The organism is Micromonospora sp. CNZ297 (assembly GCF_007827625.1).
Genome location: NZ_VISU01000006.1, coordinates 112,242 through 167,067, shown reverse-complemented (window position 1 = coordinate 167,067; position 54,826 = coordinate 112,242). Strand labels below are relative to the sequence as shown.

At 73.3% G+C, this 54,826-nt stretch carries 59 protein-coding genes (2 of these 59 only partly in view); 25 read left to right on the top strand and 34 right to left on the bottom strand.

Annotated features, from left to right (window positions below):
• Positions 1–735: the 3' portion of a sensor histidine kinase gene (locus tag FB454_RS13810; protein ID WP_047893141.1), read on the top strand. 570 nt of this gene lie to the left of the window's left edge; only the last 735 of its 1,305 coding nucleotides appear in the window; the start codon falls outside the window, past its left edge; its stop codon occupies positions 733–735.
• 102 nt (positions 736–837) lie between these two features.
• A complete protein-coding gene (locus FB454_RS13805; RefSeq protein ID WP_013475153.1) occupies positions 838–1,494 on the top strand; it encodes a LuxR C-terminal-related transcriptional regulator in 657 nt (218 codons plus the stop codon).
• A gap of 9 nt (positions 1,495–1,503) precedes the next feature.
• Here FB454_RS13805 and FB454_RS13800 read toward each other — a convergent pair whose 3' ends face one another.
• Genes FB454_RS13800 through FB454_RS13790 form a run of 3 tightly spaced genes read right to left on the bottom strand, consistent with a single transcriptional unit; the run spans position 1,504 to position 4,090 of the window.
• Positions 1,504–2,145, bottom strand: a complete 642-nt coding sequence (locus tag FB454_RS13800) for an HAD family hydrolase (protein ID WP_013288751.1) — start codon at positions 2,143–2,145, stop codon at positions 1,504–1,506.
• Between the two features lie 24 nt (positions 2,146–2,169).
• Positions 2,170–2,424 (bottom strand): glutaredoxin family protein, encoded by a 255-nt coding sequence (locus FB454_RS13795; RefSeq protein WP_145755689.1) that lies wholly within the window; start codon positions 2,422–2,424, stop codon positions 2,170–2,172.
• A complete protein-coding gene (locus FB454_RS13790) occupies positions 2,414–4,090 on the bottom strand; it encodes an AMP-binding protein (protein ID WP_013475151.1) in 1,677 nt (558 codons plus the stop codon). Before FB454_RS13790 ends, FB454_RS13795 begins: the two co-directional genes overlap by 11 nt.
• 495 nt (positions 4,091–4,585) lie before the next feature.
• On the opposite strand from FB454_RS13790, the gene FB454_RS13785 reads away from it, so the two are divergent.
• From FB454_RS13785 to FB454_RS13775, 3 genes are all read left to right on the top strand, one after another.
• Complete coding sequence (locus tag FB454_RS13785; RefSeq protein ID WP_013288754.1) at positions 4,586–5,557, top strand: ECF subfamily RNA polymerase sigma factor, BldN family; 972 nt, start codon at positions 4,586–4,588, stop codon at positions 5,555–5,557.
• Positions 5,558–5,840: 283 nt separating this feature from the next.
• Positions 5,841–6,698, top strand: a complete 858-nt coding sequence (locus FB454_RS13780; protein ID WP_013288755.1) for a DUF5667 domain-containing protein — start codon at positions 5,841–5,843, stop codon at positions 6,696–6,698.
• 112 nt (positions 6,699–6,810) lie between these two features.
• Positions 6,811–7,689 carry an HAD family hydrolase gene (locus tag FB454_RS13775; protein ID WP_145755690.1) on the top strand — a complete coding sequence of 293 codons (879 nt, stop codon included), beginning with the start codon at positions 6,811–6,813 and terminating at the stop codon, positions 7,687–7,689.
• Between the two features lie 15 nt (positions 7,690–7,704).
• Here FB454_RS13775 and FB454_RS13770 read toward each other — a convergent pair whose 3' ends face one another.
• The 11 genes from FB454_RS13770 to FB454_RS13720 all read right to left on the bottom strand — a co-directional run bounded on the left by FB454_RS13770 (position 7,705) and on the right by FB454_RS13720 (position 17,682).
• Complete coding sequence (locus FB454_RS13770; RefSeq protein ID WP_030269196.1) at positions 7,705–8,562, bottom strand: lysophospholipid acyltransferase family protein; 858 nt, start codon at positions 8,560–8,562, stop codon at positions 7,705–7,707.
• Positions 8,563–8,900: 338 nt separating this feature from the next.
• Positions 8,901–9,974: an NAD-dependent epimerase/dehydratase family protein gene (locus FB454_RS13765; protein WP_013288758.1), complete on the bottom strand. Its 1,074-nt coding sequence runs from the start codon at positions 9,972–9,974 to the stop codon at positions 8,901–8,903.
• Between the two features lie 119 nt (positions 9,975–10,093).
• Positions 10,094–10,195, bottom strand: a complete 102-nt coding sequence (locus FB454_RS13760; protein WP_007465623.1) for a 30S ribosomal protein bS22 — start codon at positions 10,193–10,195, stop codon at positions 10,094–10,096.
• A 220-nt stretch (positions 10,196–10,415) separates the two neighbouring features.
• On the bottom strand, positions 10,416–10,625 hold the full coding sequence (locus FB454_RS13755; RefSeq protein ID WP_013288759.1) for a helix-turn-helix domain-containing protein: 210 nt from the start codon (positions 10,623–10,625) through the stop codon (positions 10,416–10,418).
• Positions 10,626–10,838: 213 nt separating this feature from the next.
• Entirely contained in the window at positions 10,839–12,023 is a 1,185-nt protein-coding gene (locus FB454_RS13750) for an ABC transporter permease (protein ID WP_013288760.1), read from the bottom strand.
• A complete protein-coding gene (locus tag FB454_RS13745) occupies positions 12,020–12,889 on the bottom strand; it encodes an ABC transporter ATP-binding protein (RefSeq protein ID WP_013288761.1) in 870 nt (289 codons plus the stop codon). Before FB454_RS13745 ends, FB454_RS13750 begins: the two co-directional genes overlap by 4 nt.
• Positions 12,886–14,283: a permuted SH3 domain-containing protein gene (locus tag FB454_RS13740; protein ID WP_145823031.1), complete on the bottom strand. Its 1,398-nt coding sequence runs from the start codon at positions 14,281–14,283 to the stop codon at positions 12,886–12,888. The genes FB454_RS13745 and FB454_RS13740 overlap by 4 nt, the downstream gene beginning before the upstream one ends.
• Before the next feature lie 28 nt (positions 14,284–14,311).
• Positions 14,312–15,877 (bottom strand): hypothetical protein, encoded by a 1,566-nt coding sequence (locus FB454_RS13735; protein WP_145823030.1) that lies wholly within the window; start codon positions 15,875–15,877, stop codon positions 14,312–14,314.
• Positions 15,878–15,993: 116 nt separating this feature from the next.
• On the bottom strand, positions 15,994–16,329 hold the full coding sequence (locus FB454_RS13730; RefSeq protein ID WP_145823029.1) for a YrdB family protein: 336 nt from the start codon (positions 16,327–16,329) through the stop codon (positions 15,994–15,996).
• The gene (locus tag FB454_RS13725; protein WP_145823028.1) at positions 16,326–16,895 is read right to left on the bottom strand and encodes a TetR-like C-terminal domain-containing protein; all 570 of its coding nucleotides are present in this window, start codon (positions 16,893–16,895) and stop codon (positions 16,326–16,328) included. The genes FB454_RS13730 and FB454_RS13725 overlap by 4 nt, the downstream gene beginning before the upstream one ends.
• Positions 16,888–17,682: an alpha/beta fold hydrolase gene (locus FB454_RS13720; protein WP_145755694.1), complete on the bottom strand. Its 795-nt coding sequence runs from the start codon at positions 17,680–17,682 to the stop codon at positions 16,888–16,890. Before FB454_RS13720 ends, FB454_RS13725 begins: the two co-directional genes overlap by 8 nt.
• Positions 17,683–17,759: 77 nt before the next feature.
• On the opposite strand from FB454_RS13720, the gene FB454_RS13715 reads away from it, so the two are divergent.
• Positions 17,760–18,164 carry a VOC family protein gene (locus tag FB454_RS13715; protein ID WP_030269182.1) on the top strand — a complete coding sequence of 135 codons (405 nt, stop codon included), beginning with the start codon at positions 17,760–17,762 and terminating at the stop codon, positions 18,162–18,164.
• Position 18,165: 1 nt separating this feature from the next.
• On the opposite strand, the gene FB454_RS13710 is transcribed toward FB454_RS13715, so the two are convergent.
• Positions 18,166–19,086, bottom strand: a complete 921-nt coding sequence (locus FB454_RS13710) for a proline dehydrogenase family protein (RefSeq protein WP_013288767.1) — start codon at positions 19,084–19,086, stop codon at positions 18,166–18,168.
• A gap of 117 nt (positions 19,087–19,203) precedes the next feature.
• On the opposite strand from FB454_RS13710, the gene FB454_RS13705 reads away from it, so the two are divergent.
• The 3 genes from FB454_RS13705 to FB454_RS13695 are packed head-to-tail and all read left to right on the top strand — an operon-like array spanning position 19,204 to position 21,233.
• Positions 19,204–19,479 carry a hypothetical protein gene (locus tag FB454_RS13705; RefSeq protein ID WP_225319763.1) on the top strand — a complete coding sequence of 92 codons (276 nt, stop codon included), beginning with the start codon at positions 19,204–19,206 and terminating at the stop codon, positions 19,477–19,479.
• A 1-nt stretch (position 19,480) separates the two neighbouring features.
• Positions 19,481–20,647, top strand: coding sequence for a glutathionylspermidine synthase family protein (locus tag FB454_RS13700; protein WP_013288769.1), 1,167 nt, complete (start codon positions 19,481–19,483; stop codon positions 20,645–20,647).
• 19 nt (positions 20,648–20,666) lie between these two features.
• Positions 20,667–21,233: a CGNR zinc finger domain-containing protein gene (locus tag FB454_RS13695; protein WP_013288770.1), complete on the top strand. Its 567-nt coding sequence runs from the start codon at positions 20,667–20,669 to the stop codon at positions 21,231–21,233.
• A gap of 57 nt (positions 21,234–21,290) precedes the next feature.
• Here the strand turns inward: FB454_RS13695 and FB454_RS13690 are convergent, their stop codons facing one another.
• Both FB454_RS13690 and FB454_RS13685 read right to left on the bottom strand, forming a co-directional pair.
• On the bottom strand, positions 21,291–22,097 hold the full coding sequence (locus FB454_RS13690) for a sugar phosphate isomerase/epimerase family protein (protein ID WP_013288771.1): 807 nt from the start codon (positions 22,095–22,097) through the stop codon (positions 21,291–21,293).
• A 75-nt stretch (positions 22,098–22,172) separates the two neighbouring features.
• Positions 22,173–23,117 carry a Ppx/GppA phosphatase family protein gene (locus FB454_RS13685; RefSeq protein WP_013475139.1) on the bottom strand — a complete coding sequence of 315 codons (945 nt, stop codon included), beginning with the start codon at positions 23,115–23,117 and terminating at the stop codon, positions 22,173–22,175.
• 74 nt (positions 23,118–23,191) lie between these two features.
• Here FB454_RS13685 and FB454_RS13680 point away from each other — a divergent pair, with 74 nt between their 5' ends.
• Positions 23,192–23,998 carry a DUF3109 family protein gene (locus tag FB454_RS13680; RefSeq protein ID WP_145823027.1) on the top strand — a complete coding sequence of 269 codons (807 nt, stop codon included), beginning with the start codon at positions 23,192–23,194 and terminating at the stop codon, positions 23,996–23,998.
• A 58-nt stretch (positions 23,999–24,056) separates the two neighbouring features.
• Here the strand turns inward: FB454_RS13680 and FB454_RS13675 are convergent, their stop codons facing one another.
• The 3 genes from FB454_RS13675 to FB454_RS13665 all read right to left on the bottom strand — a co-directional run bounded on the left by FB454_RS13675 (position 24,057) and on the right by FB454_RS13665 (position 27,666).
• Positions 24,057–24,629: a hypothetical protein gene (locus tag FB454_RS13675; RefSeq protein ID WP_145823026.1), complete on the bottom strand. Its 573-nt coding sequence runs from the start codon at positions 24,627–24,629 to the stop codon at positions 24,057–24,059.
• A gap of 1,039 nt (positions 24,630–25,668) precedes the next feature.
• Positions 25,669–26,352, bottom strand: coding sequence for a response regulator transcription factor (locus FB454_RS13670; RefSeq protein ID WP_030272198.1), 684 nt, complete (start codon positions 26,350–26,352; stop codon positions 25,669–25,671).
• Between the two features lie 21 nt (positions 26,353–26,373).
• Positions 26,374–27,666 carry a sensor histidine kinase gene (locus FB454_RS13665; RefSeq protein ID WP_486485416.1) on the bottom strand — a complete coding sequence of 431 codons (1,293 nt, stop codon included), beginning with the start codon at positions 27,664–27,666 and terminating at the stop codon, positions 26,374–26,376.
• Between the two features lie 200 nt (positions 27,667–27,866).
• On the opposite strand from FB454_RS13665, the gene phoU reads away from it, so the two are divergent.
• Positions 27,867–28,511: a phosphate signaling complex protein PhoU gene (gene phoU, locus FB454_RS13660; RefSeq protein WP_013288777.1), complete on the top strand. Its 645-nt coding sequence runs from the start codon at positions 27,867–27,869 to the stop codon at positions 28,509–28,511.
• A 98-nt stretch (positions 28,512–28,609) separates the two neighbouring features.
• Here the strand turns inward: phoU and FB454_RS13655 are convergent, their stop codons facing one another.
• Entirely contained in the window at positions 28,610–29,377 is a 768-nt protein-coding gene (locus tag FB454_RS13655; protein WP_013475136.1) for a phosphoglyceromutase, read from the bottom strand.
• 151 nt (positions 29,378–29,528) lie between these two features.
• Between FB454_RS13655 and FB454_RS13650 the strand changes: the two genes are divergently transcribed.
• Positions 29,529–30,854 carry an MDR family MFS transporter gene (locus FB454_RS13650; protein WP_071097640.1) on the top strand — a complete coding sequence of 442 codons (1,326 nt, stop codon included), beginning with the start codon at positions 29,529–29,531 and terminating at the stop codon, positions 30,852–30,854.
• 80 nt (positions 30,855–30,934) lie between these two features.
• Positions 30,935–32,185, top strand: coding sequence for an MFS transporter (locus FB454_RS13645; RefSeq protein ID WP_145823025.1), 1,251 nt, complete (start codon positions 30,935–30,937; stop codon positions 32,183–32,185).
• Positions 32,186–32,575: 390 nt separating this feature from the next.
• On the opposite strand, the gene FB454_RS13640 is transcribed toward FB454_RS13645, so the two are convergent.
• From FB454_RS13640 to mshA, 3 genes are all read right to left on the bottom strand, one after another.
• On the bottom strand, positions 32,576–33,400 hold the full coding sequence (locus FB454_RS13640) for a hypothetical protein (protein ID WP_486485420.1): 825 nt from the start codon (positions 33,398–33,400) through the stop codon (positions 32,576–32,578).
• Between the two features lie 287 nt (positions 33,401–33,687).
• Entirely contained in the window at positions 33,688–34,221 is a 534-nt protein-coding gene (locus tag FB454_RS13635) for a type III secretion system chaperone family protein (protein ID WP_013288782.1), read from the bottom strand.
• A gap of 45 nt (positions 34,222–34,266) precedes the next feature.
• Positions 34,267–35,628, bottom strand: coding sequence for a D-inositol-3-phosphate glycosyltransferase (gene mshA, locus FB454_RS13630; protein ID WP_013288783.1), 1,362 nt, complete (start codon positions 35,626–35,628; stop codon positions 34,267–34,269).
• Between the two features lie 171 nt (positions 35,629–35,799).
• Between mshA and FB454_RS13625 the strand changes: the two genes are divergently transcribed.
• Positions 35,800–36,564: an SDR family NAD(P)-dependent oxidoreductase gene (locus tag FB454_RS13625; RefSeq protein WP_013288784.1), complete on the top strand. Its 765-nt coding sequence runs from the start codon at positions 35,800–35,802 to the stop codon at positions 36,562–36,564.
• The gene (locus FB454_RS13620; RefSeq protein WP_071097636.1) at positions 36,564–37,346 is read left to right on the top strand and encodes an SAM-dependent methyltransferase; all 783 of its coding nucleotides are present in this window, start codon (positions 36,564–36,566) and stop codon (positions 37,344–37,346) included. The genes FB454_RS13625 and FB454_RS13620 overlap by 1 nt, the downstream gene beginning before the upstream one ends.
• Before the next feature lie 249 nt (positions 37,347–37,595).
• Here FB454_RS13620 and FB454_RS13615 read toward each other — a convergent pair whose 3' ends face one another.
• A complete protein-coding gene (locus FB454_RS13615) occupies positions 37,596–38,687 on the bottom strand; it encodes a UDP-N-acetylmuramate dehydrogenase (protein WP_145823023.1) in 1,092 nt (363 codons plus the stop codon).
• Positions 38,688–38,757: 70 nt separating this feature from the next.
• On the opposite strand from FB454_RS13615, the gene FB454_RS13610 reads away from it, so the two are divergent.
• The 7 genes from FB454_RS13610 to FB454_RS13580 all read left to right on the top strand — a co-directional run bounded on the left by FB454_RS13610 (position 38,758) and on the right by FB454_RS13580 (position 46,307).
• Positions 38,758–39,513: a maleylpyruvate isomerase family mycothiol-dependent enzyme gene (locus tag FB454_RS13610; protein WP_013475131.1), complete on the top strand. Its 756-nt coding sequence runs from the start codon at positions 38,758–38,760 to the stop codon at positions 39,511–39,513.
• A gap of 176 nt (positions 39,514–39,689) precedes the next feature.
• A complete protein-coding gene (locus FB454_RS13605) occupies positions 39,690–40,997 on the top strand; it encodes an extracellular solute-binding protein (protein ID WP_013475130.1) in 1,308 nt (435 codons plus the stop codon).
• Between the two features lie 70 nt (positions 40,998–41,067).
• Positions 41,068–42,057, top strand: a complete 990-nt coding sequence (locus FB454_RS13600; protein WP_013288789.1) for a carbohydrate ABC transporter permease — start codon at positions 41,068–41,070, stop codon at positions 42,055–42,057.
• A complete protein-coding gene (locus tag FB454_RS13595) occupies positions 42,054–42,887 on the top strand; it encodes a carbohydrate ABC transporter permease (protein ID WP_013288790.1) in 834 nt (277 codons plus the stop codon). The genes FB454_RS13600 and FB454_RS13595 overlap by 4 nt, the downstream gene beginning before the upstream one ends.
• The gene (locus tag FB454_RS13590) at positions 42,884–44,251 is read left to right on the top strand and encodes a GH1 family beta-glucosidase (protein WP_145823022.1); all 1,368 of its coding nucleotides are present in this window, start codon (positions 42,884–42,886) and stop codon (positions 44,249–44,251) included. Before FB454_RS13595 ends, FB454_RS13590 begins: the two co-directional genes overlap by 4 nt.
• A gap of 19 nt (positions 44,252–44,270) precedes the next feature.
• Entirely contained in the window at positions 44,271–45,278 is a 1,008-nt protein-coding gene (locus FB454_RS13585; RefSeq protein WP_145823021.1) for a LacI family DNA-binding transcriptional regulator, read from the top strand.
• A 123-nt stretch (positions 45,279–45,401) separates the two neighbouring features.
• Entirely contained in the window at positions 45,402–46,307 is a 906-nt protein-coding gene (locus FB454_RS13580) for a GNAT family N-acetyltransferase (protein ID WP_013288793.1), read from the top strand.
• On the opposite strand, the gene FB454_RS13575 is transcribed toward FB454_RS13580, so the two are convergent.
• Positions 46,300–46,818 carry an O-acetyl-ADP-ribose deacetylase gene (locus tag FB454_RS13575; RefSeq protein ID WP_145823020.1) on the bottom strand — a complete coding sequence of 173 codons (519 nt, stop codon included), beginning with the start codon at positions 46,816–46,818 and terminating at the stop codon, positions 46,300–46,302. The genes FB454_RS13580 and FB454_RS13575 overlap by 8 nt on opposite strands.
• A 1-nt stretch (position 46,819) precedes the next feature.
• Entirely contained in the window at positions 46,820–47,611 is a 792-nt protein-coding gene (locus tag FB454_RS13570) for an EI24 domain-containing protein (protein ID WP_030272177.1), read from the bottom strand.
• A 40-nt stretch (positions 47,612–47,651) separates the two neighbouring features.
• Here FB454_RS13570 and FB454_RS13565 point away from each other — a divergent pair, with 40 nt between their 5' ends.
• Complete coding sequence (locus FB454_RS13565) at positions 47,652–48,644, top strand: helix-turn-helix transcriptional regulator (RefSeq protein ID WP_145823019.1); 993 nt, start codon at positions 47,652–47,654, stop codon at positions 48,642–48,644.
• On the opposite strand, the gene FB454_RS13560 is transcribed toward FB454_RS13565, so the two are convergent.
• Positions 48,635–49,549, bottom strand: coding sequence for an SDR family oxidoreductase (locus FB454_RS13560; protein ID WP_145823018.1), 915 nt, complete (start codon positions 49,547–49,549; stop codon positions 48,635–48,637). The genes FB454_RS13565 and FB454_RS13560 overlap by 10 nt on opposite strands.
• 76 nt (positions 49,550–49,625) lie before the next feature.
• Between FB454_RS13560 and FB454_RS13555 the strand changes: the two genes are divergently transcribed.
• Positions 49,626–50,297 carry a nucleotidyltransferase domain-containing protein gene (locus FB454_RS13555; protein ID WP_030272171.1) on the top strand — a complete coding sequence of 224 codons (672 nt, stop codon included), beginning with the start codon at positions 49,626–49,628 and terminating at the stop codon, positions 50,295–50,297.
• A gap of 4 nt (positions 50,298–50,301) precedes the next feature.
• On the opposite strand, the gene FB454_RS13550 is transcribed toward FB454_RS13555, so the two are convergent.
• Entirely contained in the window at positions 50,302–50,751 is a 450-nt protein-coding gene (locus tag FB454_RS13550; protein WP_013288799.1) for a VOC family protein, read from the bottom strand.
• Between the two features lie 43 nt (positions 50,752–50,794).
• Here FB454_RS13550 and FB454_RS13545 point away from each other — a divergent pair, with 43 nt between their 5' ends.
• Positions 50,795–51,394 carry a CGNR zinc finger domain-containing protein gene (locus FB454_RS13545; RefSeq protein ID WP_145823017.1) on the top strand — a complete coding sequence of 200 codons (600 nt, stop codon included), beginning with the start codon at positions 50,795–50,797 and terminating at the stop codon, positions 51,392–51,394.
• 1 nt (position 51,395) lies between these two features.
• Here the strand turns inward: FB454_RS13545 and FB454_RS13540 are convergent, their stop codons facing one another.
• The 5 genes from FB454_RS13540 to FB454_RS13520 form a co-directional block, all read right to left on the bottom strand.
• Positions 51,396–52,133, bottom strand: coding sequence for an alanyl-tRNA editing protein (locus tag FB454_RS13540; protein WP_013288801.1), 738 nt, complete (start codon positions 52,131–52,133; stop codon positions 51,396–51,398).
• 11 nt (positions 52,134–52,144) lie between these two features.
• Entirely contained in the window at positions 52,145–53,032 is an 888-nt protein-coding gene (locus FB454_RS13535; protein WP_145823016.1) for an alpha/beta fold hydrolase, read from the bottom strand.
• Positions 53,029–53,343 (bottom strand): DUF2516 family protein, encoded by a 315-nt coding sequence (locus tag FB454_RS13530; protein WP_013288803.1) that lies wholly within the window; start codon positions 53,341–53,343, stop codon positions 53,029–53,031. Before FB454_RS13530 ends, FB454_RS13535 begins: the two co-directional genes overlap by 4 nt.
• 71 nt (positions 53,344–53,414) lie before the next feature.
• The gene (locus FB454_RS13525; protein ID WP_091330709.1) at positions 53,415–54,185 is read right to left on the bottom strand and encodes a hypothetical protein; all 771 of its coding nucleotides are present in this window, start codon (positions 54,183–54,185) and stop codon (positions 53,415–53,417) included.
• Positions 54,182–54,826: the 3' portion of a helix-turn-helix domain-containing protein gene (locus FB454_RS13520; protein ID WP_145823015.1), read on the bottom strand. The gene runs 12 nt beyond the window's last position; the window shows 645 of its 657 coding nt (coding positions 13–657); the start codon falls outside the window, past its right edge; it ends in the stop codon at positions 54,182–54,184. The genes FB454_RS13525 and FB454_RS13520 overlap by 4 nt, the downstream gene beginning before the upstream one ends.

Sequence of the window (54,826 nt, the reverse complement as noted above, 5' to 3'; positions counted from 1 at the left end):
GCCCTGTTCACCCTCCCGCTGGTGGCACGCGGGTGCGCCCGGCTCCAGGCCGGGCTGGCGTACTCGCTGCTCACCGGCGTGGCCGAGATGCGGCAGCGGATCGTCACGCTGGAGGAGCAGAAGCGGGCCGCCGCCTCGGCCGAGGCGGTCGCGCTGCGCCGGCTGGAGCGCGACATCCACGACGGCCCGCAGCAGCGGCTGGTCCGGCTCGCCATGGACCTCGGCCGGGCCCGCCACCAGCTCGCCGCCGACCCGGAGGCGGCCCGGCAGACGCTCGACGAGGCGGTCGCGCAGACCCGGGAGACGCTGGACGAGCTGCGTGCCCTGTCCCGGGGCATCGCGCCGCCGATCCTGGTCGACCGGGGCCTGCCCAGCGCGCTCGCCGCGCTCGCCGCCCGCGCCCTGGTACCCACCGAGCTGACCGTGGACGACGACCTGGGCACCGCCGCCGGACGGCTCGACCCGGGGCTGGAGAGCACCGCGTACTTCGTGGTGGCCGAGGCCCTGACGAACGTCTCGAAGCACAGCCGGGCGAACATCTGCCGGGTGGAGGTCACCCGGAAGGTGGGCCGGCTGGAGATCACCGTCACCGACGACGGCGCCGGCGGCGCGCACCTGGCCAAGGGGCACGGGCTCAGCGGCATCGCCGACCGGGTCCGGGCGGCGGGCGGCACCCTGGAGGTGGCCAGCCCGGCCGGCGGCCCGACCCGGATCCACGCCGAACTGCCGAGGTGACCTGGTTCGCCCGGGCTCCGGGCCGTCGCGCGGTGGCGCGGCGCGCCCGGCATCCGGGCCGCCGGGCGGCAACCGGGTCCGGGCGTGATAGACACCGGACCCATGCGGGTGGTGATCGCGGACGACGCCGTACTGCTCCGGGAGGGGCTGGTCCGGCTGCTGACCGAGTACGGGCACGAGGTGGTGGCGGCCGTCGGTGACGGTGACGCGCTGGTCGAGGCGGTGGTGGCGCACCGGCCCGACGTGTCGGTGGTGGACGTGCGGATGCCGCCGTCACACACCGACGAGGGACTGCGCGCCGCGGTGGAGGCCCGCCGCCGGGTGCCCGGTACGCCGATCCTGGTGCTGTCCCAGTACGTCGAGGTGTCGTACGCCGACGACCTGCTGGACACCGCGGGCGGGGGCGGCGGTGGGATCGGCTACCTGCTCAAGGACCGGGTCGCCGCGATCGACGAGTTCCTCGACGGCCTGGCCCGGGTGGCGGCCGGCGGCACCGTGCTCGACCCGGAGGTGATCAGCCAGTTGCTGGTCCGGCGGCGGCGCGACGACCCGCTGGCGTCGCTGACCCCGCGCGAGCGCGAGGTGCTGGCGCTGATGGCCGAGGGCCGCTCGAACACCGCCATCGCCCGGACGCTCGTGGTCAGCGACGGCGCGGTGGAGAAGCACGTCCGCAACATCTTCACCAAGCTCGACCTGCCCCCTGATGCGACCACCCACCATCGCCGCGTCCTGGCTGTCCTGGCCCACCTGCGCGCCTGACCGGGCCGGTCAGGCGAGCGTGCGGGCCACTGTCACCGCCTCGGTGAGCGTGTCGGCGGCCGGGTGGCCGCTGCCGCGCAGCCGGTCCGGGTCGGACAGGCCGCCGGTGTAGAGGACGCAGCGGGCGCCGACCGAGGCGGCCGCGTCGGCGTCGTCGAGCGAGTCGCCGATCAGCACCACCTCGTGCCCGCCCAGCCCCAGCTCGGCCAGGTGCTTCTCCAGCCACTCGGCCTTGTGCCCGCCGCCGACCGTGGCGCGCAGCCCGTCCACCCGGCGGAAGTGCGGGGTCAGGCCGTACGTGTGCACGGTCGGCACCAGCTCGTCGTGGAACCACATGGACAACAGCGACTGGCTGCCCTCCCAGGACTCGATCGCGGTGGTGGCGTCGGCGGCCAGGGCGCAGGTGGTCAGCCCGGCCCGGTAGGCGTCGTGGAAGACCCGGTCGAGCGTCCCGAACGCCTCGGCGTCCACGGCCCGGCCGAGCATCTCGGCGTAGTAGTCGGCGATCGGCCGCCGGAACCGGACCCGGTGCTCGGCCGCGGTGACCGCCGGCCCGCCGGCGCTGGCGAAGGCGACGTTAGTGGCCTGGACCACCAGGTCGAGGTCGTCGAGGAGCGTTCCGTTCCAGTCCCACACGAGGTGGCGTCGCATACCCGTCACCCGAGCACCATAGTGCTAGAGCTGCGGCGTGGTCAGATCGCGCAGCAGCCGGTCCTCCTCGACCCGCCAGTAGCCGTGCTCCTTGCCGTCGAGCAGCACCACAGGCAGCCGGTCGCCGTAGTCGCGCTCCATCTCCAGGTCGCCTGTGACGTCCCGCTCCACCCACCGGTCGCCGGTGACCGCCACCACCCGGTCGAGCGCGGCCTTGGCGTCGTCGCACAGGTGACAGCCGGACCGGGTGATCAGGATGAGCCTCGGGTCACTGGACATCGGATACCTCCGTGCGGATCTCGGTCGGCGTCGCCGGGGACGGCACCGCGGGCGCCGGGCGCAGCTCGGTCTTGCGTACCTTCCCGATCGCCGAGTACGGCAGGCTGTCGACGAACTCGACGGCGGTCGGGCACTTGAACCGGGCCAGGTTACGCGCGCAGTGGGCGAGCAGGTCCTCCGCCGTCACCGGCGGGCCGGCCGCCCGGACCACGTACGCCCGCACAGTCTCGCCGGTCCGCGGGTGCGGCACGCCCAGGACGGCCGACTCGGCCACCCCGGGGTGCGCCTGGAGCACCAGCTCCACCTCGTGCGGGTAGACGTTGAAGCCGTTGACGAGGATCAGCTCGCCGAGCCGGTCGACCAGGAACAGGTCGCCGTCGCCGTCGGCGTACGCCACGTCGCCGGTGGGCCACCAGCCGTCCGGGTCCGGCCCACCCCGCCCGTCCGGCCAGTATCCGGCGAACAGGTTCGGGCCGCGTACCACGATCTGCCCGGGGTCGGTGCCGGACGGCTCGTCGGAGAGGTCCATCTCGTCCTCGTCGGGGGCGTCGGCGGGCACCCCGTCGCGCCACAGCTCGGTGCCGTCGGACCCGACGAGGCGCAGCCCGACGCCGGGCAGCGGGCGGCCGATCGACCCGGGTTTCGGCTCGCCGCCGACGAGCGTCGAGGTGAGCACCGGCGCGGTCTCGGTGAGCCCGTAGCCGACGTGCACCGGATGCCCGGTCAGCTCGGTGAAGCGCGCGCCGGCTGCGAGCGGCAGCGGCGCCGCGCCGCACACCGCGACGCGTACCGAGGCGAGCGCCGCGGCCGGGTCACGCTCCGCCTCGGCCCAGGTCAGGAACATCGGCGGTACGCCGACGAGCACTGTGACCCGGTGCCGGGCGATGTCGTCCAGCGCGCCGGCCGGGCCGGGCTCGTCGACGAGCACCCCGGTCGCGCCGTGCCGCACGACGGCGCCGAGTGCGGAGTTCAGCCCGTACGCGTGGAACAGCGGAAGGGCGAGCAGCACGACGTCGTCGGGGCCGACCACAGGCGGTTCGATGCGGTCGACCTGGTCGTGGTTGGCGGCGAGCGCCCGGTGTGACAGCATCGCGCCCTTGGGCCGGCCCTCGGTGCCGGAGGTGTAGAGCAGGACTGCGAGGTCGTCGCCGGAGCGGGCCGGGAACCGGGCCGGCGCGGCGTCGCCGGACACCGGCGGCGCGGTGTGCACGGCACGCAGCGCGGGCAGCTCGGCGGGGTCCACCCGAGCGGTCACCTCGGGCGCGCCGACGAGCACGGTCGCGCCGGAGTCGGCGAGGACGTGCCGCAGCTCGCGGGCGGTCAGCGTCGGGTTGACCGGTACGGCCACCAGCCCGGCCCGGAGCGCGGCGAGGTAGGTGACCACGAAGTCGGGGGTGTTGCCGAACGCGATCGCCACCCGGGGCGGGTGGCCGGTTCCGTCGGCCGGTGGCGCGTCGGCGAGCAGTGCGCGGGCGGTGGCGGTGACCGCGTCGTCCAGCTCGGACCAGAGCAGCGTCCGGTCGCGCCAGTGCAGCGCGGCCCGGTCGCCCCGTTGCGCGGCGGCGTGGCGGAGCCGGTCGGCGAGGTTCGGCGCGGAGCTTTCGGCGGCGTCCTGCACGGTGGCTGAGTCTGGCACAGCGGTGTCCGACAGGCCATGCCCGAACACGGCGCCGGGTCCGCCGCACGGGACTGCAATTGCCGTACGGTGGGATTCCTAGCCACGGGATGAGGATCTCCACCGGTGCCCGGGCGGGAAGCCGGACGTGACCCGGCCGCACCGCTCCCGCGACACGCCGAGCGGAAAGAAAATCGGCTCCGACCAGGACTTTCCACTGCGGACCAGGTTCCGGCGCGAAAGTCAACCACACACGACGGACAACGGGTCCGCCATGTGTGCGACCTGGCGGGAAATACTTCCGCTCTGTGTAACGGACTTGCCACGCGTGGGTGACGTTGGCCCTATCATCACTCGGGTCGGCTCACCCCATTTGCCGTGAGTCGACACCCCTCAGCCCGAGGAGGCCCCCGTGCCCGTGAGCGCATTGGACCAGCACCTCAAGGGGATCTGCCGCCCGTCGGCACGTCCCGACCCGGCCGTGCCCGACCGGGTGTTACCCGGTCCTCCGGCGCGGTCACTGTCCGCTCAGCCTGGGGAGGCGCGGTGACCACCTTCGGTTACGCCGAACGACCGGCCGGTGTCACCGGGCCGGCCCAGCGCAACCCGCTCAACGAGCGCGCGGACCCCGGCCCCCGGGGCACCGACGGCCAGCTCGCGGTACGCGGCGACGGGCGGCGCGTCCGCAGCCGCGCGCACCACACGAACGAGGCGCCGCCCCGCCCCGCGACCCCGGGCGGCAACGCGAAGCCCGCGACCGGCCGCCTGGGCAGTCCGACCCGCCCGACCATGCCGGCCCAGGCGCGACGCGGCGACGCGGCGACCGGGGCCGAGCCGTCCGCCGCCGAGACCGCGGTCCTGCCGGCGGTGACCACCGGCGACACCGCCGTCCTGCCCGCCGTGCCGGCCGCCGCGCCCGCCACCGGCTTCCCCAGCCGCCCCGACCCGTCCGACCCGGCCACCGAGGTGTGGACGCTGGTCGAGCGCGCACAGGCGGGCGAGTCCGAGGCGTTCGGGCTGATCTACGACAGGTACGTCGACACCGTCTTCCGGTTCGTCTACTTCCGCGTCGGCAACCGCCAGCTCGCCGAGGACCTCACCTCCGACACGTTCCTGCGGGCGCTCAAGCGGATCGGCAGCTTCACCTGGCAGGGGCGCGACCTCGGCGCCTGGCTGGTCACCATCGCCCGCAACCTGGTCGCCGACCACTTCAAGTCCGGGCGCTACCGGCTGGAGGTCACCACCGGTGACGTCCTGGACGCCGACCGGGAGGACCGCGGACCCGAGGGCAGCCCCGAGGCGGCGGTGGTGGAGCACATCACGAACGTCGCCCTGCTCACCGCCGTCAAGCAGCTCAACCCGGAGCAGCAGGAGTGCATCGTGCTGCGATTCCTCCAGGGCTTCTCGGTGGCCGAGACGGCCCGCTCCATGGGCAAGAACGAGGGCGCCATCAAGGCCCTGCAGTACCGGGCGGTCCGGGCGCTGGCCCGGCTGCTGCCCGACGGCTTCCACTCCTGACGGTCCCGACCCGGCCGGCGCACGACGCCGGGCGGTGTCGCATGCCCGACGTACCCCCCACCCGCCCCTCACTCCCGGTGATTTCGCCGCCGCCCCAGCCGTAACCGGCGACCGGCGCGGTCCGTTTCTCCGGGTGCGACCAGTGGTTGTCCCGGCGTCCCCCGGGCCACCCGGTCCGGCGGGTCAGGTCGGCCGTTCCGGTCGGCCCTGGGCCACACGCTGCCACCGGTCGCTGGTGACGACGACGGCCGCCCGGCCGTGACCAGCGAGAGGGGGTGCCGCGGTGGACAGCGACCTCTTCTCCCGTCGGCGAGCCGAGCGCTTCGCGCAACTCCTCGACGAGGCCAACGGCGGACGCCGGCACCACGTCCGGTCCAAGGCGGACGGTGAACTCACCGCACTCGTCGAGGTGAGCCGCCGGCTCACCGCCGAGCGGCCCGACGTCGAGGTGGACGCCGAGTTCCGTACCGGCCTGCGGGCGATGCTCGTGGCCACCGCCGAACGCGAGGGCGTCGGCGCTCCGGCCAGGACCGCCACCTCCGGCGTACGCGGTGCGCTGCTCCCCGCCATCACCGGCCGCCGGGCGCGGGCCCGGGGCGCGATCCTGGTCGGCGTGGCCGCCGGGGCGGTCGCCCTCTCCGGTATCTCCGCCGCCAGCGAGAACGCGCTGCCCGGCGACGCCCTGTACGGCATGAAGCGCTCCACCGAGCGCGCCCAGCTCGCGCTCGCCAGCTCGGACATCAGCCGAGGCCAGCTCTTCCTCGACTTCGCCCGCACCCGGCTCGACGAGGCCGCCTCGGTGCGCGACGACCGCATCGGTTTCAGCGCCGTCCTGGACGACATGGACGCGGACACCCGCCAGGGCGTACGCCTGCTGACCACTGTCGCCGCGCAGCGCTCGGACCCGACGGCGCTGGACGCGGTGGACACCTTCCTCGCCGGCCAGCGCCGGGTGGTCAGCGGCCTGCTCGACCGGCCCGACCACGCCGACCGGGACCGCACCCGCCGCTCGCTGTCCCTGCTCGACGCGGCGGGCAAGCGCGCCGACGCGCTCCGCGAGGCGATCGCCTGCGGGCTGCCCGCGCCGCAGGCCAGCGACATGCTCGGGCCCGCTCCGGCCACCTGCCCGGCCGACCGCTGAGCGGCGGACGCCTACCGCGCCACACTTCTCCCGGCGGACACCCGGCCGTCACATCGTGCCGGATACGCTCGACGAGGAGGGCGTACGCCGTCGTCGAGGCAGGGAGGTCGCCGTGGCCGGGAGCCGGAAGGTGACCGTCAGCACCGACGCGCACGGGCACACCGCGGGCTGGTCGGAGACCCCGTCGGCACCGGCGACCACAGTCACGCCCGACCCCACCGCGGCCGCGTTCTTCGACGTGGACAACACGATGATGCAGGGCGCGTCGATCTACTGGTTCGCCCGCGGGCTGGCCGCCCGGAAGTACTTCACCACCGGGGACCTGGCCCGGTTCGCCTGGCAGCAGGCACGGTTCCGGCTGCTCGCCACCGAGCACGCGGGCGACATGTCGCAGGCCAAGGAGGCCGCGCTCGCCTTCGTCCAGGGCTGGCGGGTCGACGACATGGAACGCCTCACCGACGAGATCTTCGACGAGCTGATGGCGCCGCGCATCTGGGCCGGCACCCGTCGCCTGGCGCAGCGCCACCTCGACGCGGGCGAGCGGGTCTGGCTGGTCAGCGCCGCCCCGGTGGAGATCGGCCGGGTGATCGCGACCCGGCTCGGCCTGACCGGCGCGATCGGCACTGTGGCCGAGGTGGTCGACGGCGCGTACACCGGGCGGCTGGTCGGTGACCTGATGCACGGGCCGGCGAAGGCCGAGGCGGTCACCCAGCTCGCCGCCGTGGAAGGGCTGGACCTGGCCCGGTGCGCGGCCTACAGCGACTCGGCGAACGACCTGCCGATGCTCCGCGCGGTCGGCCGCGCGGTGGCGGTCAATCCCGACCCGGCGCTGCTGCGGCAGGCCCGCGAGCGGGGCTGGGACGTGCGCGACTTCCGCACCGGGCGCCGGGCCGTACGCATCGCCGTGCCCTCCACCGCGGCGGCCGGGCTGCTCGCCGGCGCGGTCACGGCCGGTCTGGCGCTGCACCGGCGCCGCCACCGCGACGCCTGACCGGCGCGGCCCGGCTCAGGGGCCGAACGGGTCCGGCCGGCGTTCGAGCAGCTTGTGCAGCGTCTGCTGGATCGTCTCCCGCACCTGGTCGGCGAGGTTGAACACCACGAGCGGGTCGTCCGCCGCGTCGCGCAGGTGCGCGGTCGGGATCGGCGGGCAGAACTCGATCAGCCACTTGCTCGGCAGCGGCACCATGCCCAGCGGCCCCAGCCAGGGGAACGTCGGCGTGACCGGGAAGTACGGCAGTTTGAGCAGCCGGGCCAGCGGCTTGATGTCGGCGAGCATCGGATAGATCTCCTCGCCGCCGACGATCGCCACCGGCACGATCGGCGTACCGGTGCGCAGCGCGGCGGAGACGAACCCGCCCCGGCCGAAGCGCTGGAGCTTGTAGCGGTCGGCGTAGAGCTTGCCGACGCCCTTGAAGCCCTCCGGGAACACGCCCACCAGTTCCCCGTTGCCGAGCAGCCGCTCCGCGTCCGGGTTGCACGCGACGGTGCCGCCGGTCTTGCGGGCTATCTCGGAGACGACGGGCATCCGGAAGACCAGGTCGGCGCCGAGCAGCCGCAGGTAGCGGTGCGCCGGGTGCCGGTCGTGCAGCGCGGTGGAGAGGATCAGCGCGTCGAGCGCCACGGTGCCGGAGTGGTTGCCGACGACGAGACCGGCGCCCTCGTCTGGTACGTGCTCGATGCCGCTGACCTCGGTGCGGAACCAGTCCCGGTAGAGCAGCCGGACCAGCGGGTGGACCACCGCGTCGGTCAGGTCGGGGTCGAAGCCGAACTCGTCGACCTCGTAGTCACCGGCGAGCCGCCGCCGCAGGAACGCCAGCCCCTGGGCCACCTTGCGGTCCCAGTGGTCCCCCGGACGGTCGGCCACGGCCGGACCCGACGGCGCGTTCCCGGTCGGTGCCTCGTCCGCGGGGGCCTGCTGCACGACAGCCTTCTTGGCCACGGCCTTCTTCGCCACGGCCTTCTTCGCGACCGTCTTCTTGGCCACTGTCTTCTTCGCCGGCTGGTGCCGCGTGGCCGGAACGCCCGCGTCGGCGGAGGCGCCCGGCTCGTCGGCGGAGGTGTCCGGCTCGTCCGGCGGCGCCGCCGGGCGGGCGGACGGCGCGGTCAGCCGGCGGTGCCCGTTGCGCCGCGCGGGCTCCGCGCCCGGATCCGGCACACCCAGCGGTACGTCGTAACGCGCGTCACGCCGCTCGTCGGGGCTGCTCACGAACGCTCCCGTACGGTCGAGCGGACCTGCCGGATGCTCTCCAGCACCAACTGCTCGGCGGCGGCGAGCTGGTCCCGGGTGACCACGACGCCGCCGTGGTGGGCGCGGATGAAGTCCTCGAACGCGGCGGCGGTCGAGCGGGGCGTGAAGCCGTACTCCCGCTCCAGTCGGCTGGTGTCCACCACCCGACCGTGCACGAAGAGGTCCACCTGGTCCAAGCCGTACCGGCCGAAGCCCAGGCTGCGGGCGACCGCGGCGACCCCGGCCAGGCCCGGTTCCAGCACCGGCACCGCCACCCGGCCGGCCCGGCGGATCGCCTGCGACAGCGACAGCACCCCCGGCCCGGCGACGTTGTACGTGCCCGGGTGATCCTCGGCGACGGACCGGTGCAGCACCTCCAGCGCGTCGTCGAAGTGCACGAACTGCAGGCGCGGATCGCGGCCGAAGACGGTGGGCACCACCGGCTGGGAGAAGTAGCGGGTGAGCGTGGTGTCGGCGGCGTACCCGATGAACGGCGCGAAGCGCAGCACCGTCGCGGTGACGTCGGGCCTACGGCGGCGGAACCCGCGGACGTACCCCTCGATGTCGAGGATGTCGCGGCCGAAACCGCCACGCGGCACCTCGCGCGGCTCGGTCTCCTCGGTGAAGACGGCCGGATCGCGGAACGACACCCCGTACGCGGCGGTGGACGAGCGGACCACGAGCTTGCGCAGCCGGGGCGCGCGCTGCGCGGCGGCGAGCAGCTGCATGGTGCCGATGACGTTCTGTTCCTTCATCCCCGCCCGGCCGCCCTGCTGCGGGTCGGGGGCGGTGACGAGCGCCAGGTGCACCACCGTGTCGACGTCGAGGTCGTGCAGGAGGCCGCCGAGCGAGTCGAGGTCCAGACGGATGCGTTCGACGTCGGAGAGCAGGTCGGTCAGCTCGGGGTTGGGTGGTGCCGGGTCGACCCCGATGACGCGTTCGATCCGCTCGTCGGCGGCGAGCCGGGCGGCCACGTGGGCGCCGAGCCAGCGCCCGACCCCGGTGACGACGACGACCCCCGGGGCACCGGAGGTGTCACCGGGGGTCATGTCATGCGCCTAGCGCGGCAGGCGGGATCGAGCCGGGACGTCCGCGGCCTGATCACCTGAGCCTCCGAGGGTCGACAGTTGGCAAGTGGTGCCGGTGCCGGGCTGCTGCCCGGCCCCGGTCACTTGCCGAGACGGCGACGCTGGACGCGGGTCTTGCGCAGCAGCTTGCGGTGCTTCTTCTTAGCCATGCGCTTGCGGCGCTTCTTGACCACCGAGCCCATACGACAGCCTTTCGATGCAACGTGCGGGGCGGACCGGACGGCACCACCACGGGTGGCGCCGTGACCGCTTGCGGACAACGGACCGGACCAGCGTGGTGGGCAGGGCACACCAGAGAGCGGTCACGGTCGTGGCCCAGCCTAACCGGAGTGCGTCAGCAGGACCAACGCGCCCCCGTCGATGCCCCTTTTCGTCGCACTCGGCGGACGGTGCGCCGAGGGCTCAGGCGGACTCCTGGAAGGCGCCCCGGAGGTATTCGTGCACGGCGTGCTCGGGCACCCGGAACGACCTGCCGACCCGTACCGCGGTCAGCTCACCGCTGTGCACGAGGCGGTAGACGGTCATCTTGGAGACCCGCATGACCGTCGCCACCTCGGCGACGGTCAGGAACCTGACATCCGACAGCCGTGCGTCGGACTGCGACCCGGCCATGGCTCACCGACCCATTCCCGTGCCCGGCGCGTGTCACCGGGCAGGTGTTCCCGCCTCGACGAGCGACGCGCGTGTAACCAGTACGGTAGCGGGACGGCTGTGACCTGCGCGATCCCTTCCACCCTTTGATCATGGCGAGACAGCCGTTCACCCGATGTCCACCAGGGCTTTTTCGCCCGGACGGGTGTCTCGTCCGATCCGGGCGACCGCCGTCTACTCGGCGCGCAGCGCCACCACCGGGTCGAGCCGTCCGGCCCGCTGCGCCGGCACCACGCCGAAGACGATGCCGACCGCCGCGGAGACGCCGAACGCCAGCGCCAGCGACCACCAGGTGATCGCCGCCGGAATCGGCGAGAACGCGTCCACGAGCAGCGCGGTGCCCACGCCCAGCGCCATCCCGGTCAGGCCGCCGACCGATGTCAGCAGCACCGCCTCCAGCAGGAACTGCACGCCGATGTCCCGGGGGCGGGCGCCGACCGCCTTGCGCAGGCCGATCTCGCGGGTCCGCTCGCGTACCGAGACCAGCATGATGTTGGAGACACCGACGCCGCCGACGAGCAGCGAGATGCCCGCGATGGCGGCCAGCACGCCGGTCAGGACACCCAGGATGTCGCCGAGCACGCCGAGGATCTGCCGCTGGGTGACGGCGCTGAACTCGGTGTCCGGGTGCCGGCGGGACAGTTCCGCGACGATCCGGTCGCCGAGCTCGTCGATCCGCTCCCGGTCCGGCGCCTTCACCGCGATGCCGTCGATGCGCTGGGTGCCCCACAGCCGTTGCGCCGCCGTCACCGGTACGTGCACCTCGTCGTCCCGGTCCACGCCGAGGCTCTGCCCGAGCGGGGCGAAGACGCCGATCACCCGGAACCGCACCCCGGCCAGCGTGACCTGCTGACCGAGCGGATCCCGATCGGGGAAGAGCGCGCGGGCCACCGAGTCGCCGAGCACCGCCACCCGGCGGCTGGTGTCCACGTCCGCCCCGGTGAGGTAGCGGCCCCGCGACAGCGACCTGGTGAACACCGACGGGGTGGTCTCCAGGACGCCCTGCACAGTGGTGAAGTCGGACCGGTTGCCGGCCCGTGCGGTAGCGCCGGAGGCCACCGTGACGGCGACCCGGCCGGGGTCGCCGACCACCCGGGAGACCGCGTCGGCGTCGCTGAGGTCCAGCGGCGAGACCACAGGCGCGTTGCCCACCTCGATCCGGCCCGGCACCACCAGCAGCAGGTTCGAGCCGAGCCCTTCGACCTGCTGCTCGACCTGCTGCTTCGTGCCGGTGCCGATGGCCACCAGGATCACTACCGAGGCCACCCCGATGATCACCCCGAGCATGGTCAGCAGGCTGCGCATCCGGTTGGCCCGCAGCGCGTCCGACGCCACCCGCCACGCCTCGGCCAGCCTCATCCGGCGTCGCCCTGCTGACGGCCGCCTGCGGCGCGCGGAAGGCGCCCGGTGGCCCCGGTGGCGCCACCGGGGCCACCGGGCGGGTGCCCCGGGCCGCTTCCGGACGCGGACCGGGGCTCCGCGCTGGGAGCGGGGTCCAGTGTCGCAGGTACGCCGGAGCCGTCCGACGCCGGTCGATCATGAAGGCTGTCGGACCGGATGAGCCCGTCCCGTACCGCGATGCGCCGGTGTGCCCGGGCGGCCACCTCCTGGTCGTGGGTCACCATCACCAGCGCCACCCCGGACTCGGCGTTCAACTGTTCCAGCAGCTCCAGCACCGCCTCGCCGGTGGCGCTGTCCAGGTTGCCGGTCGGCTCGTCGGCGAGCAGCACCGCCGGTTCGGTGACCAGCGCCCGGGCGATCGCCACCCGCTGCTGCTCACCGCCGGAGAGCTGGTTGGGCCGGTGGTGCAGCCGGTGACCGAGCCCCACCCGGCCCAGCATCGCCGCCGCCCGCTCCCGCCGCTGCCGCGCCCCGACACCCCGGTAGACGAGCGGCAACGCCACGTTGTCCACTGCCGACGTACGGGCCAGCAGATGGAACGCCTGGAACACGAAGCCGATGGTCTCGTTGCGCAGCGTCGCCAGCTCCGGCGCGGTGAGCGTGGTCACGTCCCGCCCGCCGATCACCAGCCGGCCGCCGCTGGGCCGGTCCAGCCCGCCGAGCAGGTGCATGAGCGTCGACTTGCCCGAGCCGGACGGCCCGATCACCGCCACGTACTCGCCCTGGTCGATGGTGAGCGACACCCCGCGCAGCGCGGACACCGAGACACCGTCCAGCTCGTACGTGCGCCAGACGTCGACCGCCTCGACCGCCGGTACGGTCACGGGAGTTCCTGGCCGTCGCGCACCTGGTCGGCCCCGCGCACCACCACCCGGTCACCGGCTCGTACGCCGTCGACGATCTGCACCAGGTCCTGCCCCTGCACGCCCACCGTCACCGGCACCCGGCCGGCCCGGCCGTCGCGCAGCACCCAGACCGCGTCCCGCCCGTCGGCGGAGAACACCGCCGACGCCGGCACCGCCACCGCGTCGGCGGCCTCCCGCACCCGCAGCCGCACCACCGCGTTCATGCCGGGCCGGGGCGCCGGTGCCGCCTCGGCCTCACCGAGGCGTCCGGCACCGAGGTCGAGCCGGACCCGGTAGGTCACACCGCCCCGCGCCGAGCTGGTGGGCAGCACGTCCACCGAGCGCACCGTCGCGTCGTACGTCGCGCCGGTCACCGCGTCCAGCTCGACCGACGCGGGCACCCCGGCCCGGACCAGCAGCACGTCGGTCTCGTCCACCTCGGCGAGCAGGCCGAGCCGGCCGATGTCCACCACTGTGAGCACCGGCGTGCCGGCGGTGACCCGGCCACCGGCCGGGATCGCGTCGTCCACGCCCGGCGGCGGGCCGCCCTGCCCGCCCGTGCCCAGCGCCGACGGGTCGAGACCGGGCACCGCCGCGCCACCGGCCGCACCGAGCAGCCCGGCCAGGTCGGCCGGCGCCGCCGACCGGGTACCGCCCGGCTGCACCACACCGGCGATCGGCGCGCGCAACGTCAGCGCGTCCACTGTCGCCTTCGCCAGGTCGTACGCCTGCTGGGCCTGGAGTCGTTGCGCGGCCGACAGCGCGCCGACGGCGCTGTTCAGGCCCGCGACGCCGCGCTGCACCTGGGCGACCGCCCGGTCGGCGGCACGGGCGGCGGACTCGTACTGCCGCTGCGCCGAGGAGACCTGGAGCAGCAGCGCGGCGCGTACCTGCGGGTCGCCCACCTTGCCGGCGGCGGCGCGGGCGGCGGCGAACGCCTCGTCGGCGGCCCGGTCGGTGCCGCGCCGGCTGCCGCCCAGGTCGCCCGTGCCGGTGCCCCGCCCGGCCCGCTTCGCCGCACGCAGCGCGTCCCGCGCCTTCGCCAGGCGGTCCCGGGCCGACGGCGAGTCGATCACCGCGAGCACCTGCCCCCGGGTCACCCGCTGTCCCGGCTGGACCCGCAGGCGGGCCAGCGTGCCGTCGGCCGGTGCGGTGAGCGTGGCCGCGGCCCGCGCGGTCACCGTGGCCGGGGCGTCGATCACCTCGCTGACCGGCGCGCGCCCCACCTCGGCGACGGTGACCGCCGGGGCGTCGTCGCCGCAGGACGCGGCGGTCGTGCCGGTCAGCGCGACGACGGCGAGCACGACGGTGACGAGACGGGGGCGGCGGGCCGCGGGCAGCCGCGGCGAGGGAGTGCGGGCCACCCGGCCCATGCTACGACCCGTCGACAGGCGTCGACGTTCAGCCGACGACGGCCCGCACGTAGGCCACGCAGTCGTCGTGCAGCATCGACCACGGGTCGCCGAACACCTCGTCGGCGGCCTGCTCCGGGGTCCGTCCCTGGTGCACCACAGCCCGGTAGAAGTCCAGCATCCGCTGCTCGCCGTACCTGTCGACCAGATGGCGTACGGCCAGGTAGCCGACGCCGTACGCGCCGCCGACCCGGTCGTCGCTCGCGTCGTCGGCGGGCGCCACCGCCTCCAGCCGCCCGGACCAGCCGCCGCGCAGCAGGTCCCGCACCTCGGTCAGGCCGTCGTAGCGGTGTACGGGCTGGCCGTCGGCACCGGCGTACTCGGCCAGCCCCTCCACCAGCCACCAGTCCGCGCGGTCGGCGTAGCCCCGGTCGGGCAGCGAGGCGGCGTGGGTCAGCTCGTGCCGGAGCAGGTCGTCGAGGCCGGCCGGGGTGACGATCTGCGCGTTGAGCACCACGTCGTGGCGTCCACCGCCGACGCCCACCGCGTAACCGGCTGTCCACTTCGGCCGCCCGCCTCCGTACCAGCGCTGCCACTCGCCCTTCCCGGCGTAGTAGACGAGGTACCGGTCCGGCGGCCGGCCGCCGATCGCGTACCGGTCCGCGGCCCGGGCGGCGGTCTCGGCCTGGGCGAGCAGGCCGGGCAACTTGCGCCGCTGGGCCGGCGTGGTGGCCACCACGACCCGCTTGCCGACCGTCACGGCCAGGTCGTTCATCTGCCACGGCCGTACACCGGCCGGGTCCGCCCCGGACGGTTCCAGCGCGGTCAGCCGGGGTTCCTCCCCGGCCAGCCGCCAGCGCGCACCCAGCTCCAGAGTGCTCGGCGCACAGTCCGGCACCACGAAGCAGTAGCCCACCGTCACCGTCTGCCGCCACTCCCCCGGCCGCCCCTCGACAGCCTCCGGCACACCGTCCGCCGCCGGCCGCCAGGTGGTGACCCGCAGCGCCCGCAGCGCCGCGTACCGGCGGCTCAGCGCCGGCCGGGCCGCCGGCTCGGCGACCGCGAGGAAGCCGGCGCGGTCCGCGCCGACGAGGGCGGCGGCCTGCCGGTCCAGCAGCGCGAGCATCCGCTCGCCGAGCCGCCGCTGCGCCGCCGTGCCCGGGTCGGCGTTCGCGGCCGACCGCCCGGCCGCATCAGGCGCCGACTCCCGCAGGAGCACGCCGGGCACGGCGCCCGCCACCAGGCCGAGCGCGAGTCCGAGCGCGGTCCAGAGCGGCCACCGCCGCCGTTGCCGCACCGTCCGCGTCGGGTCCGGCTGCACCAGGGGTACGGGGTACGACGCCGGACCAGCGGCGGGGTGCGGCAACGACGCCGCGTCCGGTGCCGGTGCCGGTGCCGGTGCCGGTGCGATGGTGTCGACGGCGGCGTCCACGCCGGCCGAGGTGGCGGCGTTTTCGACGCGGGCGTCGTCAGCGCGCGTGTCGTCAGCGCTGGCGTCGGCAGCGGCGCTGACGCTGGCGGCGCTCGCGTCGGCGGCGCGGTCGGCGTCGACGGTGGGGCGAGGCTCGTCGCCGTCCGTCGTCCGGCCGGGAGGCTGCTCGTCGCCGTCGGTCACCGGCGAAGGGTACGACCAATCGGGCGTTCCGGGAAAGAGTCCCGCCGCTGTTCCGCCCCGCCGAGAGATCTTGGTACGAAAGCGCCCTGATGGGGGCCGGTTCGTACCAAGATCTCTCAGATCGGGGTGCCGGTCAGCGTCAACGCCGTCTTGTCGGCTGCCCAGAGCGCCACCAGGGCGACCGCCGGCACCGTGTGGCCGGCCAGGGTCAGCAGGACGCCGCCGGTCAGGAAGCAGGCGGCCTGGACGGCGAGCTTGGCCGGGTCGGGCAGCGTCACTGTGGCACGCGGCGAGCAGAACAGGCCCCACACCACGGCGATCACCAGCGGCGTGCCGAGCCCGGCCAGCAGGCGTACCGGCCAGCCGGTGCCGAGCGTGAAGCCCCAGCATCCGGCCGAGCCCAGCAGGGCCAGTTCCAGCAGGAAGATCGCGCCGAGCAGCAGCGCCTTCATCGGTTCTCCCAGGAGAGGTAGGCACGGTCCAGACCGGCGACGAGTTCGCCGAAGGAACGGTCGGTGTCGCGGGGCAGCCCGAATCCGCCCGCCGCCTCCAGGGCGACGAAGCCGTGCACGGCGGCCCGGAACATCCGGATGGCGTCGGTCGCGGCGTCGCCGTCGAGGCCGTACCCGAGCAGGATGGCCCGGACCGCGCCGACCGCGCGCTGCCCGGCGGCGAGGTGTTCGGGGTCGGCCGGGTCGGGCGCCCGCTGGGCGGCCGGGTAGCGGCCGGGGTGCTGCCGCGCGTACGCCCGGTAGGCGGCGGCGACGGCGCGCAACGCGTCGCCACCGGCCCGGCCCGCGGCGGCGGCCGTGAGCACGTCGGCGATCTCGGCGGTGGCGAGCACGGCGAGCTTCTGGTGCAGCGCGTCCACACCCCGGACGTGCTTGTAGAGGCTCGGCAGCGCGACGCCGAGGCGGGCGGCGAGCGCGGCCAGCGTCAGCTTCTCGTAGCCGACCTCGTCGGCGAGCGTGGCGGCCTCCCGCACGACGGTCGACGGGGTCAGGCCGGCCCTAGGCACGCGCGGTCACCGCCAGGAACTCGACCAGGTCGGCGGCGGTGACGTCGCGCTGGTCGGCGTGCGGGTAGTGCCCGGAGTCGGCGATCATCCGGGCCTCGGCGACGGCGAACAGCCGGCGCGCGGCCCGCGCCTCGGCGCCCGGGTCGGGGAAGTCCGGGTCCTTCGTGCCCATCAGCACCAGCACCGGGCGGCGCACCTCGGGCGCCCGCGCGGTCCAGTGCGGGTCGGCCGGTGCGACCACGCCGCGCACCGCGGCCATCCGCCCGCGCAGCTTGGCGACCAGCTCCCTGCGGTACGCGGCGTCGTCCGCCGGGCGCCCGCACGGGAACAGCGTGCGGTGGAACAGCCCGAACAGGCGAGGGCTACGGAGTACTGCGGCCTGCGCGACCCGCATCAGCGGGTTCGGCTTCGGCGTGCCGACGAACGCGCCGATCTGCACGATGCCGCTGACCAGTTCCGGCGCCTCGGCGGCGGCGAAGACGACCGCGGCGGCGCTGGACGAGCTGCCGACCAGGGTGGCGGGCTCCCCGCCGAGCGCCCGCACCACGGCGAGCAGGTCGCCGCCGACGTGCTCGGGGGCGTACGTGGGCCAGCGCGGGCTGGAGTCGCCGTGCCCGCGTACGTCGACCGATGCGACCCGGTAACCGGCCGCGACCAGCCGGGGCGTCAGGTGGCGGAAGGCCGCCCGGTTCTCCCCCATGCCGTGCGAGAGGACCACGAGCGGTCCCGACCCGTGCACCTCGTACGCGATCGTGCCGCCGTCCCGCGCCACTTGGCTAACCGTCATAGCCGTAAAGCTAATGGTATTAGCCAACCACCGTCAAGCTTGACCTCAACCCGGGATGAGGTCGCACGATCCCGGGCATGCCGATCACCGCCGACACCCACGTACGCCTCGCCCGCCCGAGCCGCGACCTCGCCGCCGCCGAACGGTTCTGGACGCAAGGGCTGGGCCTGGACGTGCTCTACCGGAGCGAGGGCGGTCACGCGGACGAGCACGACCTGGTGATGCTCGGGCTGCCCGGGGCCGGCTGGCACCTGGAGCTGGTCGGCGGCGCGACGCTCGCGGTCGAGCCGCGTCCCACCGGAGAGGACCTGTTCGTGCTCTATCTCGACGGCCCGGCCGACGACGAGCTGGTCCCGAGACTGGAACGGGCCGGCGGGACCAGGGTCTCCGCCGGCCCGTACTGGGACAGGTGGGGTGTCACGTTCGCCGACCCGGACGGCTACCGCCTCGTGCTGTGCACCCGGGCCTGGTCGAACGACTGACTCACTTCTTCGACAGCACCGCGCGGCCGAAGAACGCCAGGTTGGCCGGGCGCTCCGCGAGCCGGCGCATCAGGTAGCCGTACCACTGGTCGCCGTAGGGGACGTACGTCCGCACCGTGTAGCCCTCGCCGACCAGGCGCTGCTGCTCCTCCGGGCGGATGCCGTAGAGCATCTGGAACTCGAACCGGCCCGGGTCGCGGTCGAACCAGCGCGCCCGGTCCTCGCCGATCGCGATCAGCCGCGGGTCGTGCGTGGCGAGCATCGGGTAGCCGTCGCCGGACATCAGCACGTTCATGCAGCGCACGTACGACTTGTCCACCTCGCGGGCGGACTGGTACGCCACCGACTCCGGCTCCTTGTACGCGCCCTTGCACAGCCGCACCCGCGACCCGGCCGAGGCCAGCTCCCGGCAGTCCGACTCGGTCCGCCGCAGGTACGCCTGGAGCACCGCACCCGTCCCCGGGTGGTCCTTGCGGAGCTTCGCCAGGATGTCCAGCGTCGAGTCGGTGGTGGTGTGGTCCTCCATGTCCAGCGTGACAGTGGTGCCCGCCGCGTCGGCCGCCGCGCAGATCGCCCGCGCGTTGTCGTACGCGAGCTGCTCGTCGAACATCTGGCCCAGCGCGGACAGCTTCACGCTGACCTCGGCGGCCGGGGTGAGCCCGGCGGCGGCGAGGCGGCTCAGCAGCGTGAGGTACTCGTCCCGGGTGGCGTTCGCCTGCTCCGGGGTGGTGGTGTCCTCGCCCAGGTAGTCGAGGGTGACCGCTTGGCCGTCGGCGACCAGCTCGCGGGTTGCGCGCAGCGCGTCGTCGGTGGCGGCGCCGGCGACGAACCGGCGGACGACGTCCCGGGTGAACGGGGCCGTCGCGACGAGCCGCTCCACCTGGGTAGACCGGGAGGCGGCGAGGATGACGGAACGGAGCATGAGCCGAGCGTAACGCTCACCACCGGGCCCTCGCCGGGTGCGTCCGAGGCCCGTTCCCTCCCGCCCTCCGACCGGCCCGGGCACCCCCGGCTGGCGGGGATCGGCTACAACGTTCACGTGGATCGACGACACCCCCGGCGCCGGCTCCGCTCGGCCTCCGTGCAGCTCGGCGCGCTGACCGCGCTGGCCCTCGCGCTCTCCGGCTGCAACAACGGTTACGACGACGACGATGACGACTGCGCGCTCGGACCGGCCGGCGGAGGCGGCGACACCGTCGCGGTCGCCCTGCTCGTGCCCGCGCCGGCCACCGCCGCGCGCGGCGAACCCGCCCCGACCGCCGCGCTGCCCGAGCGCGGCGGCTTCGGCACCCACCTCGCCTCCTGCGGCGGCTGACGTGCGCCGCGAGGCGAGCACGCCGCGCCCCGGCTGGGACGAGACCATCCGGGCCCAGGGCCTGGTGTACGTGGACACCGAGCTGCCCGACGGCGAGATCATGTCGTACTGGGACGAGACTGCGGCGTACTCGTTCACGCTCGACGAGGTGCTCCGGCTGGAGGAGGCCACGGAGGAACTGCACCGGATGTCGGTGGCCGCCGCCGAGCACGTGGTGGCCCGCCGCCGGTACGCCGAGTTCGGCATCCCCGAGTGGGCCGCCGAGGCGGTCGCCCGCTCGCTGCGGGAGTCCCCGCCGACGCTCTACGGCCGGTTCGACCTCTGGTACGACGGCAGCGGACCGCCGAAGATGCTGGAGTACAACGCCGACACCCCGACCGCGCTGGTCGAGGCGAGCATCGTGCAGTGGTACTGGCTGGAGCACACCCGCCCGGACGCGGACCAGTGGAACAGCCTGCACGAACGGCTGGTCGGCGCGTGGGCCAAGATCGGCGCCGGCCTGCACGAGCCGAGGGCACACGTGCTCTGGTCCTCCGAGGAGGAGTCGGGCGAGGACCAGATCACCGCCGGCTACCTGGCCGAGACGGCCCGCCAGGCCGGGCTGGACGTGACGCTCATGCCGATCCAGCGGGTCGGCTGGGACGGGCGGCGTTTCGTCGACGCCGACGATCGGCCGATCACCACCTGCTTCAAGCTCTACCCCTGGGAGTGGATGCTGGCCGAGCCGTACGGGCGGCCGGCGCTCGACCCGGGCACGCCCACCACCTGGATCGAGCCGGCCTGGAAGCTGCTGCTGTCGAACAAGGCGCTGCTGGCGGTGCTCTGGGAGATGTACCCGGGGCACGACTACCTGCTGCCCGCGTACCTGGACTCGCCGCGCGGCATGACCGAGTACGTGGCCAAGCCGCTGCTCGGCCGCGAGGGCGGCTCGGTACGGATCGTGACCGGCGACACGGAGATCACCAACCCGGGGATCTATGGCGACGAGGGCTTCTGCTTCCAGGAGTTCCGCGCGTTGCCCGAGTTCGAGGGCAACCGGACGGTGCTCGGCAGCTGGATCGTGGACGGCGAGTCGGCAGGCGCCGGGGTCCGTGAGAGCGAGAGCCTCATCACTGACGGTTACGCGCGGTTCCTGCCCCACTACATCGACGCACCGCGTGTGCTCTGAGTCGTCTACCGTTGGTGTCGTGAACTTCGACGCGTACGCCCGGACCGGGGTCGAGCTCGTCAACGCCCGGCTGGACGACCTGGACGGCCTGCGGGCCGTCTTCTCGGACGAGCAGGGCTGGATGCGCGACGAGGTCGCGGAACGGGACCTGGCGATCTTCCGGCGGGCGCAGAAACGCCTCCGGGACGTCTTCGAGTACGGCACCTCGGGCCGGGACGCCGACGCGGTCTCCGAACTGAACGCGATGCTGGAGGCGTTCCCGGTGCAGCCGCGCATCTCCGGGCACGACTCCTCCGACTGGCACATGCACGTGACCAGCCGGGGCGCGTCGGTCTCCTCCGAATACCTGGCCGGCGCGGTCTGGGGCCTGTCGGTGTGGCTGTGCGAGTACGGCAGCGCCCGCTTCGGGGTCTGCGCCGACGACCGCTGCGGCAACGTCTACCTGGACACCTCGTCCAACTGCTGCCGGCGGTTCTGCTCCGAGCGCTGCGCCACCCGCTCCCACGTGGCAGCGCACCGGGCCCGCAAGCGGGCCGCGGTCGGCGAGCAGGCCGTCCCGGCGCAGCCGCTGTCCCCGGTGAGCTGACCTCCGCAGCGCTCCGGCCGCCCTTGCTCGAACGGCGGCCGGGGCGGCGCGTGCCGGTCAGACGTCGACCGGCGACGGCGCGGTCAGGTTGGCCCGGGCGAACTCCAGCGACTCCCGCAGGTCCGCCTCGCGGACCGCGCGGCTCTTCGCGCCCCGGGTGGTCACCTCCACCGCCACCGAGCCGGTGAACCCCCGCCCGGCGAGCGAGCGGAGCATCTCCGCGCAGGGCTGACCGCCGCGACCGGGCACCAGGTGCTCGTCGCGCCCCTCGCCGGTGCCGTCGCCCAGGTGCACGTGCGCCAGCCCGGAACCCATCCGGTCGGCCATCGCCATCGCGTCGGTGTGCGAGGCCGCGCAGTGCGACAGGTCCAGCGTGTACGAGGCGTACCCGATCTCGGTCGGATCCCAGCCCGGCGCGTACGGGACGAACTGCCGCCCGGCCATCCGCACCGGGTACATGTTCTCCACCCCGAAGTGCAGGCCGCCGAACTGCCCGGCGATCGTGTCAAGCCCGTCGGCGAAGGTACGCGCGTAGTCACGCTGCCAGGTGAACGGCGGATGCACCACGACAGTGGGCGCCTCCAGCGTCTCGGCCAGCTCGGCGGCCTTGCGCAGCCGCTCCCACGGGTCGGGGCTCCACACCCGCTGGGTGACGAGCAGGCACGGGGCGTGGACCGACAGCACCGGGACGCCGTAGTGCTCGGCGAGGCCGCGCAGCGCGCCCGCGTCCTGGCTGACCGGGTCGGTCCAGACCATCACCTCGATGCCGTCGTAGCCGAGCTCGGCGGCGAGCTGGAACGCCGCCGCGGTCCGTTCGGGAAAGACCGAGGACGTGGACAGGAGCACCGGAACGCGGTAAGTCACACCTCCGAGGGTAGCTCCAACCGCCAGCGAGCATCGGGACGAGCAAGCGCAAAGCAACCCAGAGCGCTCGTACTGTCACATCGGCGCGAGCTGATCCAGCCGGCGCAGGATGACGCCCTCCCGCAGCGCCCACGGGCAGATGTCCACGCAGTCCACGTCGAGGCGCCGCATCACCGCCTCCGCCACCACCGCGCCCGCGAGGAGCTGGTGGGCCCGCTGCGCGCTCACCCCCTCCAGCTCGGGCAACTGGGCCGGCGGGATGTGCCTGATGAACCCCAGCACCTGCCGCAGGCCGGTACGGGTCAGGCTGCGGCGCGCCCACAGACCCGCACCCGAAGGCGCGGCGCCGGCCAGCCGGGCCAGCGTGCGGAACGTCTTCGAGGTGGCCACCGGACGCTCCCAGCCCACCGCTGTCAACTGCTCCACCACCGGGTCGAGCTGCGCGTTCACGTACGCCCGCAGTTCCTCCACGGCCTCGGCCGACGGCGGCGCCGTGCCGGCCGGATCGACGGCGAGCCGCTCCCGGCTGAGCCGCCCCGCGCCGAGCGGCAGCGAGATCGCCACGTCCGGGTGCTCGTCGATGCCGGCGGCCAGCTCCAGCGAGCCGCCGCCGATGTCCATCGCCAGCAGCCGCCCTGCGGACCAGCCGAACCACCGCCGCACCGCCAGGAACGTCATCCGCGCCTCGTCCGCGCCGGAGAGCACCTCCAGGCGTACGCCCGTCTCGTCGCGGACGCGCGCCAGCACGTCGGCGGCGTTCGTGGCGTCGCGGACCGCGCTCGTCGCGAACGCCAGCAGATCCTCGGCGCCCAGCCCGTCAGCCGCCGCCCGGGCCATGCCGACCGCCTTGACCAGGCCGTCCGCGCCGCCGTCGGTGAGCGCGCCGTCCGGCCCGATCTGCTCGGCCAGCCGCAGCACCACCTTCTCCGAGTGCGCCGGCCAGGGATGCGCGCCGTGGTGGGCGTCGACCACCAGCAGGTGCACCGTGTTGGAACCGACGTCGAGGACACCCAGTCGCATGGGGAAGACCCTAGGGCCAACACGTTTCGTCGGCTCGGCGGCCGGGCGGGGTCACCGCGCGTACGCTGGTCCGAGTGACAGGGCAGATCGAGCTTCACGTGCTGGTGGACGACCCCGAGGACCCGCGCAGCCGCGAGGTCGGGCTGGACTTCCCACGGGAGTGGATCGAGTTCGTCGACCCGGCCGACGCGAAGCACGTCGTCCGCGCCGACCTGACCTGGTTGCTGTCCCGCTGGACGTGCATCTTCGGTCAGGGCTGCCACGGCATCATCGCCGGACGCGCCGCCGACGGGTGCTGCTCGCACGGCGCGTTCTTCACCGACTCCGACGACGAGAAGCGGGTCCGGGCAGCGGTGAAGCGGCTGACGCCGGAGACGTGGCAGCACTTCCGGCGCGGCTTCAAGAACTGGACCGAGAACGACACCGTCGACGGCAAGACGCCGGCCCGGCGTACCGCCACCCGCGACGTGGACGCCCCGTGCGTGTTCCTCAACGACGCCGACTTCCCCGGTGGGGGCGGCTGCGCGCTGCACGCCCAGGCGCTGCGCGACGGCGTGCACCCGCTGGAGTACAAGCCGGACGTCTGCTGGCAGTTGCCGGTACGCCGCGACCAGGAGTGGCACAAGCGGCCGGACAACACGAAGGTGCTGGTCTCCACGCTGGCCGAGTTCGACAGGCGCGGCTGGGGCGCCGGCGGGCACGACCTCGACTGGTGGTGCACGTCCTCCACCGACGCGCACGTCGGCGCCGAGCCGATGTACGTCTCGTACGGGCCGGAGCTGACCGCGCTGATCGGCGCGCCCGCGTACGCGAAGCTGGCCGAACTCTGCGCCGCCCGGCAGCGCCAGGGTCAGATCGCCCCGCACCCCGCAAGCGAGTGAAGGCCGGCACCCCGTTGGTTCGGGGTGCCGGCCTTCAGCTTGGTCTGACTTGTTCGTCTTAGCTGTTCCAGTGCTGGGCGACGAGGTCGGCGGCCTGCTGCTCCCACTGGGCGTAGTGGTCCGGGTAAGCCGACACCTGAACGGTCTGGGCGGCCTTGGTCAGCGGCATGTCCTGCCAGCCGTCGACCTGCTTCAGACCCTTCAGAAACGCCGTCGTGGAGTACTCCGGGTCGGTGATCTGCTCCACCGTGCCCCAACCGCTCGACGGGCGCTGCTGGAACAGGCCCTGCGAGTCATGGTCGTTACGGTCACCGAGGTGGCCGAGGTTCTCCAGCTTCGACTCCTGCAACGCCGTCGCGATCGACACGACCGCGGCACGCTCGTCCATACCGGCCTTCTTCGTCGCCGCAATGATCGCCTTCACGTTCTTGATCTGCTCGTCGTTGAGGTCGATGCGCGACTGCTCACCCTGCACACCATGCGGGATCAGCTTGTCACCCTGCACCGTCACCGCAACCGACTTGGTGTGGGTGGTGTCCGCCGCGTGAGCAGCCACCGGACCGGCGAACACGCCACCGGTGAAAGCCAGACCAGCAACACCCAGAATGCTCTTAGCCAGGATCGTGTTCATGGGGGGCTCCATTCGGGGGATCGACGCCCACACCGACAGGGGGGTCGGCGCGGGTGCGAGCACCGTCAGGCGCTCAAAAAAGTCTTCGGGGGATCCGGCTGCTCGCGAGGGCCGGGGGGTGCCTCGTCGCGGCGCCGGAAGCATGTTCAACGACCCGCCACCCGCCATCATTCCCGGGGGCGCCACACGCCTCCGGAGAGCAGGCGCGGGGGTTCATGTCGTCGGAACCCGTGTTCAACGACCAGCCGGCCAGGATGATTCCCCGCGGCTCACGTCGCCGGAACCGTACTCAACGACCAGCGGCCCCGGGATGATTCCCGAGGCCTTGCAGATGCCACCCCGCTCGCGGGGCGCGCCTCGCTCGGTCGTTCACCCGGATACAACGCCACCCACCCGCCCGCGATTCCACTCCCAGAGTGCCACCCACCACCCCCGAACCGAACACCCCCGCCCAAACCGGCACGACACTCCCGCGCCCCGCACCTCGCCGCACCCCCCGGACCCTCCCACCAGCACCACCTGCACCCCCAGCACCGCCAGCACCACTCCACCGGGAGTCGGGATCAGGCGCCGAGCCCAGCGCGATGATCGCCCGGTGGGGGCACCCCGCACGGCAGCCGCCACCCTGCCGCCCGACACGACACGAGGTTCACGCGCTCGGCCCCACCCTCGATCATGAGGTTAGCGGCGACAAAACGGACACCGACCGCCGCCAAGTTCATGATCGACGCGCCCCCGGGGCCGGCTCGGGGGCGGGAGTGAAGCGCCGCGCGGCTCGCCTGCGCGATCTTGCAGTTCGAGCCCTTCAGGTGTCCCATTCACGCGGTTTGCCGGGTACCTAAGTGCAAGATCGGCGGGTGGGGCCGAGGGCTTGGGCAGGTCTTGGCCGGGGATCGGCGGGAGCTGACCACCGTCCCGCGCCGACCCGGCGATCTTGGAGTTGTGGTGCCTCGCGAAGCGCGCCAAAGCGGGCATGTCGTGGCGCCACAACTCCAAGATCGGCGAGGGGTGGCGGGATAGGGCGGCCGGGGGAGGGGGGTCAGGGCTCGAACTTGTAGCCCAGGCCCCGGACCGTGACGATGTAGCGCGGGGCGGACGGCTCCGGCTCGATCTTGGAGCGCAGCCGCTTCACGTGCACGTCCAGCGTCTTGGTGTCGCCCACGTAGTCGGCACCCCAGACCCGGTCGATCAACTGACCCCGGGTGAGCACCCGCCCGGCGTTGCGCAGCAGCAGCTCCAGCAGCTCGAACTCCTTGAGCGGGAGCTGCACCCCAGCGCCGCCGACCGTCACCACGTGCCGTTCGATGTCCATCCGGACCGGGCCGGCGGCGAGCGTCGGCGCGCCCGTCTCGTTCGACTCGGCGCTCTGCCGGCGCAGCACCGCCCGGATGCGGGCGACCAGTTCGCGCGGCGAGTACGGCTTGGTCACGTAGTCGTCGGCGCCGATCTCCAGGCCGACCACCTTGTCGATCTCGCTGTCCCGCGCGGTGACCATGATGATCGGCACGTGCGAGCGCTGGCGGAGCTGCCGGCAGACCTCGGTACCGGACATCTCCGGCAGCATCAGGTCGAGCAGCACGATGTCGGCGCCGGTCCGGTCGAACTCGGTGAGGGCGGCGGGGCCCGTCGCGGCGACGGAGACCTCGAACCCCTCCTTGCGGAGCATGTAGGACAGGGCGTCGGAGAACGACTCCTCGTCCTCGACCACCAGTACGCGGCTCAACGGGTGTTTCCTTTCCTGTGGTCAGACCTGCCGGAGCTCGGCCGGGCCGGCCTCGATCCCAGCGGAGGCGAGTGTCGCCTCCAGGTCGTCCGGGGGGCGTGCGGGCAGCCGGAGAGTGAACGTCGACCCCCCACCAAGGGTGCTCGACACGTCCACCCGGCCGCCATGGTTGCTGGCGATGTGTTTGACGATGGCCAGGCCCAGGCCGGTGCCGCCGGTGGACCGGGAGCGGGCCTGGTCGGCCCGGTAGAAGCGCTCGAAGATCCGGTCGACCTCGTTCGGGGCGATGCCGATGCCCTGGTCGGCCACGGCGATCTCGACGTGTTCCTCGGTGCCGGTGACTGTCACCCGGACCGTGGTGTCCTCGCCGGAGTAGTTGATGGCGTTCTCCACCAGGTTCGCCACAGCGGTGGCGAGTTGGCTGTCACTCCCGTACACGGTCAGGCCCCGCTGCCCACCCACGGCGATCTCCACCCGGCGCGCGGTGGCCGCGGTGCGGGTCCGGTCGACGACCTCGGCGAGCACCCAGTCCACCGAGACCGGCTCGGGCGCGGGCTGCGGTTCGGCGCCCTGGAGGCGGGTCAGTTCCAGCAGCTCCTGCACGAGGCGGCCGAGCCGGGTCGACTCGTGCTGGATCCGCTCGGCGAACCGCCGCGCGGCGACCAGGTCCTCGGACAGGTCGGGCGCGCCGTCGGCGGCCGGTTCGGTGGCGTCGACGAGCGCCTCGGCGAGCAGTTGCAGCGCACCGATCGGCGTCTTCAGCTCGTGGCTGACGTTCGCGACGAAGTCCCGGCGTACCCGCGCGAGACGGTGCGACTCGGTGACGTCGACCGCCTCGATCGAGATGTAGCCGGAGCCCAGTCCCATCGCCCGCAGGTGCACGCCGAGCGGGTTGTCCCCGCCGCTGTCGCGGCCCCGGGGCAGGTCCAGCTCTATATCGCGCCGCACGCCCGTGCGGCGGACCTGCCCGGCGAGGGTACGGATCAACGGGTGCGCCGCGATCGACCCCGGCGTCGCCCCGGTACGGAGCAGTCCCATCGCCCGGGCGGCGGGGTTCACCAGCACCGGCACGTCGTCCGGGCCGAGCACCACCACGCCTGCGCGCAGCGAGTCGATCGTCTTGCGGCCGAGCCCGGATAGGCCCCCCTGCTGGTCGTCCGGAATGGTCGTCCTCCCTGCGTCACGACGGAGGAGCCCGCCGCCCCGCGACGCCCGGCGGCGCCGCCATTCGTCAACGGGTCCGGACAGCAGCGCCCCGGCGACCAGTCCGGTCACCAGTGCTCCGGCCACCACGACGGCCACCGCCCATTCCACCCGGCGATCGTAGGGTCATTGTTAACCCGGGTATCGGGCACAAAGGGACGAACCACTCTCGCTTTCGGCAAAGTTCACCTGTGGGCCCCGCGTCGTTCATCCGCGTTCACCCTGGTGCCGACCGTTCGGCCTAGCGTGGGGCGCGCACCTGCTCCTGCCGTACCCCCTCGGGTGGCGGCCACCGACCCCAGGAAGTGACGATGCGCGACGAGTTCCGGGCCGACCTGCAGATTGTCAGCCAGTTGCTGGTGGACATGGCCGAGGCGGTACGCGCGGCCATGCGGCAGGCCACCAAGGCGCTGCTCACCGCCGACCGGACGGCCGCCGAGACGGTGATCGCGCGGGACGCCGAGATCGACGACCTCTACCGGCACGTGGAGGAGCGGGTCTGTGACCTGCTGGCCCGGCAGGCGCCGGTCGCCTCCGACCTGCGGGCGATGATCACCGCGTTGCACGTGGCAGCCGATCTGGAACGGATGGGCGACCTGGCCGACCACGTGGCGAAGACGGCGCTGCGCCGCCACCCCTCCCCGGCGGTGCCGGCCGAGTTGCGGCCGGTCTTCACCGACATGGCCGGAATCGCCGACCGGATGGCCGAGAAGATCGGCTCGGTGCTGGCCAAGCCGGACGCCGACGTGGCCGCCGAACTGGACAGCGACGACGACGCGATGGACGACCTGCACAAGAGCCTGTTCGGCGTGCTGCTCGGCGACGACTGGCCGTACGGGGTGGAGACGGCGATCGACGCGACGCTGCTGGGTCGCTTCTACGAGCGTTTCGCCGACCACGCGGTGAACGCGGGCGAGCACGTGGTCTACCTGATCACCGGTTCCACGTCCGCCTGACCCTGTGCAAGGAAGGGCCCCTTATTAACACTGAGTGTTAATAAGGGGCCCTTCCTTTACCGCAGACGTTAAAAAGGGGCCCTTCCTTACACCCAGGCTCAGCGGCCCTGGTTGGCGACCGCGGCGGCGGCAGCCTTCGCCGCGTCCGGGTCCAGGTACGTCCCGCCGAGCACCTGCGGGCGCAGGTCGGCGTCCAGGTCGTAGCGCAGCGGGATGCCGGTGGGGATGTTCAGCTTGGCGATCGCGTCGTCGGAGATCTGGTCGAGGTGCTTGACCAGGGCGCGCAGCGAGTTGCCGTGCGCGGCCACCAGCACCGTCCGGCCGGCCAGGATGTCCGGCACGATCGAGTCGTACCAGTAGGGCAGCATCCGGTCGACGACGTCCTTCAGGCACTCGGTGCGCGGCATCAGCTCGGTCGGCAGCAGCGCGTACCGGGGGTCGCCGACCTGCGACCACTCGTCCGCGTCGTCGATCGGCGGCGGCGGCGTGTCGTACGAGCGGCGCCAGAGCATGAACTGCTCCTCGCCGTACTCGTCGAGGGTCTGCTTCTTGTCCTTGCCCTGCAGGGCGCCGTAGTGGCGTTCGTTGAGCCGCCACGACCGGCGTACCGCGATCCAGTGCCGGTCGGCGGCGTTCAGCGCCAGCTCGGCGGTGCGGATGGCTCGGCGCATCAGGCTCGTGTGCACCACGTCCGGCAGCAGGTCGTGCTCGCGCAGCAGCTCGCCGCCGCGCCGCGCCTCGGTCTCCCCCTTGGTGGTCAGGTCGACGTCGACCCAGCCGGTGAAGAGGTTCTTGGCGTTCCAGTCGCTCTCGCCGTGCCGCAGCAGGACCAGCGTCCCGACGGTGGGCCCCTCGCTCGCAGTCATGCCGATCATCCTGCCGTACGGCGCGGGCGGACACGCGGCGACCTGTGGTGACGACCACCACGTGGAAAACCTGATGACCACGGCTCCGGGCCGGCACTAGGTTGTAAGGCGTCTTAAAGAGGTCGGTCATTACCAAGCGGGGGGCGTCGGGATGCGGACGGTACGGGGCTGGTTCCAGGACACAGCCGGTGGCCTGCCACGGACGTTCTGGTACCTCTGGGCCGGCACGCTGATCAACCGGCTCGGCTCGTTCGTCCTGATCTTCCTGGCCATCTACCTGACCCAGGAACGCGGCTTCTCCGCCTCCCAGGCCGGACTGGTGATCGGCCTCTGGGGCGCCGGCGGCGCGGTCGGCACCACCATCGGCGGCACCCTGACCGACCGCTGGGGACGGCGGCCCACGCTGCTCACCGCGCACGTCGGCGCGGCGGGCATGATGATCGCGCTCGGCTTCGCCCGCCCGCTCTGGGCGGTCGCAGTCGGCGCGCTGCTGCTCGGCGCGTTCGCCGAGGCGGCCCGCCCCGCCTTCGGCGCCATGATGGTCGACGTCGTGCCGGACAAGGACCGGCTGCGCGCCTTCTCGCTGAACTACTGGGCCATCAACCTCGGCTTCGCCTGCGCCGCAGTGCTCGCCGGCTTCGCCGCCCAGGGCAGCTACCTGCTGCTGTTCCTGGTGAACGCGACCACCACACTCGTGACCGCGCTGATCATCTTCGCCAAGGTCGGCGAAACCCGCGGCCCGGTCACCGCTCTCCCGGTCAAGGGGATGCCGGCGCCGGCGGGGGCGCTGCGCACCATCCTCGCCGACCGGGTGTTCCTCGGCTTCGTCGCGCTCAACCTGCTCGCCGCGCTGGTGTTCCTCCAGCACATCTCGATGCTGCCGATCGCGATGGGCGACTCCGGGCTCAGCCCGGCCACGTACGGCTCGGTGATCGCACTGAACGGCGTGCTCATCGTGGTCGGCCAGCTGTTCGTACCCCGGCTCATCAAGGGCCGCAGCCGCTCGCACGTGCTGGCCCTCGCGGCGCTGGTGATGGGCGCCGGGTTCGGGCTCACCGCGTTCGCCGACACGGTCTGGCTCTACGGCCTCACCGTGCTGATCTGGACCGTCGGCGAGATGCTCAACTCGCCGTCCAACGCCACCCTGATCGCCGAGCTGTCCCCGGCCGCGCTGCGCGGGCGCTACCAGGGCGTCTTCTCGCTGTCCTGGCAGCTCGCCGGCGCCGCCGCGCCGATCCTGGGCGGCCTGGTCCGGGAGAACGCCGGCAACAGCACGCTCTGGCTCGGCTGCGCGGGCATCGGCGTCGTGGCGGCGGTCGCCCACCTGATCTCCGGCCCGGCCCGGGAGCGCCGCGCGGTCGCGCTGCGCGCCGTGGGCACGCCCGTCACGCCGGTCACCGTCACCGCCTCCCCGGCGCCCGAGTCGGCCGAGGCCGCTGCGACCGCACCCGCCGCGCCGGTCCGGGCCGGTTCCTGAGTACGCCCCGACGCGGCCGCCCGAAGGCGGGTGGATACGGTACGGGAAGGAATCGGTAAGGAAACTTTCCTGGAGGACGGGTGCGCGGCCTGCGGCGCTGGTGGGACGACACAGCCGGCGGACTACCAGCCACGTTCTGGTACCTCTGGTCCGGTCTGCTGATCAACCGGGCGGGCGCGTTCGCGCTGCTGTTCCTGTCGCTCTACCTGACCGCCGCGCGGGGCGCCCCGCCGTCGCTGGCCGGGCTGGTGGTCGGCGCGTACGGGATCGGCGGCGCGGCCGGGACGCTGCTCGGCGGCGTACTGGCCGACCGGTGGGGACGGCGGGCCACGCTGCTCGCCGCCCACCTCGCCGCCGCCGGGCTGATGGCGGCGCTGGCGTTCAGCACGCACCTGGCGGTGATCGCCGCACTCGCCACGCTGGTCGGAGTGGCGCACTCGATGCCCAGCCCGGCGTTCGTGGCCGCCATCGTGGACGTGGTGCCCGAGGCGCGCCGCTCCCGCGCGTTCAACCTGCAGTTCTGGGCGTTCAACCTGGGCATGGCGGTGGCCTCGCTGCTGGCCGGCATCCTCGCCGAGGCGAGCTTCACCGCGCTGTTCCTGGTCGACGCCGGAGCCACGCTGGCCGCGGCGGTGGTGATCGCGCTGAAGGTGCCGGAGACGCTCACCCGGCGGCCGGCGCTCACACCACGGGCGGTGGTGGGACGCCGTCCCGGGCTGCACACCGCGCTGACCGACCGCACGTTCCTGGTGTTCGTCGGGCTGACGTTCCTGCTGGCCGTGCTGACCATGCAGACCTCCACGATCATGCCGCTGGCGATGCGCGAGGACGGCCTGCGCCCGTCGGCGTACGGGCTGGTGGTGGCGCTCGGCGGGGCGCTCATCGTGGCCGGGCAGTTGTTCGTGCCCCGGCTCATCGAGCCGTACCGGAAGTCGAGCGTGCTGGCCGTCTCGACCGGCCTGATGGCGCTCGGGTTCGGCGCGCTCACAGCGGCCGACGGGCTGCCGCTCTACCTCGGCGCGGCGGTGGTCTGGACGGTCGGGCAGATGCTCGCCGCGCCGCCGAACGCGCAGATCAACGCGGACCTCGCGCCACCCGACCTGCGCGCCCGTTACCAGTCGGTGTTCTACCTGACGTTCCCGGCCGCGTCGTTCGTGGCGCCGGCGCTCGGCGGGCTCAGCCTGGAACACCTGGGCGAGCGGCACTGGCTGGTGGTGGGCGCGCTCGGCCTGCTCGCCGCCGCCGGGCACCTGCTCGCCGGACCGCGCCGGGAGCGGCGGGTCGCCGCGCTGCGGGCAGCGGCGGCGAAACCGGTCGAATCCGTTCGCTGAGGGCTGCTGAGGGCTCGGGGAGACAACGGCAGAGCGCCCACCTCGACCCCCGTCGAGATGGGCGCTCGTACCGTACGCCCGGCGGCGGCGGGCGACACTCACCCCCGTAAGCGTCGCCCGCTCGCGCCGCCGGTTCCACGGGTGGCACCGTCCCCCAACGGCGTGCTCCACCCGATCTTCGCGTCTCGCCTGCGCGGATCTGATCGATCCACCGCTCCCCCGAACGTAAACAAGCGTGACGCGGTGCAATAAAGTTAGTTCGCCCGGATTCCGGATTCAACCCAGATCGCTGTCTTGCCCGTCACAGCGCCCGTGTCGGAAACCCGGCTGTCCGTGTTGTCGTCCCTGGAATGGCAAACACCGGGTTCCCGTCGGCCATTCCCGCAAACCTCAGCCGTCCTCGCGATTCGGGTTCTCGGTCCGGAAGAAGTTGCTCTGCCGGCCGTCCCGCATCTGCTCCTGGTAGATCAGGTTCAGCCGCCGCAGGTCGAACGTGCGGAACCAGTCGTCCCAGGTGATCTCGCGGATCCGGCTGCTCTCCCGGTACCGGGGGATGTTGAACGTCAGCACCCCGGGCCGGCCCTCGCGCTCGGTACCCGCGATGGTGGCGGGCTTCGCACCCCGCGCCCTCGCCCAGCGCTGGATCACCTCGTGGTTACGGGTGACCAGGCTCCGGCCCGGACGCTCCGGCCGGTCCGCGAGGGACGTGATGAGCTGCGACGATCCGATCGACCGGCTGGACGCCGGCCCACGGGTCGGCGCCGCCTGCGCCCGGGCGGACGACGTCTTCCGAGCCGGCGCCGCCTTGGCCCGCGACGGGGCCGCCTTCGCGCGAGCCGGAGCCGCCTTCGCCCGAGCCGGAGCGGCCTTCGCCCGAGCCGGAGCCGCCTTCGCGCGAGCCGGGGCGGCCTTGGCACGCGCCGGAGCCGCCTTGGCCCGAGCCGGCGTCGCCTTCGCGCGGGACGAGGCCGTCTTCGCGCGGGACGAGGTCGCCTTCGCTCGGGCGGGCGCCGCCTTGCGCGTACCCGTCGCCTTGGCCCTGGCGCCGGTGGCGCGTGCGGCCGGCGCGGCCTTCGCCGGCGACGTGGCGCTGCGGCGGGCCGACGTGGTCCGCTTCGCCGCAGTGGTCTTCTTGGCGGCGGTGCTCTTGCGGGTCGCCGACGGCCGGCCGGCCGGGCCGGTGCTCCGCCGGGCGGCGCCGCCCTCCCCGCGCATGGTCCGCGCCAGGGTCTTCACCAGTTCCGGCTTCCGCAGCGCGGAGATCCCCGAGACCCCGCGCCGCTTGAGCTGGCTGCGGAGGTCGTCGACCTTCATCCGGGAGATCGCCGACTCCGACACCCTCGGGGTGTTCGGCGTCTGATTGCCGGTTTGCCGCTTGGTCCGGGTCGCAGTCGTGCCGCGACCTGAGCTGTTGCGCTGAGCCATGGGACACGCTCCTCGACAGTCCGTCCTCGGCCCGCGGTGGGTCCCAGTGCTCCGCACCGCGCGGGGCGGCATACCCGTCAGGAGGGCTCCGAACCTCCGGCGGACGATCCGGCAGTGGCGGAGGGCTCGAAGAGGTGCGCGAACGCGGCCAGGTTGGCTGTCGACTCACCGCGCTTGACCCGCCACTCCCACTCCCGGCGGATGGCGGTGCCGAAGCCGATCTCCAGCATGCTGTCGAACGACTCGTCGGCGTACGTCAGCACGGAACCGAGCAGCCGGTCCAGCTCGTCGGCGTCGATCCCGGCCAGGTTGACCCGCCCGGTCAGGTAGACGTCGCCGACCGAGTCGATGGAGAACGAGACGCCGTACATGCGGGCGTTGCGCTGGAGCAGCCAGGCCCACAGCTCCTCGCGGCGCTCGTCGGGCTGCCGCATCACGAACGCCTCGACCCGCAGCGCGTGCTCACCCACGATCAGGTTGCAGATCGTCTTGAGCTTGTGCGTGCCGGGCAGCGTCACCGCGTACGACGCCTCGCCGGTGGACTCCCACTCCAGCTCACGCTCCGCGCAGACGGACTCGATCAGCGCGGCGACCTCACTCCTGCGGCTCATCGCACCCACTCTACGACCGGCGTACCGGGGCCGCCGGGTGGCGGATCACCAGGAGCACAGCAGGGCCGGGTCGCCGCACCGCCGCGCCAGCCGGGCCCGGTGCTCGGTGATCGCCTCCCCGTAGACCGCGAGCAGGCCGGAGGCGGTGCGGTGCCAGGAGAAGTCCCGGGCGTGCCGCTCGGCGCCGCGGCCCAGCGCGGCACGGCGTACCGGATCGGGCAGCAGCCGGGCCAGCGCGCGGGCCCAGTCGACCGGGTCGTGCCCGTCGATGAGCATGCCGCTGACGCCGTCGCGTACCGCGGTCACCAGGCCGCCCACGGCGGCGGCCAGCACCGGCGTGCCGCACGCCTGGGCCTCCAGCGCGACCAGCCCGAACGACTCGTTGTGCGACGGCACCGCGACCAGGTCCGCGGCCCGGTAGAGGGCGGGCAGGTCCGCGCCGGTCTGCGGCGGGAGGAAACGCACCCGGTCGGCGATGCCGAGCGCGTGTGCGAGTTCGATCAGCGCGGTGGGCCGGTCCAGGCCGGTGCCGCTCGGACCGCCGCAGATCACCACGGTCAGCTCGCCGGCCAGCGCCGGATCCCGTTCGCGCAGCGCGGCGGCGGCGCGGACCAGCACGTCCGGCGCCTTCAGCGGCTGGATCCGGCCGACGAACGCGACCACGTACCCGTCGGTCGGCAGGCCGAGCCGGCGGCGCGCGGCCCGGGTCGCGGCGTCCCGGTCGCCCGCGGCGGGACGGAACCGGTCCAGGTCGACGCCGGGCTCCACGACCGCCACCCGGTCCGGCTCGGCCGCGTACCGGTCGAGCAGGTCGCGGGCCTCGACCCGGGTGTTGGCGACCAGCCGGTCCGCCTCGGTGACCACCTGCTCCTCGCCGATCACCCGGGCCTTCGGCTCGGGACGGTCTCCGACGGCGAGGCGGGCGTTCTTGACCTTCGCCAGGGTGTGCGCGGTGTGCACCAGCGGTACGCCCCAGCGCTCCTTGGCCAGCCAGCCGACCTGACCGGAGAGCCAGTAGTGCGAGTGGATCAGGTCGTAGTGGCCCGGCGGGCGGGCCGCCTCGGCACGCAGCACGCCAGCGGTGAAGGCGCAGAGCTGACCCGGCAGTTCCTCCTTGGTCAGCCCTTCCAGCGGTCCGGCGGTGACGTGCCGGACGGATACGCCGGGCGCCACCTCGACCACCGGGGGCAGGTCACCGGCGGTGGCACGGGTGAAGATCTCCACCTCGACGTCGGCCTCGGCCAGCCGCCGGGCAACCTCCAGGATGTAGACGTTCATGCCGCCCGCGTCACCCGTGCCGGGCTGGTGCAGCGGCGACGTGTGCACCGACAGGGTGGCGATACGGCGGGGCCGCGGCCACGGAAGGGCACCTCGCTGACGACCGACACCGGTGTGCAAATCCGCCACGTCCGCTCCCTCTGTCACGGTTGATGCCGTCCCGCACGACCGGCGCTTCTCGGTCAACCCGTGTGCCGGATGTCATCTTCCCCATCGGGGTACGGAAATGCTTTCCGCCGGGTCCCGGGCGTGACGGACCTCATCCCGCCGCCCGGCCCGGCGACGGGAGACAATGACCGGATGACTTCAGTCGCCATCGTCACCGGGGCGTCCAGCGGGATCGGTGCGGCCACCGCCCGCCGGCTCGCCGCCGAGGGATTCCACGTGCTGGCCGCCGCCCGGCGTACCGACCGGCTGGCCGCGCTCGTGGCGGAGATCGAGGCGGCCGGCGGTGCGGCGACAGCGGTGGCCTGCGACGTGACCTCGGACGAGTCGGTCGCCGGCCTGGCCGCCGCCGCCGAGGCCGCGCCCGGGCCGGTCACGCTGCTGGTGAACAACGCCGGCGGCGCCCGCGGCCTGGACCCGGTCGAGACGGCCGACGTGGGCGACTGGCAATGGATGTACGACGTCAACGTGCTCGGCACGCTGCGCGTCACCAAGGCGCTGCTCCCGGCGCTGGAACGCTCCGGCGCCGGCACGATCGTGATCGTCAGCTCCACCGCCGGGCACGTGGTCTACGAGGGCGGCGGCGGCTACACGGCCGCCAAGCACGCCCAGACCGCCATCGCCGGCACGCTCCGGCTCGAACTGTGCGGCCGCCCGGTCCGGGTGATCGAGATCGACCCCGGCATGGTGAAGACCGAGGAGTTCGGCCTGGTGCGCTTCGGCGGTGACACCGACCGGGCCGAGGCGGTCTACGCCGGAGTCGCCGAACCGCTCGTTGCGGACGACGTGGCCGACTGCGTCGCCTGGTGCGCGACCCGCCCGCACCACGTCAACATCGACCAGCTCGTGGTCCGCCCGCTGGCACAGGCCGCGCAGCACAAGGTGCACCGGACGTCCTAATGGAGCGTCCGCTCGGCGTGGCCACCCGGGGCACGACGAACCCCAACCGGCTCCGGCGGGTGGACAACTGGATCGTCGAGACCTGCGGCGACGCGCTGCGAGCCGCCGCCGACCCGCTCGTGGTGGACCTGGGCTACGGCGCCACCCCGGTCACACCCGTCGAACTGCGGGCCCGTCTCGCGGCCGGGGTCCGCGCCGACGTGCGGGTGGTCGGCCTGGAGATCGATCCGGTACGCGTCGCCGCCGCCCGCCCCGCCGCCGACCCGCCCGGGCTGACGTTCGCCAGGGGCGGCTTCGAGCTGGCCGGACTGCGTCCCGCGCTGGTGCGGGCGTTCAACGTGCTCCGCCAGTACGACGAGAGCGAGGTGGCCGACGCCTGGCACACGGTCACCGGGCGGCTCGCGCCGGGCGGGCTGCTGGTCGAGGGCACCTGCGACGAGCTGGGGCGGCTCGGCTCCTGGGTGCTGCTCGACGCCACCGGCCCGCGCACGCTCACGCTGTCGGCGAAGCTGACCACGCTGGAGAGCCCTGCCACGCTCGCCGAACGGCTGCCGAAGGCGCTGATCCACCGCAACGTTCCGGGTGAACGCGTCCACGACCTGATCGAGGCGCTGGAACAGGCGTGGCGCTCGGCCGCCGGCTACGCCCCGTTCGGTCCTCGGCAACGATGGCTGCGGACGGTCGAGGCGGTGAAGGAGTCAGGCTGGCCGGTCCGGGGCAACCCCCGCACGTGGCGCCACGGCTACCTGACGCTCCCCTGGCCCGCCGTAGCCCCCCGCTGACCGCACCGCACCCGCGCTAGTCGCCCGCCGCGCCCGCTGGCCGCTGGCCGCTAGCCGCCCTTCCTCGAAGCCCCGCCCTCGGCGAGCCCCGCCGAGCCCTCTCACGGCGCGTTGATCTTGCACTTGCCGCCCCGGTAAAACAGGTCAAAACGCCTGAATCGAGGGCCGGGAGTGCAAGATCGCGGGGGTGAGGCGGGCGGGGCCGCGCGAGGGCGTGCGGGGGTGAGGCGGGGCAGGGCGAAAGCAGGGTCAGATGGTGCAGTTGATGAGGACTGGCTCGGGGTGGAGGGTCACGCCGAAGCGGGACTGGACGCCGTCGCGGATCTCGCGGGCCAGCGCCACCAGCGCGGCCGTACTGGCGGTGCCGGAACGGTTCGTGAGCGCCAGCGTGTGCTTGCTGGAGATGGCGACGCCCTCCGGGCCCGCGTACCCCTTGCCGAACCCGGCCTTGTCGATCAGCCACGCCGCGCTGACCTTCACCGCCCCGTCGGCGCCCGGCCAGTTCGGCGGCTCCCCCAGGTCGGCAGCGCGTTCCCGTACCTGCTCGAACACCTCGCCCGGCAGCACCGGGTTGGTGAAGAACGAGCCCACCGACCAGGTGTCCGGGTCGGCCGCGTCCAGCACCATGCCCTTGCCGGCGCGCAGTTTCCGTACGGTGGCGCGGGCGTCGGCGAGCGGCACCCGGTCGCCCACCTCGACGCCGAGCGCCCGGGCCAGTTCGGCGTAGCGGACCGGGCCGGACAGCGGGGAGCGGGTGAGCCGGAAGTCGACGGTGAGCACCACCCAGCGGTCGCTGTACTTGAAGATGCTGCCCCGGTAGACGAACCCGCAGTCGGCCGCCGGGATCCGGACCACCCGGCGCTCCGTCCGGTCGTACGCCTCGACTGCGACGATCGTCTCGGCGACCTCCTGGCCGTACGCGCCGACGTTCTGGATCGGGGTCGCGCCGGCCGACCCGGGGATGCCGGAGAGGCACTCCAGCCCGGACCAGCCGCGCTCGACGGCGGCGGCGACGAGGTCGTCCCACGGCTCGCCGGCTTCGACACGTACCGTGACGGTGTCGCCGTCCTCGGCGACGGTCCGGAACCCCCGGGAGCGGACGAGCACGACGGTGCCGGGGAAGCCCTGGTCGCCGATCACGACGTTGCTACCGCCCGCCAGCACCAGCACGGCCTGCTCCCGGGCTTCCGCTTCCTGCACCTTCAGTACGATCTGGGCGGCGTCGCCGGCGATCTCCAGCCGCCCGGCGGGGCCACCGAGCCGGAGCGTGGTGTAGCGCGCCAGGGTGGCCGGATCGGTCGGGTCACCGGCAGTCGCCGGTTCGGCGTAGACGTCTGACACGCCTTTCACCCTAGGCTGAGGGGTAGCCGGAGCACCCACTGGTGGCCCGGTCACCCCCGGGAGGATGGCGATGAGCAGACTGCACCACACGAAGGACTTCTGGATCGGCGCGCTGCGCACGGAGGGCCCCGCCTTCGCCGCGGCGGTGGCTGAGGCGCCGCCCGAGACACCCGTGCTGTCCTGTCCCGGCTGGACCGTCACCGATCTCGCTCATCACCTGACCCGCGCGTACGCCTGGGCAGGCACCGTGCTGACCGCGGGCATCGCGACCCGCCCGGAGCGGCACGACCCGGAGCCCCCGGCGGGCCTGACCGCGGCGCAGTGGTTCACGCAGGAGTACGAGCGGATCAGCGCACTGCTGGAGGCGACGGACCCGGAAGCGCCGGCCTGGAACTTCGCGCCGCAGCCGAAGAAGGCGGTCTTCTGGCCACGCCGGCTGGCGCACGAGACGGCTGTGCACCGCTGGGACGCCCAGCTCGCGATCGGTGCGGGTGATCCGATCGAGGCGAAGCTCGCGGCCGACGGGGTGAGCGAGGTGCTGGACACCTGGCTGCCGGCGGGACGGCGGATGCATGCCGGGCAGTGGCGCGGCGTGGTGCAGCTGAACGCGACCGATGCCGCGCAGGAGTGGTACCTGCGGTTGCGGGGTGAGGGGGTCGCGCTGCTGGACACCGCGACGATCCTCGACCACGACGACCACCGCGCGCGGGCGCAGGTGGCCGGCACGGCGAGCGATCTGCTGCTGGCGCTGATGGGCCGGATCAGCTTCGACGCGCTGGACGTGGCGGGCGACCGTTCCCTGCTGGGCGGCCTACGGGTCGGCTGACGACGGGCACCGGACGGAGAGGGGCGACAGTCGCCCCTCTCCTTCTTTTCGGACACCTCTGAGAGCGCTCTCTTGACAAGGTCCACGACCCTCCACCACGCTGTCGTGAGAGCGCTCTCTAAGTTCCGGAACCGCCTTCCACCACCCGTTTCGACGACCCGAGAGGTCAGGACAGCATGCTCACCTTCACGCGCCGCCGCCTGGCGGCGGTGGCCCTGGTGGCCGCCACCGCACTGCTCGGCACCACCGCCTGCGGCGGCGGCGACGATGCCGCCGCCGACGGGCCGATAACGCTCACCGTCGACGTCTTCGGCCAGTTCGGTTACGCCGACCTCTACCAGGAGTACATGGCCAGCCACCCCGGCGTGAAGATCGTCGAGCGGGGCACCGGAGGCAACCTCGACGAGTACTCCCCGAAGCTCACCCAGTGGCTCGCCGCGGGCAAGGGCGCCGGTGACGTGGTGGCCATCGAGGAGGGCCTGCTCGTCGAGTACAAGGCCAACCCGCAGAACTTCGTCAACCTGCTCGACCACGGCGCGGCCGACCTGAAGGGCAACTTCCTCGACTGGAAGTGGAACCAGGGGCTCACCGCCGACGGCAAGCAGCTCATCGGCCTCGGCACCGACGTCGGCGGCATGGCGATGTGCTACCGCAAGGACCTGTTCGCCAAGGCCGGCCTGCCCACCGACCGCGACGCCGTGTCCAAGCTCTGGCCCACCTGGCAGGACTACATCAAGGTCGGCGAGCAGTTCACCGCGAAGAAGACGGGCGCCTCGTTCCTGGACGCCGCGACGAACACGTTCAACACGATCCTGCTCCAGACCGCCGGCAACAGCAGCGGCTACAGCTACTACGACACCGGCAACAACCTCGTCGTGGGCAGCAACCCGGCGGTGAAGCAGGCGTACGACACCACGATGGACATCATCGACTCGGGGCTGTCCGGCAAGTACGGCTCCTGGTCCGAGGAGTGGGTGTCGGCGTTCAAGCAGTCGAAGTTCGCCACCATCGCCTGCCCGGCCTGGATGACCGGCGTGATCGAGGGCAACGCCGGCGCCGCCGCCAAGGGCAAGTGGGACATCGCCCAGATCCCCGGCGACGGCGGCAACTGGGGCGGCTCGTTCCTCGCCGTGCCGAAGCAGAGCAAGCACCAGGCCGAGGCGATCGAACTGGCCAAGTTCCTGACCAGCGCCAAGGGTCAGATCGGCGCGTTCAAGGCGAAGGGCCCGCTGCCCTCGTCCCCGCAGGCGCTGGAGGATCCGGCGATCATCGACTCGAAGAACGCCTACTTCTCCGAGGCACCGGTCGGGAAGATCTTCGCCGAGGGCGCCAAGAGCCTGAAGCCGGTCTACATGGGACCGAAGAACCAGGCCGTACGCACCGAGGTCGAGAACGCCGTCCGCAGCGTGGAGCTGGGCAAGCGCTCCCCGGAGCAGGGCTGGACCGACGCGGTCGCCAACGCCGAGAAGGCCGCCGCCAAGTAACCCGAGCAGCGCGTGCGGGCGGCCACCCGGCCACGGGGGCCGCCCGCACGGCGGAAAGGAGTCCCGGGTCATGGCCGTCCAGCTCGACGCCCGCCCGCCGGTCGCACCGGCACCCCGCCCCACCCGTCCCGGCCTGGGCAACCGGCTCAGCCGGATCGACACCAAGTACTCGCCGTACCTGTTCATCGCCCCGTTCTTCCTGTTGTTCGGCGTCTTCGGGGCGTACCCGCTGGCGTACACGTTCTGGGTCTCGCTGCACGACTGGGACCTGCTCGGCGCCGAGCACCCGTTCATCGGCTTCGACAACTACACCCAGCTGCTCGCCGACTCGGACTTCTGGCACTCGGTCGTCAACACGCTGGGCATCTTCGTGATCTCCACGGTCCCCCAGCTGCTCGCAGCGCTCTGGCTGGCCAACCTGCTCAACCGGCAGCTGCGCGCCCGTACCACCTGGCGGATGGCGGTGCTGATCCCGAACGTCACGTCGACCGCCGCCGTGGCGATCGTGTTCGCGGTGCTGTTCGGCCGCGAGTTCGGCATGATCAACTGGCTGCTCGACCACGTCGGGATCAACGCGATCGACTGGAAGGCGAACCGGTTCGCCGCCTGGGTCGCCATCTCCACGATGGTCGACTGGCGCTGGACCGGCTACAACGCGCTGATCTTCCTGGCCGCCATGCAGGCCATCCCCCGCGACCTGTACGAGTCGGCGGCGATCGACGGCGCCGGCCGGGCCCGGCAGTTCTGGTCCATCACGGTGCCGCTGCTCAAGCCGACGATCATCTTCGCGGTCATCATCTCCACCATCGGCGGCCTCCAGCTCTTCACCGAGCCGCGGATGTTCAACTCCGGCACCAACGCGATCCGCGGCGGGCCGCTGCGGGAGTCGCAGACGGTGACCATGTACATGTTCGAGAACGCCTTCGCGCCGCACTACAACTTCGGCTACGGCTCGGCAGTCGCCTGGCTGCTGTTCGCGCTCATCGCTGTGGTCGCGGCGATCAACGTCCTGCTCCTGCGCCGGCTCGGCGGCGGCTCCCGCAAGGAGGTCTCCCGATGACCCGCCTCTGGTCGGCAAGCCGGCTCACCTACCTGGCGCTGACGCTCTCGGCCATCCTGTCGATCTTCCCGATCTACTGGATGTTCGTGGTGGCCAGCCGGACCAGCGACACGATGGGGCAGGTGCCGCCGCCGCTCACGCCCGGCGGCAACCTCGGCGCCAACATCGCCCGGCTGTTCGACAACACCGACGCGTACTTCCTGACCGGCCTGATCAACTCGGCGATCGTGGCCACCACCGTCACGATCTCGGTGGTGTTCTTCTCCACGCTGGCCGGGTTCGCGTTCGCCAAGCTGCGCTTCCGCGGGCGCAACGCGCTGCTGCTGGTCATCGTCGCCACCATGATGGTCCCCACCCAGCTCGGCGTGATCCCGCTCTACCTGCTGATGACGAAACTGAACTGGAACGACCGGCTGCCCGCCGTGATCGTGCCGGCGCTGGTGACCGGCTTCGGCGTGTTCATGATGCGCCAGTACGCGGGCCAGGCGGTCAGCACCGAGCTGATCGAGGCGGCGCGGATGGACGGCTGCAACACCGCGCGGATCTACTGGAACGTGGTGCTGCCCGCGCTGCGCCCGGCCGCCGCCGTCCTCGGCCTGCTCACGTTCATGACCACCTGGAACGACTTCCTGTGGCCGTACGCGGTGCTGAACGACCCGGAGAACCCAACGGTGCAGCTGTCGCTGCGGGCCCTCTCCGACGGGTACTACCAGGACATGTCGCAGGTGTTCACCGGCACGGCGATCGCCACGCTGCCGCTGCTGCTGGTGTTCGTCGTCTTCGGCCGCCAGATCATCGGCGGCATCATGGAAGGTGCGGTCAAGGCATGAGCAACGTCCGATTCCCGGAGGGCTTCGTCTGGGGCGGGGCTACCGCCGCGTACCAGATCGAGGGCGCCGCACGCGAGGACGGTCGCGGCCCGTCGATCTGGGACACCTTCAGCCGTACGCCGGGCGCAGTGTTTCAGGGCCACACCGGCGACGTGGCCTGCGACCACTACCACCGGTACGCCGAGGACGTCGCGCTGATGGCCGACCTGGGGCTGCGGGCGTACCGGTTCTCGGTGTCCTGGCCCCGCGTGCGGCCGGACGGCACCGGCCCGGTCGAGCCGCGCGGGCTCGACTTCTACGACCGGCTGACCGACGCGCTGCTGGACGCCGGCCTCGACCCGATCGTCACGCTCTACCACTGGGACCTGCCGCAGGCGCTGGAGGACCGGGGCGGCTGGACCGTCCGGGAGACCGCCGAGCACTTCGCCGAGTACGCGCTCGCCGTGCACGGCCGTCTCGGCGACCGGGTGCGCACCTGGACCACGCTCAACGAGCCGTGGTGTTCGGCCTACCTGGGGTACGGCTCGGGCGTGCACGCGCCGGGGCGCCGCGACGCCGGTGACGCGTTCCGGGCCGTACACCATCTGCTGCTCGGCCACGGCATGGCGGCGCGGGCACTGCGGGCGGCAGGCGCGGAGACGCTCGGGATCACGCTCAACCTGGCCGACGTGCAGCCGGCGGACGCGGGCAGCGCCGCTGACGCCGAGGCGGTCCGGCTGGTCGACGGCCTGCACAACCGGATCTTCCTGGACCCGCTCACCGGCGGCGGCTACCCGGCGGACGTGCTGGCCCACGTCAGCCGGATCGTCGCGCCGGACTTCGTCCGGGACGGGGACGAGAAGCTGATCGCCGCGCCGCTGGACCTGCTCGGGCTGAACTACTACGCGCCCACCTACGTGGCCGGGCGGGCGGACGGCACGGGAGGTGCCGCGTACCCGGGCACCGCCGGGGCGGTCGAGTTCCTGCCGCCGGCCGGGCCGCTGACCGAGATGGGCTGGTCGATCGAGCCGGCCGGGCTGGCCCGGCTGCTGGAACGCGTCGCGGCCGACTATCCCGGGCTACCGTTGATGATCACCGAGAACGGCGGGGCGTTCCCCGACACCGACCTCGACGAGCAGGGCGGGGTGGCCGACGCCGACCGGGTCGCCTACCTCGACGGGCACCTGCGCGCGGCGCACGAAGCCATCGCCCGCGGCGTGGACCTGCGTGGTTATCTCGTATGGTCGGTGCTGGACAACTTCGAATGGGCCGAGGGTTACCGGAAGCGGTTCGGGATCGTCCACGTCGACTACCTGACCCAGCGGCGCACACCCAAGCGCAGTGCCCGCTGGTACCAGGAGGTGATCGCCCGGAACGGGCTGTGACGAGGTGGTGGTTACGGGGATGACGACGGCACAGCGACCGACCCTGGAGGCGGTGGCCCGGCTGGCCGGCGTGTCCCGGGCCACCGTCTCCCGGGTGGTGAACGGCTCGACCACAGTCGCCGAGCCGATCCGGCAGGCGGTACGCCGGGCGGTCGAGGAACTCGGGTACGTCCCGAACCTCGCCGCCCGCAGCCTGGTCACCCAGCGGACCGACTCGGTCGCGCTGGTGATGCCCGAGGCGGCCACCCGGGTCTTCTCCGACGACCAGGTGTTCCCGGGCATCATCCGGGGCGCGGCACAGGAGCTGGAGGCGGCGGACAAGCAGCTCGTGCTGATGCTCGCCGGTTCGCCGGCCGGGCACGAACGGGTCGAGCGGTACACCACCGGGCGGCACGTCGACGGGGTGCTGTTCGCCTCGCTGCACGGCGAGGACCCGCTGCCCGGCCGGCTGGCCCGCCTCGGCATCCCGGTGGTGTGCAGCGGACGGCCGCTCGACGGCGCCGACGTGCCGTACGTGGACGTCGACCACACCGGCGGTGTGAGCACCGCGGTCGAGCACCTGATCGCGAGCGGACGGCGGCGCATCGCCACCATCGCCGGACCGCAGGACATGGTCGCCGGGATCGAGCGGCTGATCGGCTACCGCAACGCGATCACCGCCGCCGGGCTGCCGGAGCTGGTCGCGTACGGCGACTTCACCCGGGAGTCCGGCACCGCCGCGATGCGCGAGCTGCTCGCCGCCGACCCGGAACTGGACGCCGTGTTCGCCGCCTCCGACCTGATGGCACACGCCGCCCTGCGCACGCTGCGGGAGGCCGGGCGGCGGGTACCCGAGGACGTGGCGGTGATCGGGTTCGACGACATCGAGACGGCCGCCTACACCGAGCCGCCGCTGACCACCGTGCGGCAGCCGATAGTGGAGCTGGGCCGGTCGATGACCCGGCAACTGCTGCGCATCGCCGCGGGCGAGGAGGTCGAGCAGGCGCTGGTGCTGCCGACCGAGCTGGTGCTACGCGAGTCCGCGTAAGGAAGGGCCCCCTCTTAACGCCTCAGGTAGAGGAGGGGGCCCTTCTTAACAGCCCGCCGGGCGACCGCCCGCCGCGCGTTAACCGGTCGCGGCGCGGGCGGCGGCGGGGCTAGGGTCCGCCGGATGAGTGGAGCCCTGATCCGTCCCGCCCGTGCCGAGGACGCGCCCGCCGTGGTGGCGTTGCGCGCGCTCGTCTACCCGTACCTGGTGCGGGGCGTCGAGTCGACCCGCCGCATGATCGCCGAACCACCGCCCGGCGAGGACTGGGCGGCCTGGGTCGCCGAGGCGGACGGGCAGGTCGTGGGCTGGGTGTCGGCGTACCGCAACACGCAGACGTCGACGCCCGGCGTGGGCGAGATCGCCACGCTGCACGTGCACCCGGAGCATCGCCGCCGGGGCACCGGCACCGCGTTGTTCGACACCGCGCTCGGTCATCTGCGGACGCTCGGGTCCACCCGGGTGCTCACCCACGCGCGTACCGAGTCGCTGCCGTTCGCGCAGCGGCACGGCTTCACACCCAGCCGGGAGTTGCGCTACTCGGCACTGGACCTGAGCACCGCCCCGCCGATGCCGCAGGCGCCGCCGGGCGTACGGCTGGTGTCCGCCGCCGGGCTCGACCCCCGCCTGGTGCACCGGGTGGACGCCGAGTCGTCCCGGGACGAGCCGGGGGACGTGCCGACGGACTCGCTCGACTTCGACCTGTGGCGGCACGAGTGCTGGGACAACCCGGGGCTGGACCGGGAGGCGAGCATGCTCGCCGAGGTGGACGGCGAACTGGTCGCACTCAGCCTGGTGAAGCGGGACGGCGACCGGATGTGGTCGGACTTCACCGGCACGCTGCCCGCGTACCGGGGGCGCGGGCTGGCCCGGCTGGCCAAGCAGGCCGCGCTGCACGCCGCCGCGGCGCGCGGGGTACGCACCGCGTACACCTCGAACGACGAGGCGAACGCGCCGATGCTGGCGGTGAACGAGCGGCTCGGCTACCGGCCGGTGGACAGCCAGTGGTCATGCCGGCGCAAACTCAGCTGAGCCCGGCGGCCACCCGCACCGCTGTGGCGTACGTGTCGGCGCCGAACAGCACCAGCCGCGCCTCGGCGACGTGCTCCGGGGTGGCCGCGTGCAGCACGCTGAGCGCCTGTGCCACCGCGTCCTCGACCGGCCAGCCGTAGATCCCGGCGGAGATCAGCGGGAACGCGATCCGGGTCGCGCCCAGCCCGTCGGCGACGCGCAGGCTGTTGGCGTAGCAGTCGCGCAGCAGCGGCGAGCGGTCCTCGCGCGGCGAGAAGACCGGGCCGGCAGTGTGCACCACCCAGCGCGCGGGCAGATTGCCGGCGGTGGTGGCGACCGCCTGGCCGGTGGGCAGCCCGCGCCCGTAGCGGGAGGCGCGCAGCGCCCGGCACTCCTCCAGGATCGCCGGCCCGCCGCGCCGGTGGATCGCGCCGTCCACTCCCCCGCCGCCGAGCAGCGACGAGTTGGCGGCGTTGACTATCGCGTCGACCTGCTGGGCGGTGATGTCCCCCTCGATCAGGACGGTGTCCATCTCAGCTCTCCTCGACGGGCTGGCCCAGCGAGCGGCGGGCCAGCAGCGCGGCCCCGGCGACGGCGGCCGGCATGACGAGCACCGCGCCGAGCGGGATCAGGAAGCACAGGAAGACCGCCACCCCGAAACCGAGTGCTGTCGGCCGGTCGGCCCGCAGCCGCGCCCGCCGGTCCGGCAGCCGCATCCCCCGCCGGTAGAACGGCGCGCCCACCAGCTCCAGCGCCAGGAACCAGCCACCCACCAGGGCGCCGACCACCGGGACCACCGTCTGTCCCACCACCGGGATGAAACCGGCGGCGAACAGGGGTACGCCGATCAGCGCGGACAGCGCCACCAGCCGCAGCGAGTCCGCGAGGCTGCGTCGCAGCGAGGACCAGAACGGCACGTCCACCGCACCGGGGGTGCCGCCGAGGCGGTCCTCGACCCGCTCGGAGATCGCCTCGTAGAACGGGTCGCCGATGACGAGCGTGACGGCGGTGAACGTGAGCACCCCGACCAGCCCGGCGACCCCGACCACCGCCAGCCCGGCGGCGACCCGCAGCAGCCCGCGCCAGGGCGACGACCAGTCGTCGGCGAACGGGGTGAGCCAGCCCGCCAGGTCGTCGACGAAGTAGAGCAGCGTGGCGAACAGGGCGACGTAGAGCGCGCCGGTGATCAGCGCCGGGATCACGCCGAGCAGCATCAGCTTCGGGCTGCGGACGTACATGCCGAAGCCGCGCAGCAGCAGGCCGGCGCCGCCGAGGAAGCGGGTGGCCGCGCCGGTGACGGGCGCGATCGTACGGGAGGCGTTCACGACGGCACAGCCTAATCTGCCGGTGCACCACAATGGGCCTGTGCGTGCGTCCCGGCTGATCTCGCTTGTGCTGCTGCTCCAGTCCCGGGAGACGATGACCGCCGCCGAGCTGGCCCGCGAGCTGGAGGTGTCCGAGCGGACCGTCTACCGGGACGTGCTGGCGCTCTCCGCCGCCGGTGTCCCGGTGTACGCGGACCGCGGCCGGGCCGGCGGCTACCGGCTGCTCGGCGGCTACCGGACCCGGCTGACCGGGTTGAGCCGGGACGAGGCCGAGGCGCTATTCCTGGCCGGGCTGCCCGGACCGGCCGGGGACATGGGACTGGCCGACTCGGTGGCCGCCGCCGAGCTGAAGGTGCTCGCCGCGCTGCCGCCGAGCCTGCGGGACGCGCCCGCTCGTACCGGGCAGCGGTTCCACCTGGACGTGCCCGGCTGGTTCCGGGAGACCACGCCGCCGCCGACGCTCGCCGAGCTGGCCCGGGCGGTCTGGCGGGACCTGATGGTGGAGTTGCACTACCGGCGCGGGGACCGGGAGGTGACCCGCACGCTGGCGCCGTACGGGCTGGTGCTGAAGAACGGGGTCTGGTACCTGGTCGCCCGGGTCGGTGACGGCTGGCGGACGTACCGGGTGGACCGGGTGGTGGCGGTCGAGGTGGGCGCCGACGGGTTCGACCGGGACGAGGACTTCGACCTCGGGGCGTACTGGCGGGAGCAGGCGGGCGCGTTCCTGCGCGAACTGCTGCGGGAGCGGGTGACGGTGCGGCTCGGCCCGGCCGGGTTGCGGGCGCTGCGGCACCTGGTGGACGCGCCGTTCGTCTACACCGAGGCGGTGGACGCGGCCGGGCCGCCGGACGAGCAGGGGCGGCTGGTGCTGCGGCTGCCTGTCGAGTCGGTCGACGTGGCGTACGGCCAGTTGCTGGCGCTCGGCCCGGAGGTGGAGGTGCTGGCGCCGCCGCAGCTGCGGGCGCGCTTCGCCGAGGCGGCCCGCCGCGCGGCGGCGCTCTACACCAATCCGCCGTCCGACGGTCAGCGGTAGCCGTCCGGGTCGGCCGGCTTACCAGGCTTGACCACCTCCTCGTAGTAGCGGGCCCAGTGCGGGCGGCTGCCGTCGACGTCGGTGAAGCCGTACACCTGGGACAGGCCGCCGCTGTCCAGCGACCGGCCGTTCCAGCGGGCCCGGTCCGGGTCGGCGGCCAGGGCGGCCACCGCGCGCCCGACGAACGCCGGCGTCTCCGACATGACGAAGTGCGGTTCGGTACTCGCGGCGTCGCGCCAGTTCGCCTCGGTGACGCCGTAGTGTTCGAGCATCGCCTCCGAGCGCAGCCAGCCGGGTGTGAGCGCGACGGCGGTGCAGCCGTGCGGGGCCAGCTCGTGCGCCTGGCTGAAGCCGAGCCGGTTCACCGACACCTTGGCCAGGTCGTAGAAGACCGACAGGCGGTACTCGCTGTCGTTGTGCTCCTTGGTGCCGTCGCCGACCTCGACGACCAGGCCGCCCGGGTTGCGGATCAGCAGCGGCAGCGCGAAGTGGCTGGTGATGATGTGCGTGTCGACAGCCAGCCGCAGCGTGCGGAACCCGGCGTCGAGCGGCTGCTCCCAGACCGGCTTCTCCCAGGTGATCAGCGGGTCCGCGCCCCAGACGTCGTTCACGAGCACGTCCAGGCGGCCCTGCTCGGCGTCGATCCGCTCGACCAGGCCGCGTACCTGCTCGGGGTCCAGGTGGTCGACTGCGACGGCGATCCCGGTGCCCCCGGCGGCGGTGACCAGCTCGGCGGTCTCCTCGATGGTCTCCGGCCGGTCCATCTCGGAGCGGCGCTCGCGGGTGGTACGGCCGGTGGCGTAGACGGTGGCCCCGGCGGCGCCGAGCTGCACGGCGATCTGCCGGCCGGCGCCCCGGGTCGCGCCCGCGACGAGCGCGACAGTTCCGGTCAGTGGTGAGTTCATGGGATAACCGTGCAACAGATACCTGACAGCGGAAGTCCGGTTTCCCGGACGATCCGGATGGGCGATCATCACCGGTATGCACCTGCTGCTGTCCGGGATCGTCGGCTCGGTCGCGTACGGGCTGGCCGGTCCCGGCTCGGACACCGACCGGATCGGCGTGTTCGCCGCGCCCACAGTCGCGTTCCACGGTCTGCGCCCGCCCCGCGAGTCGGTGGTGACGACCGACCCGGACGTCACGCTGCACGAGGCGCGGAAGTACGCGCTGCTGGCGCTGAGCGGCAACCCGACCGCCACCGAGCTGATGTGGCTGCCCGAGGACTGCTACGAGACCCGCACCGGGTTCGGCGAGGAGCTGATCGCGATCCGGTCGGCGTTCCTGAGCGCGCCGCGCGTCCGCGACGCCTACCTCGGGTACGCCTCGCAGCAGTTCCGCAAGCTCGCCACCGCCCCGGCGGACAGCGGCGGGCGGCGGCGCTCGGCGAAGCACGCCCGGCACCTGGCCCGGCTGCTGCACCAGGGCCGGACGCTGTACGCGACAGGCGTGCTGGAGATCCGCCTCGCCGACCCGGAGTGGTTCCGCGCGTTCGGCGAACGGGTCGCCGGTGGCGCGCTGGGCGAGGCGCAGGCCCTGGTGGCTGCAGCCGAGGCGGAGTTCGACCGGGTCCGCTCGCCGCTGCCGGAGCGCCCGGACGAGGAGACAGTGGAACGCTGGCTGCTCGCCGTCCGGGCGGCGTACCTGCCGCGCTGAGCGGTCACTGCACGTCGAACTCGTTGCCCTCCGGGTCGGCCATCGTGGTGTGCTCGCTGCCCCGGTCGGCGACCTCGGCCAGCACCGTCGCGCCGAGCGCGGTCAGCCGCTTCACCTCGGCCGCCCGCCCCTCCGGCCCGACGTGCAGGTCGACGTGGAGGCGGTTCTTCACCCGCTTGGGTTCGGGGACGGCCTGGAACAGGAACCGCCGGCCCAGCCCGGTGCCGCTGGCCGGGTCGACCGGGTCGTCCGGGTGGCGTACCGCCGCCAGCTCGCGCCACGCCTTGCGGCCGTCCACCTCGACGTACGCCTCCGGCGGCACCGCACCGGCGGCGGCCAGCCGCTCGATCAGCACGCTGTTGTCCTCGACCTGGTAGCCGAGCGCCTCGGCCCAGAAGCGGGCCAGCCCGATCGGGTCGGCACAGTCGATGACGAGTTTCCAGTCCCGGGCCATGTGTCCTCCGTGGTCAGCTGGTGTAACCAGTTATAGTGGTTACGTGACGGACGGCGCAAGCGGACTCACCCTGATCAGTCCCGAAGGCACTCGATACCGCTTCGACCCGGGCGCGCTCTGCCTGGAGCTGCTGACCACCGGCGGTCCGGGCGTGTTCGCCCGCTACGAGGTGCTGCACCGGCCGGACGACCTCGCGGGCTGGCTGGCCGTGTCCCGCCTGCGCCTGGACCCCGCCACCGTCACCGTCGACGCGGACGACCTGGCCGCCGCCCGTCGGCTGCGCGACGCGCTCTGGCGAGTGACGCAGGCGCGTACCCGCGACGAGACCCCGCCCGCCGCGGACCTGGCCGTGGTGAACGACGCGGCGGCCGGGCTGCCGCTGAGCCCGCAGGCCGGTCCCGACGGCAGCCGGTCCTGGCGTACGCCGCTGACCGGCGCGCAAGTGGTCGCGACATTCGCCCGGGACGCGGTCGACCTGCTCACCGGCCCGTACGCGGCCCGGATCCGGGAGTGCGGCGCGCACGACTGCCAACTGGTCTTCGTGGACACCTCCCGGCCGGGGCAGCGCCGCTGGTGCGCGATGGAACGCTGCGGCAACCGGCAGAAGGCGCGCGCCCTCCGGTCCCGGCGCGCGCCCGGGTGACTCAGTCCGCCAGGCGCACGCGTACCCGGCGGTTGGCCCGTCCCTTGCTCTCCACCTTGACCACCTGGACCTTGCCGATCTGGGCGGTGGAGGCCACGTGCGTGCCGCCGTCGGCCTGCACGTCCAGCCCGACGATGTCGACGATCCGCACCTCCTGCTCCTCCGGCGGGATCAGGTTCGACTGGGTACGGATGATGTCCGGCAGGGCCAGCGCCTCGGCGCGCGGCAGCACCCGTACCGCCACCGACCGGTCGGCGGCCACCTCGGCGTTCACCAGCTCCTCGATGCGGGCCTTGAAGTCCGGCGGCACCTCGGGGAGGTTGAAGTCCATCCGCGCCTCGCCCGGCTCCATGTTGCCGCCCGTGACGAGCGCGCCGAAGTCGCGGAACACCACGCCGCAGAGCACGTGCAGCCCGGAGTGGGTACGCATCAGCATGGTCCGGCGCGTGTCCTCGACCGCGCCGGCGACCTCGGTGCCGACCGGCGGCACCGGGTCACCCTCGGCCGGGATCAGCCAGAGGTCGTCGCCCTTGCGGGTGCCGACGATCCGGGTCTGTACGCCCTGCCAGAGAAGCACCCCGTGATCCGGCGGCTGCCCGCCACCGCCCGGGTAGAACGCGGACCGGTCCAGCACGATGCCCTGCTCGGGATCGGCCGCCAGCACCCGGCAGGTCCACTCGCGCAGGGTCGGGTCGGCGAGGTCGAGCCGGTGCGTACGGCCATGGTGTGTGACGCCCATGGACGGCGACGTTACCCGTTCAGGAACTCCGAGACGCGCTCCCGCAGGTCGGCGCGCTCGGTCCAGAGCACGCCGGGCCGGTCGTACACGTGCAGTGTGGCGTTGGGGAGCGCGGCGGCGAGCCGTTCGGCGACGGCGACCGGGTGCAGGTCGTCCTCGGCGGCGGCGATGACCAGCGCCGGCGCGGTGACCGCGTCGAGCGACCCGGCGTCGTCGAGCGGGGCCTGGGCGGGCAGGTCGGCCAGCCCCGGCGCGAGCCCGTCGCGCAGCAGCTGGTCGAGCCGCTGCCGCAGGTACGCCCAGCCGGCCGGGGTGTTGCGCACCGACGGCGGCAGTTCCAGCGACACCGCGTCGGCCAGTGCCGAGGCGTCGCCCTCGGCCACCGCGTCGAGCAGGCCGGTGAGCCGGGCGCGTGCCACCTCGCCGCGCGGCGTGTCCAGCACGGCGGGCAGGAAGAAGACGAGTCTCTCGAAGCGTTCCGGGCTCTCGGCGAGCAGCCGGCAGAGCGCGCCCGCGCCGAGGCTGGCGCCGAACGCCCGGGTCGCGCCGCCCAGGTCGGCGACGGCCCGCAGGTCACGGGCGAGGTCCAGGTAGCTCCACGGCCCGGGCGGCGAGTCGGAGCGGCCGTGCCCGCGGAACTGGAAGAAGATGCGCCGCCCGGTGACGCCGCTGCCGAACGGGCGGGTGGTGGCGATGCCGCTGCCCAGCCCGTGCGCGAACACGGTGACCGGGTCACCGGTGCCGGTGACCAGCCGTTCCAGGCTCACCCCGTGCGGGGTGGCGACCAGTTCCGTCTCCGGCTCGGGCAGCGCGGGGCGCCCGGTCCGGGGCGCGCCGGGGCCGGGCCCCCAGGTGCGGGGACCGCCGTCCGGCGGCGGAGGCCAGCGGAAACCTCTCACCAGGACCCTCGGCCGTCGTGCAGGTCCCGCAGGCCGGGCCGCACGTCGAGCAGGTAGATGAGACCCGCAGCGATGCCGATCAGTCCGAACAGGCTGATCGGGCCGAAGCCGAGCAGGGTCAGCAGCAGGCAGACCGCCAGGATGGCGACCCAGCCGCCCTTGGGCAGCGTGCCGAGCGCGGCGAATCCGTCGCCGCGCTGGGTGACCGCGTGCACCAGCGCCACTCCCTGTACGACCAGGGCGAAGACGAGCAGGATCAGCTGGATCACGTCTTGGACTGCGAACGCGAAGATCGGCGCGGCGATGGCCATGGGGGCAAGCTTATGCCGAGACCCCGGAAACGTCCGACAAGACGTTGTCCGGGGTCCGGTGGAGCATCAGGTCACTCGGCGGCCGGGCGGGTCCGCTTCGTGGCCTTCGGCAGCTTCGCCGACGGGGTGGCCGGCTTGGTCGCCTTGGTGGCGGTCGTCTTGGCGACGGCCTTGGTCGCGGTCGCCTTGGTGGCGCGGGTGCGCTTCACCGCGGCCGGCTTGGCGGCCACCGCCTCGGCCACCTCGGCCGGGCTGGGCACCTCGGTCGTCGCGGCGGCGGTCTCCGGCTTCGGGGTGATCTCGGCCTTCGGGGTCACCTCGGTGCCGGTGGCCTCGGTGGCCTCGATGTCGGCGTTCACCGTGTCGGCGGCCTCCAGCACGCCGGCGCCGACGACGCGCTCACCCCGGGCGACCAGCTCGGCGTACGCGGCCAGCGCGCGCTCCTGCGCGGCGTGCGCCCCGGCCACCACGACGGCGGCGTTGCGGGTGGCGGCCTCGCGGAGCTTGTCCAGGTTGGCGGCCTCGCGCAGCTTCTCCAGGTTCGCCGCCTCGCGCAGCTTCTCCAGGTTGGCGGCCTCGCGGAGCTGGTCGAGGTCGGTGGCGACGGCGCGCTCGCGCAGCCCGGTGGCGGTCTGGTTGGCGGTCTTCAGCGTCTCGGTGGCCTTCTGGCGCAGCTCGAAGCCGGTGACGACGGCCTTGCCGCCGAGGTCGGCGACGACCCGGGTGCCGAGGCCGCTGACCACTGTCGGCAGCTTGCGGAGCTGCTCCAGGGCCAGCTCACCGGCGCCGGCGGCGGCGTAGAGGGGTGCGGGGATGCGGTTGGTCTTCGGCTGGGTGGTCATGACTGCTCCTCTTCGGCCGCACCGGCGGCCTTCCGGGCCGCCCGGCGGGCGGTCGTGTCCTGCGGGGCGGCGGTGGTCGGGACGGGCGCGGTGGTCGGGGCGGGCGCGGCACCCGCTTCGGTGACGGCTACCGATTCGAGGACCGCCTCGGTCGGCGTGCCCTCCGGCGTGACCGGACCGGTCGCGGCCGCGGCCACCGTCGCCGGGGCCTCCGGCGCGGAGGCCGGCTCGGTCGCGGCCGTTTCCGTCGTGGCCGTCTCGGCCGTGGCGGCCGTCTCCGCCTTCTCGGCCGCCTCGGTCGCCTCGACCAGGCGGGCGTTCTCGCGCCGGAACGTCTCGTAGATCTGGGTAAGCGACTGCTTCTGGGCCATGGTCAGCTCGGGGTCGACGGCGATCGCCGCGAGCACGCCCTGGCCCTCCTTGTCGTCCAGCAGCCCGGCACGCAGGTACATCGCCGGAGTGGAGACACGAAGTGCGCTGGCGAGCTGCTGGAGCACCTCGGCGCTCGGCTTGCGCAGCCCACGCTCGATCTGGCTCAGGTAGGGATTGCTGACGCCCGCCTGCTCGGCGAGCTGGCGCAGTGAGATCTTCGCGTTGCGCCGCAGGTCGCGAATGAACCCGCCGACATCGGGAAGGTCCTT

What these genes read in the sequence shown, in the direction of transcription:
- FB454_RS13575 (WP_145823020.1), bottom strand. Translation starts at nt 46,818, where the DNA reads ATGGACACCGTCCTGATCGAGGGGGACATCACCGCCCAGCAGGTCGAC.
- FB454_RS13685 (WP_013475139.1), bottom strand. Translation starts at nt 23,117, where the DNA reads ATGCGACTGGGTGTCCTCGACGTCGGTTCCAACACGGTGCACCTGCTG.
- FB454_RS13620 (WP_071097636.1), top strand. Translation starts at nt 36,564, where the DNA reads ATGGAGCGTCCGCTCGGCGTGGCCACCCGGGGCACGACGAACCCCAAC.
- FB454_RS13675 (WP_145823026.1), bottom strand. Translation starts at nt 24,629, where the DNA reads ATGAACACGATCCTGGCTAAGAGCATTCTGGGTGTTGCTGGTCTGGCT.
- FB454_RS13655 (WP_013475136.1), bottom strand. Translation starts at nt 29,377, where the DNA reads ATGACTGCGAGCGAGGGGCCCACCGTCGGGACGCTGGTCCTGCTGCGG.
- FB454_RS13750 (WP_013288760.1), bottom strand. Translation starts at nt 12,023, where the DNA reads ATGAGGCTGGCCGAGGCGTGGCGGGTGGCGTCGGACGCGCTGCGGGCC.
- FB454_RS13540 (WP_013288801.1), bottom strand. Translation starts at nt 52,133, where the DNA reads ATGGGCGTCACACACCATGGCCGTACGCACCGGCTCGACCTCGCCGAC.
- FB454_RS13560 (WP_145823018.1), bottom strand. Translation starts at nt 49,549, where the DNA reads ATGAACTCACCACTGACCGGAACTGTCGCGCTCGTCGCGGGCGCGACC.
- FB454_RS13595 (WP_013288790.1), top strand. Translation starts at nt 42,054, where the DNA reads ATGACCCGCCTCTGGTCGGCAAGCCGGCTCACCTACCTGGCGCTGACG.
- FB454_RS13800 (WP_013288751.1), bottom strand. Translation starts at nt 2,145, where the DNA reads ATGCGACGCCACCTCGTGTGGGACTGGAACGGAACGCTCCTCGACGAC.
- FB454_RS13740 (WP_145823031.1), bottom strand. Translation starts at nt 14,283, where the DNA reads ATGGGCCGGGTGGCCCGCACTCCCTCGCCGCGGCTGCCCGCGGCCCGC.
- FB454_RS13765 (WP_013288758.1), bottom strand. Translation starts at nt 9,974, where the DNA reads ATGACCCCCGGTGACACCTCCGGTGCCCCGGGGGTCGTCGTCGTCACC.
- FB454_RS13610 (WP_013475131.1), top strand. Translation starts at nt 38,758, where the DNA reads ATGAGCAGACTGCACCACACGAAGGACTTCTGGATCGGCGCGCTGCGC.
- FB454_RS13640 (WP_486485420.1), bottom strand. Translation starts at nt 33,400, where the DNA reads ATGCGCGGGGAGGGCGGCGCCGCCCGGCGGAGCACCGGCCCGGCCGGC.
- FB454_RS13795 (WP_145755689.1), bottom strand. Translation starts at nt 2,424, where the DNA reads ATGTCCAGTGACCCGAGGCTCATCCTGATCACCCGGTCCGGCTGTCAC.
- FB454_RS13755 (WP_013288759.1), bottom strand. Translation starts at nt 10,625, where the DNA reads ATGGCCGGGTCGCAGTCCGACGCACGGCTGTCGGATGTCAGGTTCCTG.
- FB454_RS13590 (WP_145823022.1), top strand. Translation starts at nt 42,884, where the DNA reads ATGAGCAACGTCCGATTCCCGGAGGGCTTCGTCTGGGGCGGGGCTACC.
- FB454_RS13585 (WP_145823021.1), top strand. Translation starts at nt 44,271, where the DNA reads ATGACGACGGCACAGCGACCGACCCTGGAGGCGGTGGCCCGGCTGGCC.
- FB454_RS13605 (WP_013475130.1), top strand. Translation starts at nt 39,690, where the DNA reads ATGCTCACCTTCACGCGCCGCCGCCTGGCGGCGGTGGCCCTGGTGGCC.
- FB454_RS13715 (WP_030269182.1), top strand. Translation starts at nt 17,760, where the DNA reads ATGCCGATCACCGCCGACACCCACGTACGCCTCGCCCGCCCGAGCCGC.
- FB454_RS13580 (WP_013288793.1), top strand. Translation starts at nt 45,402, where the DNA reads ATGAGTGGAGCCCTGATCCGTCCCGCCCGTGCCGAGGACGCGCCCGCC.
- FB454_RS13530 (WP_013288803.1), bottom strand. Translation starts at nt 53,343, where the DNA reads ATGGCCATCGCCGCGCCGATCTTCGCGTTCGCAGTCCAAGACGTGATC.
- FB454_RS13525 (WP_091330709.1), bottom strand. Translation starts at nt 54,185, where the DNA reads ATGACCACCCAGCCGAAGACCAACCGCATCCCCGCACCCCTCTACGCC.
- FB454_RS13550 (WP_013288799.1), bottom strand. Translation starts at nt 50,751, where the DNA reads ATGGCCCGGGACTGGAAACTCGTCATCGACTGTGCCGACCCGATCGGG.
- FB454_RS13555 (WP_030272171.1), top strand. Translation starts at nt 49,626, where the DNA reads ATGCACCTGCTGCTGTCCGGGATCGTCGGCTCGGTCGCGTACGGGCTG.
- FB454_RS13805 (WP_013475153.1), top strand. Translation starts at nt 838, where the DNA reads ATGCGGGTGGTGATCGCGGACGACGCCGTACTGCTCCGGGAGGGGCTG.
- FB454_RS13720 (WP_145755694.1), bottom strand. Translation starts at nt 17,682, where the DNA reads ATGACGGTTAGCCAAGTGGCGCGGGACGGCGGCACGATCGCGTACGAG.
- phoU (WP_013288777.1), top strand. Translation starts at nt 27,867, where the DNA reads ATGCGCGACGAGTTCCGGGCCGACCTGCAGATTGTCAGCCAGTTGCTG.
- FB454_RS13730 (WP_145823029.1), bottom strand. Translation starts at nt 16,329, where the DNA reads ATGAAGGCGCTGCTGCTCGGCGCGATCTTCCTGCTGGAACTGGCCCTG.
- FB454_RS13625 (WP_013288784.1), top strand. Translation starts at nt 35,800, where the DNA reads ATGACTTCAGTCGCCATCGTCACCGGGGCGTCCAGCGGGATCGGTGCG.
- FB454_RS13600 (WP_013288789.1), top strand. Translation starts at nt 41,068, where the DNA reads ATGGCCGTCCAGCTCGACGCCCGCCCGCCGGTCGCACCGGCACCCCGC.
- FB454_RS13710 (WP_013288767.1), bottom strand. Translation starts at nt 19,086, where the DNA reads ATGCTCCGTTCCGTCATCCTCGCCGCCTCCCGGTCTACCCAGGTGGAG.
- FB454_RS13650 (WP_071097640.1), top strand. Translation starts at nt 29,529, where the DNA reads ATGCGGACGGTACGGGGCTGGTTCCAGGACACAGCCGGTGGCCTGCCA.
- FB454_RS13760 (WP_007465623.1), bottom strand. Translation starts at nt 10,195, where the DNA reads ATGGGCTCGGTGGTCAAGAAGCGCCGCAAGCGCATGGCTAAGAAGAAG.
- FB454_RS13635 (WP_013288782.1), bottom strand. Translation starts at nt 34,221, where the DNA reads ATGAGCCGCAGGAGTGAGGTCGCCGCGCTGATCGAGTCCGTCTGCGCG.